At 66.4% G+C, this 57,671-nt stretch carries 46 protein-coding genes and 1 pseudogene (1 of these 47 running past the window's edge); 11 read left to right on the top strand and 36 right to left on the bottom strand.

Translation table 11 applies throughout. The features are described from left to right. The 4 genes from M5E06_RS18205 to treS all read right to left on the bottom strand — a co-directional run. A protein-coding gene (locus M5E06_RS18205; protein ID WP_252139407.1) for a response regulator crosses the window boundary here: on the bottom strand, positions 1 to 462 show its 5' end (the start). It extends 636 nt beyond the left edge of the window; 462 of the gene's 1,098 nt are visible here — the first part of the coding sequence; the start codon lies at positions 460 to 462; the stop codon falls past the left edge of the window. A 154-nt stretch (positions 463 to 616) separates the two neighbouring features. Next, complete coding sequence (gene glgX / locus M5E06_RS18200) at positions 617 to 2,755, bottom strand: glycogen debranching protein GlgX (RefSeq protein WP_252139406.1); 2,139 nt, start codon at positions 2,753 to 2,755, stop codon at positions 617 to 619. 595 nt (positions 2,756 to 3,350) lie between these two features. After that, positions 3,351 to 5,645 carry a 1,4-alpha-glucan branching protein GlgB gene (gene glgB / locus M5E06_RS18195; protein WP_502801995.1) on the bottom strand — a complete coding sequence of 765 codons (2,295 nt, stop codon included), beginning with the start codon at positions 5,643 to 5,645 and terminating at the stop codon, positions 3,351 to 3,353. A 339-nt stretch (positions 5,646 to 5,984) separates the two neighbouring features. After that, positions 5,985 to 9,350: a maltose alpha-D-glucosyltransferase gene (gene treS / locus M5E06_RS18190; protein WP_252139405.1), complete on the bottom strand. Its 3,366-nt coding sequence runs from the start codon at positions 9,348 to 9,350 to the stop codon at positions 5,985 to 5,987. A 293-nt stretch (positions 9,351 to 9,643) separates the two neighbouring features. Between treS and M5E06_RS18185 the strand changes: the two genes are divergently transcribed. Continuing rightward, positions 9,644 to 10,573 (top strand): glycosyltransferase, encoded by a 930-nt coding sequence (locus M5E06_RS18185; RefSeq protein ID WP_252139404.1) that lies wholly within the window; start codon positions 9,644 to 9,646, stop codon positions 10,571 to 10,573. On the opposite strand, the gene pdxR is transcribed toward M5E06_RS18185, so the two are convergent. Then, positions 10,570 to 12,063, bottom strand: a complete 1,494-nt coding sequence (gene pdxR / locus M5E06_RS18180; protein WP_252139403.1) for a MocR-like pyridoxine biosynthesis transcription factor PdxR — start codon at positions 12,061 to 12,063, stop codon at positions 10,570 to 10,572. The genes M5E06_RS18185 and pdxR overlap by 4 nt on opposite strands. A 121-nt stretch (positions 12,064 to 12,184) precedes the next feature. Here pdxR and M5E06_RS18175 point away from each other — a divergent pair, with 121 nt between their 5' ends. Beyond that, positions 12,185 to 12,859, top strand: a complete 675-nt coding sequence (locus M5E06_RS18175; RefSeq protein ID WP_252139402.1) for a pyridoxamine 5'-phosphate oxidase family protein — start codon at positions 12,185 to 12,187, stop codon at positions 12,857 to 12,859. A gap of 136 nt (positions 12,860 to 12,995) precedes the next feature. On the opposite strand, the gene M5E06_RS18170 is transcribed toward M5E06_RS18175, so the two are convergent. From M5E06_RS18170 to M5E06_RS18135, 8 genes are all read right to left on the bottom strand, one after another. Further along, positions 12,996 to 13,592 (bottom strand): OmpA family protein, encoded by a 597-nt coding sequence (locus M5E06_RS18170; RefSeq protein WP_109075174.1) that lies wholly within the window; start codon positions 13,590 to 13,592, stop codon positions 12,996 to 12,998. 170 nt (positions 13,593 to 13,762) lie between these two features. Next, positions 13,763 to 14,299 (bottom strand): gamma carbonic anhydrase family protein, encoded by a 537-nt coding sequence (locus M5E06_RS18165; protein WP_109075173.1) that lies wholly within the window; start codon positions 14,297 to 14,299, stop codon positions 13,763 to 13,765. A 177-nt stretch (positions 14,300 to 14,476) separates the two neighbouring features. Next, positions 14,477 to 15,553, bottom strand: coding sequence for an N-acetyl-gamma-glutamyl-phosphate reductase (gene argC, locus M5E06_RS18160; protein ID WP_109075172.1), 1,077 nt, complete (start codon positions 15,551 to 15,553; stop codon positions 14,477 to 14,479). Between the two features lie 133 nt (positions 15,554 to 15,686). Next, positions 15,687 to 16,175: a 30S ribosomal protein S9 gene (rpsI, locus tag M5E06_RS18155; RefSeq protein WP_109075171.1), complete on the bottom strand. Its 489-nt coding sequence runs from the start codon at positions 16,173 to 16,175 to the stop codon at positions 15,687 to 15,689. A gap of 2 nt (positions 16,176 to 16,177) precedes the next feature. Next, positions 16,178 to 16,642 carry a 50S ribosomal protein L13 gene (rplM, locus tag M5E06_RS18150; RefSeq protein ID WP_109152360.1) on the bottom strand — a complete coding sequence of 155 codons (465 nt, stop codon included), beginning with the start codon at positions 16,640 to 16,642 and terminating at the stop codon, positions 16,178 to 16,180. Positions 16,643 to 16,824: 182 nt separating this feature from the next. Then, a complete protein-coding gene (locus M5E06_RS18145; protein WP_252139401.1) occupies positions 16,825 to 17,331 on the bottom strand; it encodes a PaaI family thioesterase in 507 nt (168 codons plus the stop codon). Between the two features lie 75 nt (positions 17,332 to 17,406). After that, positions 17,407 to 18,189, bottom strand: coding sequence for an outer membrane lipoprotein (locus M5E06_RS18140; RefSeq protein WP_252139400.1), 783 nt, complete (start codon positions 18,187 to 18,189; stop codon positions 17,407 to 17,409). Positions 18,190 to 18,311: 122 nt separating this feature from the next. Continuing rightward, positions 18,312 to 18,833: a ferritin-like domain-containing protein gene (locus M5E06_RS18135; RefSeq protein ID WP_109152357.1), complete on the bottom strand. Its 522-nt coding sequence runs from the start codon at positions 18,831 to 18,833 to the stop codon at positions 18,312 to 18,314. A 251-nt stretch (positions 18,834 to 19,084) separates the two neighbouring features. On the opposite strand from M5E06_RS18135, the gene M5E06_RS18130 reads away from it, so the two are divergent. Then, positions 19,085 to 20,035, top strand: coding sequence for a formylglycine-generating enzyme family protein (locus M5E06_RS18130; RefSeq protein WP_252139399.1), 951 nt, complete (start codon positions 19,085 to 19,087; stop codon positions 20,033 to 20,035). An 18-nt stretch (positions 20,036 to 20,053) separates the two neighbouring features. Here the strand turns inward: M5E06_RS18130 and M5E06_RS18125 are convergent, their stop codons facing one another. After that, positions 20,054 to 20,953, bottom strand: coding sequence for a LysR family transcriptional regulator (locus tag M5E06_RS18125; RefSeq protein ID WP_252139398.1), 900 nt, complete (start codon positions 20,951 to 20,953; stop codon positions 20,054 to 20,056). Positions 20,954 to 21,064: 111 nt separating this feature from the next. On the opposite strand from M5E06_RS18125, the gene M5E06_RS18120 reads away from it, so the two are divergent. From M5E06_RS18120 to M5E06_RS18110, 3 genes are all read left to right on the top strand, one after another. After that, the gene (locus tag M5E06_RS18120; RefSeq protein WP_252139397.1) at positions 21,065 to 21,709 is read left to right on the top strand and encodes a glutathione S-transferase family protein; all 645 of its coding nucleotides are present in this window, start codon (positions 21,065 to 21,067) and stop codon (positions 21,707 to 21,709) included. A 32-nt stretch (positions 21,710 to 21,741) separates the two neighbouring features. Further along, positions 21,742 to 22,641, top strand: coding sequence for a pyridoxamine 5'-phosphate oxidase family protein (locus M5E06_RS18115; RefSeq protein WP_252139396.1), 900 nt, complete (start codon positions 21,742 to 21,744; stop codon positions 22,639 to 22,641). A gap of 83 nt (positions 22,642 to 22,724) precedes the next feature. Continuing rightward, positions 22,725 to 23,621 carry a 5'-nucleotidase, lipoprotein e(P4) family gene (locus M5E06_RS18110; RefSeq protein ID WP_252139395.1) on the top strand — a complete coding sequence of 299 codons (897 nt, stop codon included), beginning with the start codon at positions 22,725 to 22,727 and terminating at the stop codon, positions 23,619 to 23,621. A 24-nt stretch (positions 23,622 to 23,645) separates the two neighbouring features. Here the strand turns inward: M5E06_RS18110 and M5E06_RS18105 are convergent, their stop codons facing one another. The 7 genes from M5E06_RS18105 to urtA all read right to left on the bottom strand — a co-directional run bounded on the left by M5E06_RS18105 (position 23,646) and on the right by urtA (position 30,194). Continuing rightward, positions 23,646 to 23,798 (bottom strand): hypothetical protein, encoded by a 153-nt coding sequence (locus M5E06_RS18105; protein WP_199230908.1) that lies wholly within the window; start codon positions 23,796 to 23,798, stop codon positions 23,646 to 23,648. A 181-nt stretch (positions 23,799 to 23,979) separates the two neighbouring features. After that, positions 23,980 to 24,375 (bottom strand): COG4315 family predicted lipoprotein, encoded by a 396-nt coding sequence (locus M5E06_RS18100; protein WP_252139394.1) that lies wholly within the window; start codon positions 24,373 to 24,375, stop codon positions 23,980 to 23,982. Positions 24,376 to 24,476: 101 nt separating this feature from the next. Continuing rightward, positions 24,477 to 25,172, bottom strand: a complete 696-nt coding sequence (gene urtE / locus M5E06_RS18095) for an urea ABC transporter ATP-binding subunit UrtE (protein WP_109048892.1) — start codon at positions 25,170 to 25,172, stop codon at positions 24,477 to 24,479. A 14-nt stretch (positions 25,173 to 25,186) separates the two neighbouring features. Then, positions 25,187 to 25,933 carry an urea ABC transporter ATP-binding protein UrtD gene (gene urtD, locus M5E06_RS18090; protein ID WP_252139393.1) on the bottom strand — a complete coding sequence of 249 codons (747 nt, stop codon included), beginning with the start codon at positions 25,931 to 25,933 and terminating at the stop codon, positions 25,187 to 25,189. Positions 25,934 to 25,936: 3 nt separating this feature from the next. Next, on the bottom strand, positions 25,937 to 27,088 hold the full coding sequence (gene urtC / locus M5E06_RS18085) for an urea ABC transporter permease subunit UrtC (protein ID WP_252139392.1): 1,152 nt from the start codon (positions 27,086 to 27,088) through the stop codon (positions 25,937 to 25,939). Between the two features lie 4 nt (positions 27,089 to 27,092). Further along, entirely contained in the window at positions 27,093 to 28,715 is a 1,623-nt protein-coding gene (gene urtB, locus M5E06_RS18080) for an urea ABC transporter permease subunit UrtB (RefSeq protein ID WP_252139391.1), read from the bottom strand. 168 nt (positions 28,716 to 28,883) lie between these two features. After that, a complete protein-coding gene (urtA, locus tag M5E06_RS18075; protein ID WP_109152347.1) occupies positions 28,884 to 30,194 on the bottom strand; it encodes an urea ABC transporter substrate-binding protein in 1,311 nt (436 codons plus the stop codon). Positions 30,195 to 30,549: 355 nt separating this feature from the next. Between urtA and M5E06_RS18070 the strand changes: the two genes are divergently transcribed. Further along, on the top strand, positions 30,550 to 32,049 hold the full coding sequence (locus M5E06_RS18070) for a L,D-transpeptidase family protein (protein WP_252139390.1): 1,500 nt from the start codon (positions 30,550 to 30,552) through the stop codon (positions 32,047 to 32,049). 7 nt (positions 32,050 to 32,056) lie between these two features. Further along, entirely contained in the window at positions 32,057 to 32,437 is a 381-nt protein-coding gene (locus tag M5E06_RS18065) for a VOC family protein (RefSeq protein WP_252139389.1), read from the top strand. Positions 32,438 to 32,453: 16 nt separating this feature from the next. On the opposite strand, the gene M5E06_RS18060 is transcribed toward M5E06_RS18065, so the two are convergent. From M5E06_RS18060 to M5E06_RS18020, 9 genes are all read right to left on the bottom strand, one after another. Next, the gene (locus tag M5E06_RS18060) at positions 32,454 to 32,681 is read right to left on the bottom strand and encodes a formate dehydrogenase subunit delta (protein ID WP_109075155.1); all 228 of its coding nucleotides are present in this window, start codon (positions 32,679 to 32,681) and stop codon (positions 32,454 to 32,456) included. Between the two features lie 24 nt (positions 32,682 to 32,705). Further along, positions 32,706 to 33,533, bottom strand: coding sequence for a formate dehydrogenase accessory sulfurtransferase FdhD (gene fdhD / locus M5E06_RS18055; protein ID WP_252139388.1), 828 nt, complete (start codon positions 33,531 to 33,533; stop codon positions 32,706 to 32,708). Positions 33,534 to 33,553: 20 nt separating this feature from the next. Beyond that, complete coding sequence (gene fdhF / locus M5E06_RS18050) at positions 33,554 to 36,409, bottom strand: formate dehydrogenase subunit alpha (protein WP_252139387.1); 2,856 nt, start codon at positions 36,407 to 36,409, stop codon at positions 33,554 to 33,556. 23 nt (positions 36,410 to 36,432) lie between these two features. Then, on the bottom strand, positions 36,433 to 38,013 hold the full coding sequence (locus M5E06_RS18045) for a formate dehydrogenase beta subunit (protein ID WP_252139386.1): 1,581 nt from the start codon (positions 38,011 to 38,013) through the stop codon (positions 36,433 to 36,435). Further along, positions 38,010 to 38,540, bottom strand: a complete 531-nt coding sequence (locus M5E06_RS18040; protein ID WP_353654348.1) for a formate dehydrogenase subunit gamma — start codon at positions 38,538 to 38,540, stop codon at positions 38,010 to 38,012. The genes M5E06_RS18045 and M5E06_RS18040 overlap by 4 nt, the downstream gene beginning before the upstream one ends. A 182-nt stretch (positions 38,541 to 38,722) precedes the next feature. Continuing rightward, the gene (locus M5E06_RS18035; RefSeq protein WP_252139384.1) at positions 38,723 to 39,673 is read right to left on the bottom strand and encodes a LysR family transcriptional regulator; all 951 of its coding nucleotides are present in this window, start codon (positions 39,671 to 39,673) and stop codon (positions 38,723 to 38,725) included. Between the two features lie 19 nt (positions 39,674 to 39,692). Continuing rightward, complete coding sequence (locus tag M5E06_RS18030) at positions 39,693 to 40,598, bottom strand: SMP-30/gluconolactonase/LRE family protein (protein ID WP_252139383.1); 906 nt, start codon at positions 40,596 to 40,598, stop codon at positions 39,693 to 39,695. A gap of 130 nt (positions 40,599 to 40,728) precedes the next feature. Continuing rightward, entirely contained in the window at positions 40,729 to 41,475 is a 747-nt protein-coding gene (locus tag M5E06_RS18025) for a hypothetical protein (protein WP_252139382.1), read from the bottom strand. Between the two features lie 529 nt (positions 41,476 to 42,004). Then, entirely contained in the window at positions 42,005 to 45,211 is a 3,207-nt protein-coding gene (locus tag M5E06_RS18020; protein WP_252139381.1) for an NACHT domain-containing protein, read from the bottom strand. A gap of 60 nt (positions 45,212 to 45,271) precedes the next feature. Here M5E06_RS18020 and M5E06_RS18015 point away from each other — a divergent pair. Further along, positions 45,272 to 45,990 (top strand): annotated as a pseudogene (locus M5E06_RS18015) (IS5 family transposase); the annotation flags it as partial. A 19-nt stretch (positions 45,991 to 46,009) separates the two neighbouring features. Here M5E06_RS18015 and M5E06_RS18010 read toward each other — a convergent pair. Continuing rightward, on the bottom strand, positions 46,010 to 46,747 hold the full coding sequence (locus M5E06_RS18010; RefSeq protein ID WP_252139379.1) for a hypothetical protein: 738 nt from the start codon (positions 46,745 to 46,747) through the stop codon (positions 46,010 to 46,012). A gap of 74 nt (positions 46,748 to 46,821) precedes the next feature. Next, positions 46,822 to 49,938 carry a response regulator gene (locus tag M5E06_RS18005; protein ID WP_252139378.1) on the bottom strand — a complete coding sequence of 1,039 codons (3,117 nt, stop codon included), beginning with the start codon at positions 49,936 to 49,938 and terminating at the stop codon, positions 46,822 to 46,824. 224 nt (positions 49,939 to 50,162) lie between these two features. Here M5E06_RS18005 and M5E06_RS18000 point away from each other — a divergent pair, with 224 nt between their 5' ends. Next, the gene (locus tag M5E06_RS18000; RefSeq protein WP_252139377.1) at positions 50,163 to 52,091 is read left to right on the top strand and encodes a hybrid sensor histidine kinase/response regulator; all 1,929 of its coding nucleotides are present in this window, start codon (positions 50,163 to 50,165) and stop codon (positions 52,089 to 52,091) included. A 143-nt stretch (positions 52,092 to 52,234) separates the two neighbouring features. Further along, positions 52,235 to 52,849 (top strand): UCP032817 domain-containing protein, encoded by a 615-nt coding sequence (locus tag M5E06_RS17995; protein ID WP_252139376.1) that lies wholly within the window; start codon positions 52,235 to 52,237, stop codon positions 52,847 to 52,849. Between the two features lie 87 nt (positions 52,850 to 52,936). On the opposite strand, the gene M5E06_RS17990 is transcribed toward M5E06_RS17995, so the two are convergent. The 4 genes from M5E06_RS17990 to M5E06_RS17975 form a co-directional block, all read right to left on the bottom strand. Next, positions 52,937 to 54,478, bottom strand: coding sequence for an ABC transporter substrate-binding protein (locus M5E06_RS17990; protein WP_252139375.1), 1,542 nt, complete (start codon positions 54,476 to 54,478; stop codon positions 52,937 to 52,939). Positions 54,479 to 54,751: 273 nt separating this feature from the next. Next, a complete protein-coding gene (locus tag M5E06_RS17985) occupies positions 54,752 to 55,606 on the bottom strand; it encodes a ParB/RepB/Spo0J family partition protein (RefSeq protein ID WP_252139374.1) in 855 nt (284 codons plus the stop codon). After that, positions 55,596 to 56,618, bottom strand: coding sequence for an AAA family ATPase (locus M5E06_RS17980; RefSeq protein ID WP_109075141.1), 1,023 nt, complete (start codon positions 56,616 to 56,618; stop codon positions 55,596 to 55,598). The genes M5E06_RS17985 and M5E06_RS17980 overlap by 11 nt, the downstream gene beginning before the upstream one ends. Positions 56,619 to 56,723: 105 nt before the next feature. Then, on the bottom strand, positions 56,724 to 57,671 hold a 948-nt coding region (locus M5E06_RS17975), incomplete at its 5' end, for a replication initiator protein A (protein WP_109153386.1).

Below are 57,671 nucleotides of genomic sequence, written 5' to 3'. Positions count from 1 at the left end.
CGCGCCCTCGCGCGGCGACTTGCGGCGGTCGGGGCCGGTGTAGTCGGCGGTGACGACGAAGCCCTTGCGCGCCTCGATCAGGCTGACGATGCGCTCGCGCACCTGCTTGGGCGACACCGGCTTCATCAGCAGGTCGTCGCCGCCGGCATTGGTGACGCGGGTCAGCAGCGCCGGGGTCGGCGCCCAGGTGGTGACGATGACGCAGGCGAAGGGGTTGGGCACCGCCGGTTCGTTGCGCAGGGAGCGGATGAAGCGGAAGGCCTCCGAATCCTCGCCGTCGGCATCGACCAGCACCAGATCGGGCATGGCCGCGGCCAGCAGCCCGGCGGCGGCCCTCACCGAATCGAACAGCTCCACCCGGCGGAAGCCCAGCCGGATCAGCACGTCGCGGAACACGCGCGCGGTGTTGAGCTGGCTGTCGATGATCGCGGCGTCGACCTGCGAGAAATCGTAATCCGGCATCGTCCTACCCGAAGCTCCGCTGCCGCTGTGACGGGAACGCGCGTCGCAGCGTAACACGCTTTGTCTCCGCCCGTCGCGGTAGCATCTCCGCCGGGGGAATGGACAGTGGGCAAAGGATCGCAGGGCAACGCGCCATCGGTTTCATGCCCGCCCCTCACATGCCCGGCTGCTCCACCAGGGTGAAGACCAGGACGGTCCGCCCATCGACCAGGGCCGAGCGTCCGGCCAGATGGATGCGCTCGTCCCCCGTCCCGTCGGCAACGCGGGTGTCGAGCACGCAGCGCCAGCCCCGGCCGCCCGGCACGTCGGGAAGGGTCACGGTCAGGATGTCGGCATGGGCGTTCAGCACGATCAGCAGGACACCGTCGGACAGCGGCTGCCCGTCCGGGCCGACATGGGTGCCGGCGCGGCCGTTCAGCAGCAGGACGATGCAGCGCGCCTGGGTGTTGCGCCAATGCTCAGCCGTTTTTTCCACCCCCTGGGCGTTGTACCAGACGATGTCCTTCAGACCGTTGGCCGCCACTTCCCGCCCATGCAGGAAGAGGGGGCGGCGCAGAACCGGATGGGCGCGGCGCAATGCGACCAGCCGGCGGACGAAGGACACCAGCGACCCGTCGCGCTTGGACCAGTCGAGCCACGTGATGTCGTTGTCCTGGCAGTAGGCGTTGTTGTTGCCGTCCTGGCTGTGGTCCAGCTCGTCGCCGGCCAGCATCATCGGCGTGCCTTGCGACAGCATCAGCGTCGCCAGCATGTTGCGCTTCTGCCGCGCCCGCAGTTCGGTCACCGCCGGATCGTCGCTCGGCCCCTCCACCCCGTGGTTCCAGGAGCAGTTGGAGGAATGGCCGTCGCGGTTCTCCTCGCCGTTCGCCCAATTGTGCTTGTCGTTGTAGGAAACGAGATCGTGCAGGGTGAATCCGTCATGGGCGGTGATGAAGTTCACGCTGGCCCAGGGGCGGCGCCCGCGCTTCTCGAACAGGTCGGCGGAGCCGGCGATGCGGCCGGCCAGTTCCGGCAGCATGCCGTCGTCGCCGCGCCAGTAGCGCCGCACGGTGTCGCGGTAGCGGTCGTTCCATTCCGCCCAGCCCGGCGGGAAATTGCCGACCTGATAGCCGCCGGGACCGACGTCCCACGGCTCGGCGATCAGCTTGACGTCGGCCAGCACCGGGTCCTGCCGCACGGCGTCGAGGAAGCCGGAGCCGGGGTCGTAGCCGTAGGGTTCGCGCGCCAGCACGGTGGCGAGGTCGAAGCGGAAGCCGTCGACATGCATCTCCGTCACCCAGTAGCGGAGGCTGTCCATCACCATCTGGACGACGCGCGGATGGCTGAAATCCAGCGTGTTCCCAGTGCCAGTGTCGTTGATGTAATAGCGCGGGCTGTCCGGCATCAGCCGGTAGTAGCTGAGATTGTCGATGCCCTTGAAGGATAGGGTCGGCCCCAGATGGTTGCCCTCGGCGGTGTGGTTGTAGACGACGTCGAGGATGACCTCGATCCCCGCCTCGTGCAGGCGGGCGACCATCGTCTTGAACTCCGACAGGACGCCGGTGTTCATGTAGCGCGGCTCCGGCGCGAAGAAGCCGATGGTGTTGTAGCCCCAGTAGTTGGTCATGCCGCGGGTGACGAGATGCTGCTCGTCGGCGATGGCCTGGACCGGCAGGAACTCCACCGAGGTGATGCCGAGTGCCCGCAGATACTCTATGACCGTCTGGGTCGACATGCCGGAGAAGGTGCCGCGCAGATGGGCCGGCACCTCCGGATGGCGCATGGTGAAGCCGCGGACATGGGTCTCGTAGAGCACCGTGTCGATCCAGGGAACGCGGCGGTGACGGTCATGGCCCCAGGTGAAGGCGCCGTCCACCACCCGGCATTTCGGCATGCCGCGGGCGTTGTCGCGCCGGTCGAACGATAAGTCCTCGCGCGTCGAGCCGACCCGGTAGCCGTAATGGGCGTCCGACCATTTGAAGCCGCCGAACAGCGCCCGGGCATAGGGGTCGATCAGCAGCTTGTTCGGGTTGAAGCGGTGCCCCTCCTCCGGCTCGTACGGCCCATGAACGCGGTAGCCGTAGAGCAGGCCGGGGCGGGCGTCGGGCAGATAGCCGTGCCAGACCTCGTCGGTGTGTTCGGGCAGGGTGATGCGTTCCACCTCGCGCTGGCCGGTCTTGTCGAACAGGCAAAGCTCCACCCGCTCGGCATGGGCGGAGAAGATCGCGAAGTTGACGCCGAACCCGTCCCAGGTGGCGCCGAGCGGATGGGGCTTGCCGGGCCAGACCGGGGTGCGGGCGGGGGTGGAGGGCATCAGCGGGCGGCCTGTCTATTGAAAAGGAACTGCGGACAAGCCCTCTCCCCCCCGCTCACGCGCAAACAAAGTTTGCGCTGACGCGACAGGCGGACCAAAGGTCCGCCGAAAGCGGGGAAAGGGTTGGGTGAGGGGGACACGGAGCAGAGATTTGCAAGAGACCGGCACCCGACTTCCGCCTGCGGACGGTCGCCGCGCGTCCCCCTCACCGGCCCTCCGGGCCACCCTCTCCCCGGTGGGGAGAGGGTTATCGGATCGTCGGGCCGGCGACGATTGGAACGTTTGGAACAGGATGAAACAGTTTTCGTAGCCTGTTCCATTGTTCCATTCCCTGGCCGCACCGCCATTGCGGCGTGCCGACTCCGCCCGCGGTACAGCGCCTCACGGTTTATCCGCCGGGTCCGCATCGCGTTATCAATGAATGGAACGGGGTTCCTATCGACCATCAGCCAGCGCACGCCTCACCGGTTCCCCGAAAAGACACAAGGGATCCAATAAGAAAGCCTCCCCCCGGCGCCGTCAAGGGAGGTTGGGAAAGTGGAGCGGGGGTTGCCGCGTGCATCTCCCTCTCCCGCCCCGGGAGAGGGGACTCTCCCTACTCCGCCTTCCGCTCCAAAATCAGCGTGGACAGCGGCGGGATGGTCAGGTCGAGCGAGTGGGTGCGGCCGTGCCAGGGCATTTCCTCGGCATAGACGCCGCCGCCGGGATTGCCGATGCCGCTGCCGCCGTATTTGGTCTCGTCTGTGTTGATCCGCTCCACATAGCGGCCGGGCAGCGGCACGCCGACGCGGTAGCCCTGGCGCGGGACGGGGGTGAAGTTGCAGACGGCGATGACGATATGCTCGGGATCGTCGGCCTTGCGCAGGAAGGTGTAGACCGAGTTCTCGTTGTCGTTCGATTCGATCCACTCGAAGCCGGACGGGTCGCAGTCGGTCTTGTGCAGCGGCTCCAGCTGGCGGTAGACGCCGTTCAGGTCGCGCACGAGGTCACGCATGCCGCGGTGCATCGGCTGGTCCAGCAGGTGCCAATCCAGGCTGCGCGCTTCGCTCCACTCGTTCCACTGGGCGAACTCGCCGCCCATGAACAGCAGCTTCTTGCCGGGATGGGCGAACATGAAGCCGTAATAGGCGCGCAGATTGGCGAATTTCTGCCAGTCGTCGCCCGGCATCTTGTTGATGAGCGAGCCCTTGCCATGGACGACCTCGTCATGGCTGAGCGGCAGCACGAAGTTTTCGGAGAACTGATAGATCAGCCCGAAGGTCATCTGGTGGTGATGATAGCGGCGGTGGATGGGGTCATTCTGCATGTAATGCAGCGTGTCGTGCATCCACCCCATGTTCCATTTGTAGCCGAAGCCGAGACCGCCGAGATATGTGGGCTTCGACACCATCGGCCAGGAGGTGGATTCCTCCGCCACCGTCATGGCGCCCGGCTGCTGGCCGTAGACCAACTCGTTCATCCGCTTCAGGAAGGCGATGGATTCCAGGTTCTCGCGCCCGCCGAACTTGTTGGGGACCCACTCCCCTTCCTTGCGGCTGTAGTCGAGATAGAGCATGGAGGCGACGGCATCGACGCGCAGGCCGTCCAGCTTGTACTGGTCGAGCCAGAACAGCGCGTTGCCGAGCAGGAAGTTCTGCACCTCCGTCCGGCCGAAATTGTAGATCAGGGTGTTCCAGTCCTGGTGGAAGCCCTGGCGCGGGTCGGCGTGCTCGTAGAGATGCGTGCCGTCGAAATCGCCCAGCCCATGCGGGTCGGTCGGGAAATGGCCGGGCACCCAGTCGAGCAGCACGCCGAGGCCGGCGCGGTGGCAGGCGTTGACGAAGTCCTTGAAGTCCTCCGGCGAGCCGTGGCGGGCGGTCGGCGCATAGAGGCCGATGGGCTGGTAGCCCCAGGAGCCGTCGAACGGATGCTCGGTGATCGGCAGCAACTCGATATGGGTGAAGCCCATGTCCTTGGCGTAGGGAATCAGCCGCTCCGCCAGTTCCTGATAGGTCAGGAAGCGGTTGTCCTCCTCCGGCACCCGCGCCCAGGAGCCGAGATGGACCTCGTAGATTGAGATCGGCGCGGTGCGGTCGGAGGTGGCGACCTTGCGGCTCTGCCAGTCCTGGTCGCGCCACTCGTAGGACGGCAGACCGTGGACGACCGAGGCGGTGGCCGGGCGTATTTCCGCCTGGAAGGCGTAGGGGTCGGCCTTGGCCGGCATCAGGTTCCCGTTGGGCCCTCGAATCTCGAACTTGTAGCGCTGGCCGGGACGGGCGCCGGGAACGAAGATCTCCCACACCCCGACCTCGACACGCCGGCGCATCGGCAGGCGGCGGCCGTCCCAGTTGTTGAAGTCGCCGACGACGCTAACGCTGCGGGCGCTGGGCGCCCAGACGGCGAAGGACACGCCGGCGACGCCGTCGACCTCGCGCGGATGGGCGCCGAGCTTCTCGTAGGTCCGCAGGTGGGTGCCTTCGGCCAGCAGATGGACGTCCAGTTCGCCCAGCATGTTGCCGAAGCGATAGGCATCCTCGAACTCCTGGGTCGCCAGCGGGTATTGCGCGCGCAGGCGATAGCGGAAACGCTCCGTCCGGTCGGGCATCACGGCCAGGAAGAAACCGTCCTGATGGATGCGCTCCGCCTCGCCGGCCGGCTCGCCGGTGGCGCTGTCGATCACCCACAGCCGCTCGGCGCCGGGCACGAAGGCGCGGACCTCCACCGGGCGGCCGGGGCCCTCCTGCTGCATGCCCAGCACGGCGAAGGGATCGCCGTGGTCGGCCCGCGCGATGGCGTCGGCCGCCGCGCGCAGGGCCTCCATCCGGTGATCGGGCCGGTGGTCGGTGGGGCCGGGGTTACGGCTTTCGGAGACGCCGGTCTGCGCCTGGTCCTTGCGGGTGTCCGTCGTCATGTCGCTCGCCATTGGCCAAGTGCCCTTCTTCGTGGAGGCCCTATCGTCTTCATGGACCGTTGATCGTTCACCGTCCAGCCGGAACGCGCCAGAGGCGATGCCCCCTCCCTAACCCTCCCCCTCTATCGGACCGGCCTTCGGCCGGCCGAGGGGAGAGGGGACTGCCGCCGCTTCGCATAAGGCACCCTCTCCCGCGAAGCGGGGGAGGGTTTGGGGAGGGGGCCGCGTTGGCATGGTCCGCCTTCGCAGGAATGACGGCCGACGCAGGGAACGCCTTCTCCGGAGGTGAACATACCCGCGGCGGTTTCGTCACACCATGCCCGCCGCGGATTTGCCCGGTCACCCCTTCGCGCCTGCCTCGTTGGCGTCGTCGAGAAGGCCCAGAACGCCCTTGACCGGAATGCCGATCCAGTTGGGCCGGTTCGCCGCCTCGTAGCCGATCTCGTAGAAGGCCTTTTCCAGCAGGAACAGGGTCAGCAGGCCGCGTGCGGTGCCGCCCTCCGACGGCCAGGCCGGGCAGCCCTCGATCACCGTGCGATAGCCGTCGAGGAAGGACTCGACGCTGCGGCGCTCCCAGTCGCGGGCGGCGGCCAGCGCCGGGCTGTCGCCGCTGTTGGACCCCTCGCCGGCGCTGTCCAGCCGGAACAGCGCCGCCCAGGCGGCATAGTTGAAGGAGCGCAGCATGCCGGCCACGTCACGCAGCGGGCTGGACTTGGCGCGGCGTTCCTCCAGCGTCTTGGCCGGCTCCCCTTCGAAGTCGAGGATGTACCAGTCGTTCTGCGCCCGCACGACCTGTCCCAGATGATAGTCGCCATGGATGCGGGTCTTGACGCCGCCGGCCGGCATCGACGCCAATGCCGACAGCCGGTCCATCGCCTCCGCCCGGCGGGCCAGAAGCTGTTCGGCATCGGCCCGCACGTCGGCCGGCAGGCGGTCCAGCGTTCCCGGCAGGGCGGCGAAGGCGGCCTCCGCCTGGACGCGGGCGGCATCGGCCCAGCGCGCCAGATCCTCAGGCGTAATCGGCTCAGGGTCGAAGGCCGGATTGGCGGCGCCTTGCTTACCGGAGCCTTGCGCCAGCGCCCGGTGCAGTTCGGCGGTGCGCTGCCCCAGTGTGGTCATCATCACCAGATGCATGCCGAAGGGCTCGCCCGATTCGGCGGCGTCCTCGGTGGTGCCGGCGACCCCCAGACGGATGTCCTCCAACTGGCGTTCCAGCTCCTCCACCGTGCTGGCCCAGCCGTCGCCCTGGTTGCGGACGAAGGCCTGGGCCACCGCCAGCGCCGTCGGCGTGCCGTCGGCGGCGACCTGTTCGACCGTGCCCAGCAGGGCGGGGGTGTTGGCGAAGCCGACCTCGGTCAGGAAGCGGCCCATCTCGACCTCGGGATGCTCGCCCTCCACCAGACGGCGCAGCACCTTCAGCACGATCTGGCTGTCGACCAGGACGGAGGTGTTGCTCTGCTCCACGCCCAGACGCCGCACCTCGGGCTCTTCCGACAGTTCGATGGCGTTCAACGCCTCGGTCGCGGTGAAGCGGACGACGTCGTCACCGGCGGCGGCCTTCAGCGTGTCGCCGCGGCGCAATGCCTCGATCAGCGCCAGGGCGAAGCCGTCGGCCTGCACGGCGTCATAGATGGCGCCGGTCCTGGGACCGCGCCGCGCCTTGCCCAGCGTGTAGGGCAGCAGCGGCCAGCCGGTGCCGCCGGCCCCGCTCTCCCAGCTCATCGCCAGCGGCAGGAAATAGCTCTGGTCGGCGGCGTCGCCATCCACACCGATCCCACTCAGGCCGACCTGCGTCCTGACCAGCATGAAGCCGTCGCCGGGGCCCGACAGCTGGGCGGCCATGGTGACGTGCGAACGGGTGATGCGGCGATCCTTGGCGGAGAACCAGCGCTGCTTGGGCAGGAAGGCCTGCAGGATGTCGCGGCCCAGCTCGTCCGCCGCCTTGCCGCTGGTGAGGCTGTGCCAGCCGTCGCGCATGACGACGGTCAGCAGGTCCGGCACCGGCTCCGGCGGGGTCTCGTGCCAGGTCGGCAGCTCCGCCTCCGCCGTCAGGGCGAACCAGTAGAAGCCGTAGGCCGGCAGGGTCAGCAGATAGGGAAGGTCGCCGATCGGCGGGAAGACGGTGCGGCCCAGCAACTCGACCGGAATGCGGCCCTTCCAGCTCTTCAGGTCCAGTTCCACCGCCTGGGCCGAGCGCGACAGGTTGGCGACGCACAGCGCGATCTCCGACCCGTTTTCCGACTCCAGGCTGCGGATATAGGCCAGGACCTTGCGGTTGCCGGGATAGAGCAGGGAGAAGCTGCCGCGGCCGAAGCTCTGCCGCTGCTTGCGCACCGCCACCAGCCGCTTCATCCAGTTCAGCAGCGACGACGGATTGCGCGCCTGCGCCTCGACATTGACAGCCATGAAGCCGTAGATCGGGTCGAGCACCGCCGGCAGATAGAGCCGCGCCGGGTCGGCGCGCGAGAAGCCGCCGTTGCGGTCGATCGACCATTGCATCGGCGTGCGCACGCCGTCGCGGTCGCCGAGATAGATGTTGTCGCCCATGCCGATCTCGTCGCCGTAATAGAGCACCGGCGTGCCGGGCATCGACATCAAGAGGCTGTTCAGCAGCTCGATCTTGCGGCGGTCGTTTTCCAGCAGCGGGGCGAGGCGGCGGCGGATGCCGAGATTGATCCGCATGCGCCGGTCGGCCGCGTAGAAGTTCCAGAGATAGTCGCGCTCGCTGTCGGTGACCATCTCCAGCGTCAGTTCATCATGGTTGCGCAGGAAGATGGCCCACTGGCAGTCGGCCGGGATGTCAGGCGTCTGGCGCATGATGTCGGCGATCGGATGCCGGTCCTCCATCGCCACCGCCATGTAGATGCGCGGCATCAGCGGGAAGTGGAAGGACATGTGGCATTCGTCGCCGCCCTTCTCCGGATCGCCGAAATAGGGCAGCACGTCCTCCGGCCACTGGTTGGCCTCGGCCAGCAGCATGCGGTCGGGATATTCGGCATCCAGCGCGGCGCGGATCGCCTTCAGGACGTCGTGGGTTTCCGGCAGATTCTCGTTGTTGGTGCCCTCGCGCTCCTTCAGGTAAGGGATGGCGTCGAGCCGCAGCCCGTCCACACCCATGTCCAGCCAGAAGCGCATCACCTTCAGCACCTCCTCCAGAACCTCCGGATTGTCGAAGTTCAGGTCGGGCTGGTGCGAATAGAAACGGTGCCAGTAATAGGCGTTGGCGACCGGATCCCAGGTCCAGTTGGACTTTTCCGTGTCGCAGAAGATGATGCGCGTGCCCTGGTATTTCTGGTCGCTGTCGGACCAGACATAATAGTCGCGGTGGTTGGAGCCGGGAGGCGCCTCGCGCGCGCGCTGGAACCAGGGATGCTGGTCGGAGGTGTGGTTGATGACCAGTTCGGTGATCACCCGCAGGCCGCGATTGTGGCATTCCTCCATGAAGCGGCGGAAGTCATCCAGGTTCCCGTAGGTCGGGTTGACCGAGGTGTAGTCGGCGATGTCATAGCCGTCGTCGCGCAGCGGCGATGGATAGAAGGGCAGAAGCCACACCGCCGTCACTCCCAGCTCCTGGATATAATCCAGCTTCTGGGTCAGGCCGGCGAAATCGCCGATGCCATCATTGTCGGCGTCGAAGAACGCCTTGATGTGCAATTGGTAAATGACGGCGTCCTTGTACCAAAGCCGGTCCTGCCGATCGATCATGGGTCGAGCACTTTCGAGAAGCGTTTGACGGAACACGTGTCGCGGGAACACGGGACGGAAACAAGACACAGGGGCGAAGGTTTCACCCGAAGGGCCGTCAGACAACCCCTGACTTCCGGATAGGCAGGACGGCGAATTCCGGGGCGTACCACGTTCAGAAGGGGCCGGCCGGAGGTTCCAGGCAACCGTTCGAAAGCGCAGCAATCCAAACTGGACATCGATTGACGCTGAAGGGTTATCCAGGCAGGGTGGCTCTACGCACAACTTTACGCCTATGGCGTATCGGGTAAATCATGCTGGGCTCCTTCATCGTCGTAACCGGCGGCGACAGCCGCTATCATCCGTTGATCCGCGAGCTGATCGCGTCGCTGCGGGCGTTGAAGCCGGCGGCAGACTGCCCCATCGGCGTGATCGACGCGGGCCTGACGGACGGGCAGATCGTGGAGTTGAAGGCACAGGGGGCCGCGGTGGTGACGCCGCCCTGGCCGGTCAGCATCCCCGCGCACAAGCTGCGCAACCGCATCCATTTGAAGGCCAACCTCGCCAAGCTGCACCTGCCGACATATTTCCCCGGCTACGACACGGTGATCTGGATCGACGCCGACGCCTGGGTGCAGGATTGGGAGGCGGTGGAGATGCTGCGGCGGGGGGCGGCGCTGAACCGCTTCGCCATCGTTGCCCAGTTCGGCCGCTTTTCCGAGACGGAGCTGCGGCTCGCTTGGTTGTTTGGGCCCTTCGCGCGGGTGCGGTCGATCCTGTACAAGAACTCCAGCCGCGCTGGACTGACCACGGCGGAATGCCGGGCGCTGGCCACCCGCCCGACCCTGAATGCCGGCGCCTATGCGCTGAAGTCCGACGCGCCGCATTGGGAGTCGTTCCAGCGCTGGCAGAAGCGGGTGCTGCGCAAGGGCCGGCTGTTCACGTCCGACCAGCTGGCGATGGCCGGCGCCATCTATCTGGACGGGCTGCCGGTCGAGCTTCTGCCGGAATGGTGCAACTACATCGGCCCCTGGCGCTTCGACCCGGAGCGGCGGGAACTGGTGGAGTATTACCTGCCCAACCGCCGCCTGGGCATCGTCCATATGGCCGGCGAGGACGCCATGCGCGCAGACCCGTCGGTGCTGCGCCCGGTCCTGGACATGCAGGACCGCACGCACCAGCTGAGCCTGCGCTATCCGGCCTGGGCAGTGCCGGCGGTGGAGCGGGTGGCGGAGGCAGTTTAGCGGTTTGCCACATCGGTCGCCAACCGCGCCAGATCGTGCACCGCGCGGTCCAGCGTCGCCGGGTCGTGGGCGGCGAAGCCGAGGAGGAGGCCATTGCCGGCGATCCCGGCGTCGGAGCGGTGATAGCTGGACAGCGGCGGCGTGGTCAGGCCGATGCGGGCGGCGCGCTCGGCCAGGAGATGGTCGGGGCAGTCGGGCGGCAGGCGGAGCAGGACATGCATGCCGGCCTCCCCCGCCTCGGCGCTGGCGAAGCCGGTGAAGGCATCGGTGATCGACGCCAGGATGGCGGTGCGCTTGGCGGCGTAGAGGGAGCGCATGGCCCGCAGGTGCGAGGCGAAATGACCGTCGGCCAGGAAACGGTGCAGCGCCGCCTGCGGCACCACGCTGGTCCCGCCATCGAAATGGCGGCGCGCCGCGCGCACCGGCTCCACCAGATCGGGCGGCACCACGACATATCCGAGCCGCAGCGCCGGGAACATCACCTTGCTGAAGCTGCCGACATAGATGACGCGGCCGGCGCCGTCCAACCCCTGGAGGGCGGCCAGTGGTGGGCCGGCATAGCGGAACTCGCTGTCGTAATCGTCCTCGACGATCCAGGCGTCGCACGCCGCCGCCCAGTCCAGAAGGCGCAGGCGGCGCGCCAGGCTCATGGTCACGCCCAAGGGGAACTGGTGGGAGGGGGTGACCAGAGCCAGCCGGGCACCGGCCCCGCGAGCCATGCCGGCGGCAACATCGATGCCCTCGCCATCCACCGGCACCGGGACCAGCCGCGCCCCGGCGCCCAGCAGAGCGGCGCGGTTGCCGGGCCAGCCGGGTTCCTCCACCCAGGCCTCGTCACCGGGGTCGAGCAGCAGTTGCGCCATCAGCGCCAAGCCCTGCTGCGCGCCGGAAACGATGACCACCTGCTCCGCCTCGCAGCGCACGGCGCGGACGGCACGCAGATAGGCGGCGATCTCCGCCCGCAGCGGAGCGTAGCCGAGCGGGTCCGGATCCGTCGCCAGCGTCCGCCCGCCCTGGCGCCAGCAGCGGCCGAGCAGCTGCGCCCACAGCTCGATGGGAAAGGCACCGAGGTCCGGCGTGCCGAGCGCGAAGGGCCGCCCCACCCGGTCGCGGGCGATGGCCGGCGCCTCGGCCAGCGCCCGGCCGCGGGCGGACAGGCCGACGCCGCGCCGGGCCTCGTCGCGGGCCGGAACGCCGCCGGGCGCCGCATCGGGAAGCGAGGGGGCGACGAAGGTGCCGGCCCCCACCCGGCCGCTGACATAGCCCTCCGCCAGCAGCGTGTCATAGGCGGTGACCACCGTATTGCGCGACAGCCCCCACTCGGTGGCCAGCGCCCGGCTGGGCGGCAGGCGCTCGCCCGGACGCAGCCGGCCGTCCAGCACTGCCTGACGCAGCGCGCGGTAGAGCTGGCGGTGCAGTGGCTCCGCCCCGTCGCGGTCGAGCGCCACCGGCCCAAGGCTGGACAGAACCGGACGCGCCGAGCGGGCCATGGCGAGCCTTTCAGGAGGACATTAAATTGGTCCCTATGGAATCGACATTCCGGACCTTTCGAAGGAGCCATTCTGCCGGCCATTCTGGGCCATCGCAACAGTTCCGGCCTTGAGCACGACCATGACCAGCCTTCTCACCGAGCCCCCCGCTGCCGATTCTCCCGCCGCCTTGGCCCAGACCCCGCGCACCCGTCCGGTGCGGCTGGGCGACCGCGGCAGCCATGACGTCGCCTTGATCCATTCCATCATCGACGAGGCGCCGATCTGCCACGTCGGCTTCGTCGACGACGCCATCAAGGGCCAGGGCGCTCCGTCCCCCATGGTGATCCCGACGGTTCCCTGGCGGGTGGGGGACGAGTTGATGATCCACGGCGCGTCCTCCAGCCGGATGATCCGGCGGCTGCAGGAGGGGGGCGAGGCCTGCATCACGCTGTCGCTGATCGACGGTTGGGTGCTGGCGCGCTCGGCCTTCCATCACTCCGTCAACTACCGCTCGGTCATGCTGTTCGGCCGGCCGCGGCTGGTGGCGGAGGAGACGGAAAAGCGCGCGGCGCTCGACGCGCTGATGGAAAAGATCGAACCCGGACGCAGCGCCAAGGTGCGGGCGCCCAATGCGCAGGAGCTGAAGGCCACATCCGTGCTGGCCTTCCCCATCGCCGAGGCGTCGGCCAAGCGCCGCTCCGGCCCGCCCGGCGACGATCCGGAGGATATGGACCACCCGGTGTGGGCGGGCGTGGTGCCCTTGCGACTGACCGCCGGCGAGCCGGAACAGGACCCGGCCCAGATCGGGGGGTGATAATCGGGGGCTGACAGCAGTCTGAAACAGAAAAAGGCCGCGACCGGGAAGCCCGGCGCGGCCTTTTTCCTGCGGTTTCTCCCGCTGGCGGGAAGGCCGGTCCGATACCCCCGGAACGGCCCCCTGCCAACCGTCCTTAGGACGACGGAGCGTTCAGCAGGCGCGGCAGGATCTGCGCACGACGGTTGGACGGCTCGCGGACGTTCGGACCGGTCTGAACCAGCAGCTGGCTCTCGCCCTTGCCCTGGGTCGTGATGTTGGCGGCCGGGATGCCCTTGGCGACCAGGGCCTTCTTGACCGCGTCGGCACGACGCACCGACAGCTTCTGGTTGTAAGCCGGCGACCCCGAGGTATCGGTGTGGCCGACGACGTTGATCTTGGCGCCACCGTTCTTCAGGATGGCCGACACCGCGTCACCGATCACGCGATCGGCGGCCGGGGTGATGTTCGACTTATCCCAGTCGAAGAACACCAGATATTCGCTCTGGACCGCGGCGACGGCGGCCGGAGCCGGAGCGGCGGCGGCCGGCGGGCACGGATAGCTGCCCTGATGGATGACATAGCCGCCGTCAGCGGTGCGGGCGGCGACGTTGCCCCAGCCGATGACCGGGTTGCACCACTCGGTGCCCTTGCCGACCAGGCTCGCGTCCTGGGCATTGGCGGCCGCCGACAGACCGAAAGCGACGATGGCGGCCGGGATGGCAGCCAGACCCGCGCGAACAATAGTCTTCATTGTCTTCACTCCCTTCCAGAACCCTTCCCCATCAGAGTGCCTGCGGGGGATGAACCTATCAATCGAAGCATCCGCCCGAGTTCAAGCGCGGCAGCGACCTTCCCAACATGTGGTGCGCGGTGGTGTTCCGACACCCCAGCCGATTGGCCGAACCGTACCCGTTCTTGGACCTATGCTCCACTTCCATAGCAGCTTTTCCGGTAGGTTTCCGCCAAATCCGTGTAACGGTGGCTGAGAACCGGAAAAACCGCGAGATCGCGCTCCGTCAGCTCGCGAACCGGTCTAGCAGGGCTGCCGGCCCACAAGAATCCGGACGTCACCCGCTTTCCGGGCGTCACCAGAGCACCGGCCGCGACCATCGCCCGCGACTCGACATAGGCCCCATCCAGGATGCAGGCCTTCATGCCGATGAAGCAGCCGTCTTCCAGCGTGCAGGCGTGCAGCAACGCCATGTGGCCGACGGTGATGTCGTCGCCGATGTAGGTGCCCTGCCCTTCAGAGGCCACGTGGATCACGGTGCCGTCCTGAATGTTGGTGCGAGCGCCGATTCGGACCTCGTTGACGTCTCCACGCACGGTGCAGCCGTACCAGATGCTGCTGTTCGCCCCGATCACGACATCACCAATCACCGCCGCCGTTTCCGCGATGAACGCGGTCGGGTCGACGGTGGGCAGGATGCCGTTGAAGGCGCGAACAAGGCCGGTCATCAGGTCGTACCGAAGTCGTGCATGACGGGCGGGATTGAAGCACCGTAAGGCTTAAGGCACCACCTGATTTCGCATTGACAGGCCAAAGCAAATCCCGATTGGTGCCTCTGTGCAACAGTGCGGACAGGGGGCCACAACGCTGTCACAGCCCCCGCCCCATCCTGCCGCGGTACCCGATTACGGGAAAAGCGGCGCCTGATCGATGCCGGTCGTCTCGCCCAGCCCCATCATGACGTTCATGTTCTGGATCGCCTGACCCGACGCGCCCTTCACCAGATTGTCGATCACCGACACGATGATGGCGCCACGCGGGGTGCGGTCGGCGACCACGCCGATCAGGTTGTGGTTGGAGGCGCGGACATGGCGCGTCGCCGGCACCACGCCGGCGGGGGTCACGCCGACGAAGGGCTCGTCGGCATAGCGGGCGGCCAGCGTCGCGCGCAGGTCGTCGGCGGTGACGCCGTCGGCCATGCGGACGTAGATGGTCGCCATCATGCCGCGGTTCATCGGCACCAGATGCGGGGTGAAGGAGACGGTGACCGGACGGCCGGCGGCCAGCCGCAGCTCCTGCTCGATCTCCGGCATGTGGCGATGGTGGCCGACGCCATAGGCGTTGAAGCCTTCCGACACCTCGGTGAATAGGTTGGCCTGCTTGGCGTCGCGGCCGGCCCCGGACACGCCGGACTTGGCGTCGATGATGATGCCGCCCGGCTCGATCTGGTTCTCCATCAGCAGCGGCAGCAGCGGCAGCAGCGAGCAGGTCGGGTAGCAGCCCGGATTCGCCACCACCCGCGCCTTGCGCACGCCCTGGCGGTTAAACTCGGTCAGGCCGTAGGCGACCTCCTTCTGCAGGCCGACGGCACGGTGCTCATGCCCGTACCAGGTGGCGTATTCGGCCGGGTCACTCAGACGGAAATCGGCGGACAGGTCGACCACCTTCAGGCCGCTGGGCAGGCCGGCGACAACCTCCTGCGTGGTGCCGTGCGGCAGGGCGCAGAAGATGAAGTCCAGATTGTCCCACTTCAGCTCTTCGATCTTCACCAGATCGGGCAGGCCATAGCCGCCCAGATGCGGGAACACCTCCGCCATTGGCTTGCCGGCCTGTCGTTCGGCGGTCAGCGCGGCGATCTCCACGTTCGGGTGGCGCAGCAGCATGCGCACCAGTTCGGCGCCGGTGTAACCGGAAGCGCCCAGGATGCCGACGCGGATTTTCGAACCGCCGGGGGTGGTGCCCGGAATGCTGATCGAGGCCATGGAACCGATGTCCTTCGCTTGACGGGAGGAACGTTGAAGTTTGGGTAGGCGTAACGGTGAGGGCAAAAAGAAAGGGGCGCCCCTTTCGGGACGCCCCTCGCTTGTACCGTAAAGCAGCAGGCCCGTGTAGGGATTAGCGCTTCGAGAACTGGAAGCTGCGGCGGGCCTTGGCGCGGCCGTACTTCTTACGCTCGACCGTACGGGCGTCGCGGGTCAGGAAGCCGGCGGCCTTCAACGGCGGGCGCAGGGCCGGCTCGAAGTAGGTCAGCGCCTTGGAGATGCCGTGACGGACGGCACCGGCCTGGCCCGACAGACCGCCGCCGGCGACGGTGGCGACCACGTCGAACTGCTCCGAACGCTCGGTCACGCCGAACGGCTGAGCAATCATCATGCGCAGAACCGGACGGGCGAAATAGACCGACTGGTCGCGGCCGTTCACGGTGACCTTGCCGGAGCCCGGCTTGATCCACACGCGGGCGACGGCGTCCTTGCGCTTGCCGGTGGCATAGGCGCGGCCCTGGGCGTCCAGCTTCGGAGCGGCCAGCTCTTCGGTGACGGTCGCGGTGGCGGCGGCGCCCGTCAGTTCCTTCAAGCTGGAGAGGGTGGTGGTGACCTGAGCCATTGTTACGCGCTCCGCTTATTCTTCGGGTTCAGGGCGCCGACGTCGAGGGCGACCGGCTGCTGCGCATCGTGCGGATGCGTGGCGCCCTTGTAGACCTTGAGATGGGTCATCTGCTGGCGGCCGAGCGGACCGCGCGGAACCATGCGCTCCACGGCCTTCTCGATCACACGCTCCGGATACTTGCCGTCCAGGATCTGGCCCTTGGAGCGGCCCTTGATCCCACCCGGATAGCCGGTGTGCCAGTAGAAGATGTCGGCGTCGCGCTTGTTGCCGGTCAGCTTCACCTTCTCCGCATTGATCACGACGATGTTGTCGCCGCAATCCATGTGGGGGGTGTAGGTCGGCTTGTTCTTGCCACGCAGGATGTTCGCCAGGATGCTGGCAAGCCGCCCGAGAACGAGGCCGTCGGCGTCAACGACGTACCACTTCTTCTCGATTTCGGTCGGCTTCAGATTGAAGGTCTTCATCGCCACACTCGTTTCTTCGAATACGGATCGGCAGGCCGCCGATTCCGGGGCGCCGAAGCGGACGGCTTTCTACGGGCCGGAGCAGGCCTCTGTCAACGGAAAAATTTCCGTTTTCTTTCAATGACTTACGAGCGCGGTAATAAGATACCGCACAGACAAACCCATTGATCTTAAACGACTTTTTATGGGGCCTCATCCACGCGGTAATGAGATACCGCGACGGTGACGGGGTCATGCGGCGGGATGGAGTAGGTTCCGGTGACATGGGCGACCGGCTCCGGATCGCCTTCGGAGAACAGCAGGATCTCGCCATAGGCCAGCCGCTTGCCCAGCTTCAGGACGCGCGCCTCGGCGATGATGGCGACGGGCGGCGGGCGGCGCAGGAAGTTGATGGTCATGCTGGTGGTCACCGCCAGCTCGACCCGGCCGATCAGGCTCAGCACCGCGCCATAGAGCGCCACGTCGGCCAGTCCGAACATCGCCGGGCCGGTGACGGTGCCGCCGGGACGGACGAAGTCATCCTTGTAGGGCAGGCGCAGGCGAATCGTCCCGGCGCTCAGGCTTTCCACGACGATGCCGAAATTCCCGACCAGGGGAACCCCCTCGCGGATCAGTTCCTCCAGCTCTTCCTTCGTCATGGCGGGAGCGGAGACGGGGGCGGCGCTTTGTGCGGTATCGACGGCGGACATGGACCCTCTGCCGGTGATCTCGGTTGGACCTCCGGACTGTGCGCCATCCCGGCCATTCGGACAAGTATGGTGCTGCTATTCCGCCGGCTTCGGCTCCGCTGGGGGCGGCTCTGCCGGAGTCGGGCTTGCGGGCTCCGGAGCCGCCGCGGGGGCGGGTGCGGTGGGTGCGGTGTCGGTGGGGGCGGTCAGACGGATCGGGCCGCCGCCGCTGGCGGGCGGCGCCGGTTCGGCGGCGGACTGCTCCGCCGGAGCGGGGACCGCTGGCGCGGCCGGTTCGGCGGGCGGGGCGAGCGGGACCGCCTTGATGTCCGATTTCGGCGTCTCCGATTTCGGCGCATCGGGCTTGTGTGCGTCCGCCTTGAGCGAATCGGCCTTGGCGGGCGCGGGATCGGCCGGGGTGGAATAGTCGGGGACGATGCGGGCCTGGCTGCCGGTGATGACCAGAACCTTCTGGCCGATGGGCAGCGGCTGCGGCTCCTTCTGGGTCAGCGACAGCAGATCGCCGTTCGATTTGCGGACGATGTATTCCCAGCCGGTGGTGTCGCCGGCGATGTGCTCCATCGCCGTGCCCAGCAGGCCGCCGATCGCCGTGCCGCCAACGGTGCCCAGCGCGGCGTTCATGCCGCCCGTCCCCACCTGCGCCCCCAGGATGCCGCCGGCCGCCCCGCCGCTGACCGCGCCGACCGTACCGTTGGCGCTGATCGCCACCTGACGGAATCCGACGACGACGCCCGGCTCCACCTTGTTGGCCTGCTGGACCGCGTTGGAGGCGTAGGTGTTGGGAGAATAGTCGGAGGTGCAGCCCGCAAGACCGCCGGCCGCGGCGATGAACAGGCAGAAGGAGACCGATCGGAGCACGGGGTAGCCATCCGTTTTGAAACCCGCCGAGTTTCTTACGGCAAAGCCCCCCGGCTCGTCACCGGGCAAAATCCGGACACGGCCGGAAGGCTGCGTTGCAGTGCAGCGATGGCCGCCCGGCGTCAGCGGCCGGCGGTCTGGTTGCTGGCCTTCAGCGACAGGTATTTCAGCGTCAGCTTCGGCACATTCTCGATCACCCAGGAAGCCATCGCCTCCTCCTCGCGCAGCGAGGTCTGCAGCAGCGGCGTGGCGAAGGCGAAGTTGCCGGCGTCCGCCACCGTCAGCAGCGAGCGGTAGCTCGCCACCTCGAAATTCTCGAAGGCGTAGTTGGCGAAGGAGTTCTTGAGGATCTCGTCCTCGGCGAAGGTATGGCCGAGCGCGGCGAGATTGCCCATGATCGACAGGGCGGTGTCCTTGAGCCCGGAATGGCTTTCCTGCAGCTGGTCCAGGATCTGCTCGATGCGGGTGATCTGGGATTCGGTCTCGCCACGGTGCATGCGCAGATGGTCGGAGACTTCCGGATAATTCACGAGGCGGTCCAGCTGGCGGTCCATCAGGGCCAGCGCCTGCTGTTCCACCGCATGGGCGTTGCGCAGGCCGGTGACGAACAGCGCGCGCGTGAGATCCGCGGGATAGGCGGCCATGTGTGTGCTCCTGTGGTATCAACGCTCCGTTGAACGTCTGCCCGCACCAACAGCGGGACACCGTCTTCGACGCTTACCGCTTCCGGCATACTTCAAAGGGGCGGAGCTTCGGCCACCGGCGCCCGGCACCGGTGGGGAAGTGCCACGACCGGGACACGGACGCGCGGTTGCCGGACACGCGGTATCGCGGGGAAATGCTGGGCATGATCCGCATCCCCGCCAAAGGCGCCCCCGCAAGAGGCATCCCCGCCATGCCAGTCACCCTGCCCGGCTCCGTGGGCGCGGTGGTCGTCCTCATCCTCGCGTTGGCCGCCCTCGCCGGCTGGCGCCGGGCGGAGCCGGAGGACCTGACCGGCTGGCGCGCCGAACGGCTGGCGGCCTTCCAGGTCTGGCAGGCCGCCAACCCGGCCCGCGAGATCTGGGACCATCCCGACGCCCCGGTCCTGGTGGCGCTCCCCCCCGGCAGCTTTCTCCAGGGCTCGCCCGAATCGGAACAGGAGCGCTTTCCCGACGAACCGCTGCAACGGCCGGTGTCGATCCGGCACCCCGTCGCCATCGGCAAATACCCGGTGACCCGTGGTGAATATGCCCGATTCATCCAGGACAGCGGTTACAAGCCGCGGACGATCTGCCGCGGCTATGCCGGCGAGACGGAGCTGCTGCCGCGCTGGCATTTCTCCTGGCGCCGGCCGGGCTTCGACCAGACGAACCGGGACCCGGCGGTCTGCATCAGCTGGTACGACGCCAAGGCCTATGTGGACTGGCTCAGCCGGCGGACCGGCAAGCCCTACCGCCTGCCGACGGAGGCGGAGTGGGAATATGCGGCCCGCGCCGGCACCCGGACCGCCCGCTGGTGGGGCGACGATCCGGCCAAGGGGTGCGATGCGGCGAACGAGGCCGACCTGAGCGCCAAGGACCGCTTCACCGACTGGGAGGTGGCGAACTGCCGCGACGGCGCCCTGTTCACCGCGCCGGTCGGCAGCTATCGGCCCAACGGCTTCGGCCTCTACGACATGCTCGGCAATGTCTGGCAGTGGGTGGAGGGCTGCGCGACGGATGGCGGCGGGAAATGCCCGCAACGGGTGATGCGGGGCGGTTCGTGGCACAGCAATCCGCGCTATGTGCGATCGGCCGTCCGCCGGATCGACGGGGCGGAGATCGGCTATGCCGCCTACGGCATCCGGGTCGCACGCGATCCCTGAGGCCCCGCTCCGGCCCGTTCAGCCACGCAGGACGGCCAGCGCCGACAGCCCCTCCACCGCATGGTCGAGGAAGGCGCGAACCCGGCCGGGCATCAGCCGTGCCGTCGGCACCACGACATGGACGGGCAGCGGCGCCGGCTCGGTGTGCGGCATCAGGCGCACCAGGGTGCCGGCGGCGATATCGTCGGCCGCCTGATAGGACAGCGGCCGGGCGATGCCATGCCCGTCGCGGGCGGCCAGCAGCGCCGGCTCGATGTGGCTGACCGACAGGCGCGGGGTGACCCGGACCACCCGCTCCCGCCCATCGACCAGAAAGCGCCAGTCGGGCGGCCGGGGCCGGGCGGTCGACAGGATGATGTCGTGGCCGGCCAAATCCTCCGGAGTCGTCGGCGTGCCGCGCCGCGCCAGATAGGCGGGGCCGGCAACCAGATATCGCCCGACCTGCCCGACCCGCCGGGCGACGAGGCCGGAATCGGGCAAGGGGCCGATGCGGATCGCCACGTCCAGCTCCTCCTCGATCAGGTCGAGGTTGCCGTCGGACAGCACCAGCTCGACCCGGATGTCAGGGAAGGCGCGCATGAAGTCGAGGACCAGCGGCGTCACATGCTTGCACCCGAACATCACCGGCGCGGTGACGCGCAGCCGCCCGCGCAGCGGCCGGTCGGTGCCGGTGGCGGCCAGCGCCTCGTCATAATCGGCGAGAAGCCGGCGCGCCTGCTCGGCCAGCCGCCGGCCGGCGTCGGTGGGCGCGAGGTTGCGGGTGGTCCGCTCGATCAGTCGCAGGCCCAGCCGCTCCTCCAGTCCCGACAGCGCGCGGGTGACGGCAGGGGCGGACCGCCGCAGCCGCTTGGCCGCGCCGGCAAGGCTGCCGGCCTCCAGGATCGCCACGAAGATCGCCAGTTCGTCCAGCCGGTCCACAATTCTTCCGATTTCTGAAAGAGTCCCTTTTGATGAAAGCGCATTCCTGCCGACACGCGCAAGTGGTTGGGTGTGGGTATCCGCGAAACAGACATCGAGGGGACCTGTCCGATGAGCACCACCACCGAGCCCGCCATCACGCTCTACGGCACGCCGCTGTCAGGGCACACCCATCGGGTGGAAGCCTTTCTGAACATCCTCGGCCTGCCTTACCGCTATGTCGAGGCCGGCGCCGAGTTGCGGCGGTCGGAGAGCTTCCTCGCCTTGAACCCATTCGGGCAGATCCCGGTGCTGGTCGACGGCGACCTCGTGCTGCCGGACTCCGTCGCCATTCTGGGCTATCTCGCCGACCGCTACGACGCCTCCGGCCTGTGGAACCCGAAGGCGCCGGAGGACGCGGCGCAGGTGCAGCGCTGGCTGTCGATCGCGGCCGGCGATCTGCGCTTCGGGCCGGCGCTGGCGCGCATCCTGACGCTGTGGGGCGGAGCCGCTTCGCTGACCGACGCGCAGGCGGTCGCCGGGCGCGTCCTGCGCTTCATGGACGGTCATCTGGCAAGCCGCGAGTGGCTGGCGGCGGAGCGGCCGACCATCGCCGACATCGCCTGCTACGCCTATGTCGCCCGCGCGCCGGAAGGCCACATCCCGCTCGGTCCCTATCCGGCGGTCCGCCGCTGGCTGGAGCGGGTGGAGGCGATCCCGGCACTGACACCGATGCCCCAAAGCGAGATTCCGGGCGAGATTCCGCAACCCGCCTGAACGTTTTCCCTCTTGATGGCAGGAGCACGGCCATGGACCAGGACCGCATCCCCGACCCCTTCCATCCCGGCGAGCGGGAGGCGCAGGCGCGGGCCGGGTTCCGCGTGCCGTCAGCGCCGATCCGCGACCGGCTGATCCCCCAGCATCAGCAGTTCTTTCCGCTGCTGCCCTGGCTGCTGGTCGCCGCGCGTGACGAGGCCGGCGATCCGGCGGCCGGGGTGCTGACCGGCGCCCCCGGCTTCGTCACCGCCGCCGACCCGCAGACGCTGTGGGTGCGGCCCGACCATGGCGCGTGGCAGCCCTGGCCGGCCGGACCGGCGGTGGGAGAACCGGTGGCGGCGCTGGGTATCGACCCGGCCACCCGGCGACGCAACCGGGTGAACGGCCGGGTGGCGGCGCGCGACGGGCTGGCCTTCGCCATGGCGGTGGAGGAGAGCTTCGGCAACTGCCCGCAATACATCCATGTCCGCCGGGCGGAGGAGGAGGCCCCCTCCCCCGCCGGAGCCGTGGAAACGCTGGCCGGGCTGGACAGTGAGGCGCGGCGGCTGATCGGTGCGGCCGACACCGCCTTCGTCGCCTCAGCCTCGTCGGCGGGGCGTGACGGCCGGCTGGATTTGTCGCACCGGGGCGGGCCGGCGGGTTTCATCCGGATCGACGGCGACCGGCTGATCGTGCCGGATTACGCCGGCAACCGCTATTTCAACACGCTGGGCAATATGCTGCTGAACCCCCGCGCCGGGCTGCTGCTGGTCGATGTCGCCGGCGGCGACGTGCTGCACCTGACCGGGGCGGTCGCCATTGATTGGGAGCCCGACCCTGCCCTGCCCAACGCCCAACGAAGCTGGAGCCTGCAGGTGGAGCGCGGATGGCGGCGGAAGGCGGCGATCCCGCTGCGCTGGAAGGAACCGGGAGAACGTATCGGGGTACCGTGACGCATGGGTCACACGACCGTCGCCAAGTGTCCGGATCTGTGCTTCGATGACGGTTCCATGACACTTGATGGATGGGTGTGTCGATGCGCAATTCCGCCTGTTCCGGGCGCTGGTCGCTGCTGTCCGGTGCGGTTGTCCTATCCCTTCTCGCCGGCCCCGCCCTGGCGGCTGATCCGGCGCCAAATGGCTCGGCTTCCCAAGGCCCGGTGCCGCAGAGCGACCTGCTGAACGCCGAACTGTGGATGCAGCGGTCGGTCGAGTACAAGGCCAACGCGCTGGCGGTCTACGCGCTGGGCAAGGTCCAGCTGGACAAGGCGCTGGCCGACAAGAACTGGACCGCGGCGACCGAGCAGACCGGCAATTACCAGGACCTGCCGCCGGCCGTGGTGCTGGACCTGGACGAAACGGCGATGGACAACTCCGCCTATCAGACCGGTCTGGTGACCAGCGGCACCGACTTCTCGCCCAAGACCTGGGACGCCTGGGTGAAGGCGGAGAAGGCGACGGCGGTGCCGGGTGCGGTGGAGTTCACCCAATATGCCGAGTCGAAGGGCGTCAAGGTCTTCTACGTCACCAACCGCAGCGCCGATCAGGAGGAGCCGACCCGCCGCAACGCGCAGGCGCTGGGCTTCCCGATGGGCGGGAACGTCGATACCTTCCTGATGTCGAAGGAAAAGCAGGAGTGGGGTTCGGCGAAGAGCGCACGCCGCGCCTACATCGCCAAGGATTATAGGATCGTCCTGCTGTTCGGCGACAATTTCAACGACTTCACCGACGCCGCCAACGGCAGCGAGGCGGAGCGGATGAAGGCCTATGAGACGGTGAAGGAGCATTTCGGGCGCGACTGGCTGATGCTGGCCAATCCCGGATACGGCTCGTTCGAGAGCGCGCCCTATGGGCATAATTTCAAACTGTCGGCGGACGAGAAGCGGGCCAAGAAGATCGGCGCGCTGGAACCCTGGGTGGTACCGGCCCAGTAAGGGTGTGACGGTCGTGCGCCAGATTTAAAAGATCAGGCGCACCGCCTGCACGATCACCACCCAGGGCGCGCCGATCATCACGGTCCACACCGCCAGTCGCGGCAGACCGCTCATCTTGCGGACCTTCGGTTCGGCGGAGGGGGTGGCTTCGAACGACGCGGCGTTGTAGATCGACATGGCCTGCTGCTCCATGAGCAAGATGACGGTGAGGACATCTTGCGGTTTCGATCCTTAACGACCATTAAAGAGCGCCGCCTGCGAAGTCGATATTTGCGAATTACCTCGACAGCCGAAATATACCCCGAAATTGCGCGGCGTCGTGGGGTGGAAGACCACCACGACGCCGCGAAACAGGGGATTACGGCTTCGCGACGTGCCAGACATTGTTCACGCCGTCACCCGTGGCGTCGCCGGGCTTCATGTCCTTGGCCCAGGTGTAGAGCGGCTTGCCGTTGTAGGCCCACTGGTGGCTGCCGTCGTCGCGGGTGACCACCGTGTATTTGCCCATCGGCTTGGCGGAGGCGGGAGCCATCAGCGGCGGCCAGTTGGTCGCGCAAGGTCCGTTGCAGGCCGACTTGCCGGCGCTGTCCTTGTCGAAGACGTAGAGCGTCATGCCCTTCGCGTCGGTCAGGACGGGTCCCATCGCGGTCTTGCCCATCATGGCCGGCTCTTTTTCCTGGGCGAAGGCGGGCGCGCCGAACAGCACGGCTCCCAGGCCGATGGCGGCGGCGGTGACACGGAGTGCGGACGTCATTCTGCGGTTCCTCCCCAAAACCGGCCCGCCGGAAGACGGACCCGATGGAGGAAGGACGCACCCGGAGGCGCGGTTATTCCGTAAGCATCATTCCGCAGGCATCACACCGTCAGGTATTTGCGAACCTCCTGCTCGTCGAGGCCGCTGCGCGGGCCGGACAGCATCACCTCGCCGCGTTCCATCACCACCCAGTCGTCGGCAAGGTCGCGGGCGAAGTCGAAATACTGCTCCACCAGCAGGATCGCCATGGTGCCCTTGTCGCGCAGGTAGGAGATGGCGCGGCCGATGTCCTTGATGATGGAGGGCTGGATGCCCTCGGTCGGCTCGTCCAGCACCAGCAGGCGCGGCCGGGTCACCAGGGCGCGGCCGATGGCGAGCTGCTGCTGCTGGCCGCCCGACAAATCGCCGCCGCGGCGCTCCAGCATGGATTTCAGCACCGGGAACAGCTCGAACACCTCGTCGGGGATGGAGCGCTGGGCGCGCGGCAGCGGGGCGTAGCCGGTCAGCAGGTTTTCCCGCACGGTCAGCAGCGGGAAGATCTCGCGCCCCTGCGGGACATAGGCGATGCCGCGGCGCGCCCGGTCGGCGGGCGCCATCTTGGTCACGTCGGCGCCGTCCCAGCCGATGGAGCCGCCCGACACCGGCTTCAGCCCAACGATGGCACGCAGCAGGCTGGATTTGCCGACGCCGTTGCGGCCGACCAGACAGGTGACCTTGCCGATTTCGGCCTTCATGGAAACGCTGCGCAGGGCCTGTGCGGCGCCGTAATGCAGATCGAGAGAGCGAACGTCCAGCATCATGGGATCTCCCGTCAGCGGCCGAGATAGGTGTCGATGACCTGTTGGTTGGCGCTGACCACGTCCAGCGAGCCTTCGGCCAGGACGGAGCCTTCCGCCAGAACCGTGACCTTGACGCCGAGCGCGCGGACGAAGCTCATGTCATGCTCCACCACGATCACCGAATGCTTGCCGGCGATGCTGCACAGCAGTTCGGCGGTCTGTTCGGTTTCGGCATCGGTCATACCGGCCACCGGCTCGTCGACCAGCAGGAGTTTGGGGTCCTGGGCCAGCAGCATGCCGATCTCCAGCCACTGCTTCTGCCCGTGCGACAGGCTTCCGGCCTGACGGTTGCGCAGGGCCGACAGGCGGGTGATGTCGAGGATCTCCTCGATGCGGGACCGGTCGTCGCGGCTGATGGCGTAGGTCAGCGTCTTCAGCGGCCGGCGCGGCGCCTTCAGCGCCAGTTCGAGGTTGTCCCACACACTGTGCGGTTCGAAGACGGTCGGGCGCTGGAACTTGCGGCCGATGCCGAGATTGGCGATCGCCGCCTCGCGCAGGCGGGTCAGGTCGGTGCCGCCTTCGAACAGGATGGTGCCGGTGTCTGGGCGGGTCTTGCCGGTGATGACGTCCATCATCGTCGTCTTGCCGGCGCCGTTCGGGCCGATGATCGCCCGCATCTCGCCCGGCATCATCACCAGCGACAGGCTGTTCAGCGCCTTGAAGCCGTCGAAGCTGACCGACACGCCGTCGAGATAGAGAAGGGTCGATTCCGCGCTCATGGGTCAGGCTCCCTTCTGGTCGGCGGGGTGGGCATTGGGAAGGGGCGAGGTCTTGTTGCGGCCGGGCAGTTTGGCCTTCAGCTGCGCGCCCAGCCCCAGCAGGCCCTTGGGCAGGAACAGGGTGACCGCCACGAACAGGCCGCCCAGCGCGAACAGCCACAGCTCCGGTAGGGCGCCGGTGAAATAGCTCTTGCCCATGTTGACCAGCACCGCGCCGAGGATGCCGCCGGCCAGCGTGCCGCGCCCGCCGACGGCGACCCAGATCACCGCCTCGATCGAGCTGGCCGGGGCGAATTCAGACGGGTTGATGATGCCGACCTGCGGGACATAGAGGGCGCCGGCGACGCCGGCCATGCAGGCCGACAGGGTCCAGGCGAACAGCTTGTAGCTTTCGGTGTCGTAGCCCATGAAGCGGACGCGGCTTTCGGCGTCGCGCAGCGCCACCAGCACCTTGCCCAGCTTCGAGCCGATGACGCCGGACGCGATCATGTAGGAGAGCGCCAGGGCGGCCACCGTCGCCACGAACAGGGCGACGCGGGTGGTGTCGGCCTGGATGTCGTAGCCGAGGATGTCCTTGAAGTCGGTCAGGCCGTTGTTGCCGCCGAAGCCCATGTCGTTACGGAAGAAGGCCAGCAGCAGGGCGAAAGTCAGCGCCTGGGTGATGATCGACAGGTAGACGCCGGTGACGCGGCTGCGGAAGGCGAACCAGCCGAAGGCGAAGGCCAGCGCCCCCGGCACCACCAGCACCATGATGGCGGCGAACCAGAACTGGTCGAAGCCGAGCCAATACCAGGGCAGCTCCTTCCAGTTCAGGAAGACCATGAAGTCGGGCAGGACCGGGTTGCCATAGACGCCGCGCGGCCCGATCTGCCGCATCAGGTACATGCCCATGGCATAGCCGCCGAGCGCGAAGAAGGCGGCATGGCCGAGCGACAGGATGCCGCAATAGCCCCACACCAGATCAAGCGCCAGCGCCAGCAGCGCGAAGCACAGGTATTTGCCCAGCAACGAGACGGTGAAGACCGACAGGTGGAAGGGCGAGTCCGCCGGCACCCACAGCGTCATCACCGGGACCGCCACCGCCAGGATGGCGAGGATCGTCAGGACGATCCCGGCCTTGCGGTCCAGCCCCATCAGGAAAAAGCGCAGCAGCATCGGATCAGGCCTCCACCGCGCGGCCCTTCAGCGCGAACAGACCGCGCGGACGCCGTTGGATGAACAGGATGATGAAGATCAGCACCAGGATCTTGCCCAGCACCGCACCGGCATAGGGTTCGAGGAACTTGTTGATGGAGCCCAGCGTCAGCGCGCCGACAAGCGTGCCCCACAAATTGCCCACCCCGCCGAACACCACGACCATGAAGCTGTCGATGATGTAGCCCTGGCCCAGGTTCGGGCTGACATTGTCGATCTGGCTCAGCGCCACCCCGGCCAGCCCGGCGATGCCGGAGCCGAGGCCGAAGGTCAGCGCATCCACCCGCGCAGTGCGGATGCCCATGGCGTTGGCCATCGGCCGGTTCTGCGTCACCGCCCGGATCGACAGGCCGAACCAGGTGCGCTTCAGCGCCACCAGCAATGCCGCGAAGACGGCGAAGGCGAAGATGACGATCCACAGCCGGCCATAGGTGATGGTCAGGCCGCCCAGTTCGAAGGCGCCGGACATCCAGCTCGGCGCGCCCACCTCGCGGTTGGTCGGGCCGAAGATGGAGCGCACCGCCTGCTGGAGTGCCAGCGACAGGCCCCAGGTGGCGAGCAGCGTTTCCAGCGGACGGCCGTAGAGCCAGCGGATCACGCTGCGCTCGATGATGATGCCGACGCCGCCCGACACGAGGAAGGCGGCGGGCAGCGCCACCAGGATCGACAGGTCGAACAGGCCGGGGGCATGGGCGCGGAAGAACTCCTGCACCAGGAAGGTGGTGTAGGCGCCGATCATCACCATCTCGCCATGGGCCATGTTGATGACGCCCATCACGCCGAAGGTGACGGCGAGGCCGATGGCGGCCAGCAGCAGCACCGAGCCCAGCGACAGCCCGTACCAGAGATTCTGCAGCGCCGCCCAGAAGGCCAGCTTCTGTTCCAGGGTGGAGACGGCGGCGGCGGCCGAGCGTTTGGTGACATCGGACGCACCGGAGCCGGCGACCATGTTCAGCAGGACCAGCGCGTCGCGGTCGCCGCGGGCGGCCAGCGTGTCGGTCGCCGACTGGATTTCGGCATCGCTCATCTTCGACGCGGCCTCGCCGGTCAGCAGGATGGCGGCGCGCGCCTGCTCCATGGCGGCGCGCACGGCCTTGTCCTGCTCCTTGGCGAGGGCGGCGGTCAGCGTCTCCAGTGCGGAGGCGTCGCGGCTCTTGAACACCGCATCGGCGGCGGAGCGGCGGACACCGGCATCGGGGCTCATCAGGGTGAGGGCACCCAGCGAGGCGCTGATGGCGCGGCGCAGCGAATTGTTGATGCGGATCTTCTCGACCGCGGCGGCCGGCGCATCGCCGAGCGCGGCGCGGGTCAGCGGGTCGGTCAGGGTGAAGGCGTCGCCGGCCTTGCGGGCGACGACCACGGTGCCGTCGGCCTTGCGCACATAGAGGTCGCCGGCCTGCAGCGCCTCGATCACCGGCACGGCGGCCGGGTCGCCGGCCTCCGACAATTGCGCCAGGGCCTTTTCGGTTCCGGAATAGCCGCCGCTGCCCAGGGCCTGGACAAGCGGGCGGAGATCGGCGGCGAGTGCGGCGGTCGATGTGGCGACCACCACACAGACGGCCATCAGCCAGCGGAGAGCGCGTCGCATCGCGGGTCCTTCGGTGCGGGGGGTGCTAACAATGCGAAACGCTTGCCCCCACCCCGGCCCTCCCCCGCTTCGCAAGGGAGGGAGAGATCCCCTCCCCCGCCCAGCGGGGGAGGGTTAGGGAGGGGGCAAGCGTCGCGACCACTCAAATCATGGGACGGACACCAGCCCTCACGACCCCTTGCCGCCGCACTTGCCGGTCTTCACGTTGAAGTTGCCGCAGGACATCGGCTTGCGCCAGTCGGCGATCAGGTCCTTGCTGTCCGGCAGATAGTCCGACCACTCGTCACCCGGGACGAGGCCCGAGGTCTTGGAGACGACGTCGAACTGGCCGTTCTCCTGCACTTCGCCGATCAACACCGGCTTGGTGATGTGGTGGTTCGGCAGCATCGCCGAATAGCCGCCGGTCAGGTTCGGGACCGACACGCCGACCATGGCGTCGATGACCTTGTCCGGCTCGGTGGTGCCGGCCGCCTCGACCGCCTTCACCCACATGTTGAAGCCGATATAGTGGGCTTCCATCGGGTCGTTGGTGACGCGCTTGTCGTTCTTGGTGTAGGCCTTCCACGACTTGATGAACTCGGCGTTGGCCGGGGTCTCGACCGACTGGAAGTAGTTCCAGGCGGCCAGATGGCCGAGCAGCGGCTTGGTGTCGATGCCGGCCAGCTCTTCCTCGCCGACCGAGAAGGCGACGACCGGGATGTCCTCGGCCTTCACGCCCTGGTTGCCCAGCTCCTTGTAGAAGGGAACGTTGGCGTCGCCGTTGATGGTGGAGACGACGGCGGTCTTCTTGCCGGCCGACCCGAACTTCTTGATGTCCGCCACGATCGACTGCCAGTCGGAATGACCGAACGGCGTGTAGTTGATCATGATGTCCTCGGGCTTGACGCCCTTGCCCTTCAGGTAGGCTTCGAGGATCTTGTTGGTCGTGCGCGGATAGACGTAGTCGGTGCCGGCCAGCACCCAGCGCTGGACCTTTTCCTTCTGCATCAGGTAGTCGACGGCCGGGATCGCCTGCTGGTTGGGCGCGGCGCCGGTGTAGAAGACGTTGCGGGAGGACTCCTCGCCCTCATACTGGACCGGGTAGAAGAGGATGTTGTTCAGCTCCTCGAACACCGGCAGAACCGACTTGCGGCTGACCGAGGTCCAGCAGCCGAACACGGCCGACACCTTGTCCTTGCTGATCAGTTCGCGCGCCTTTTCGGCGAACAGCGGCCAGTTGGAGGCCGGATCGACCACCACCGGCTCCAGCTTCTTGCCCAGCAGGCCGCCCTTCTTGTTCTGCTCGTCGATCAGCATCAGCATGACGTCCTTCAGCGTCGTCTCGCTGATCGCCATCGTGCCGGACAGGGAATGCAGGATGCCCACCTTGATGGTGTCGTCCGCCGCCTGGGCCGGCATCGCGAAGGACGCCATCGCGCCCATGGCCAGACCGGCCAGCGCGCTGATCCCGAAGCTGGACGTCAGTTGCTTGGTCCGCATGAAGTTGCCCCCTTCCTTTGGCGCCCCGGTTGCTCCGGGGCTTCGCCACATCGTCGGGGGAAAAGCTACCGCGCATGCGAAAGGCGGTATCTACGTCAAATGACACATACGGCCACGCCAGCGCCTCCATCGCCGTACCACCGGCGAAGGTTCGGAATAAAACCGCCGCCTCAGCGTCCAACTGCTGGATGAGCGCGTGTAACGGGGACAGCCGCCGGCGAGTGGGACGGCGATGCAAGGGAGCAACAGTGTGAACAGCAGAGCTGCCGACACCAAATGTCGCTTGCGGATCGTGGAAGGCTCATCGAAGGATACAGCGCTCGATCCTTTCCGTTCACGTTCCGGTCCCATCGCCATGCATGATCTCCGCCGCCCGATCTCCCGCCGCTCCGCCGCCTTCTGCCTGGTCGGCGGGCTGGTCGGCGTCGTCCTGAGCGGTCCGGCGCTGGCCGCAGCGGCGAAGGAGGCGGCGCACGCCGCCAAGCCGCCGCTGGTGGCCGGCTGGGCCACGGCGCTGGAGCAGCGCGCGCAGGAAATCCAGAACGCGCCCAAGGCGCCGGCAACCCGCGTCGGCTATGGCGCGGTGGTGAAGCTGGGCGACGGCGGCACGGTCGAGAGCGTCGCCCCGGCGATGGACGTGCCCCCTGCCGATGTCCAGGCGCAGGCCCCCACCCTGCCCGGCATCGCCCCGGTCGAGCCGGCGCCGCCGGTCGTCATCACCGTGCGCTCGCCGTTGGCCGATCGCGTCGGCAAGGTGTCGCGCCGTCTGATCGAGTTGGGCTATCTGCCCGCCGACAAATGGACCGACAGCTTCAACGAGGAAGTCGAGACCGCCGTGCGCGCCTTCCAACTCGCCGAGGGGCTGCAGCCCGACGGCAAGGTGGGCGAGGTGACGCGCCAGGCGCTGGACCGCACCCCGGCGCAGACCGTCGCGCTTCTGCGCCGCGCCGCCGCGGCGATGCGGGCGCAGCAGGCCTCCATCCCCGACACCACGGTGCTGGTCAACCTGCCCGGCCAGTCCGTCACCCTCATCGAGCATGGCCGCCCCGCCTTCACCATGCGGGCGGTGGTCGGCCGGCCGTCACGCAAGACGCCGCTGCTGCAGGACAAGATCACCAGCGTCACCATCAACCCGACCTGGACCGTCCCGCCGACGGTGCTGAGCGAGGACAAGCTGCCGGCCCTGCGCAAGAAGGGCACCACCGGCATCAAGAACGCCGCCGTCTATCTGGACGGATCGGAGGTGGTCAACACGCAGTCGGTCAACTGGTGGTCGGTCGATCCCGGCCGCGTGCGCATCGTCCAGAAGCCGGGCGACGACAACGCGCTGGGCCGCTTCCGCTTCAACCTGACCAACGGCGACGGCATCTTCCTGCACGGCACCAACGACCCCAGGCTGTTCAGCCGCGATCTGCGCGCCGCCAGCTCCGGCTGCGTGCGGCTGGAGGATGCCCGGATGATGGCGGAAACGCTGCTGGGTGCGGCCAAGGTGACGCCGGCCGTCATCAGCCAGCAGCTCGACACCGGGGAGACCAAGACGATCCGGTTGCCGAACGCCATCCCCGTGCGCTTCGTCTACTGGAACGCGTCGGTCGACACCTCCGGCGTGGTGCGCGTCCATCCCGACATCTACGAGGATCCGCCCACGCTGGCGACGCCGTCCGGCCAATCGGGATCGGCGGCTCCGGCCATGTCGGCAAATCCGGCGACAAATCCGGTGACGCCGGCTTCGACGCCGCGTCCGCTGTCGAAGCCGGCGCCGCTGCCGGTCCCGACCGCCCATGCGCCGACGCCGCTGTCCTCCGCCTCCACCCCCGCTCCGGCCAAGCCGCTGCCGGCACCGACCGGTATGTGAGGTCGGGATGCGGATCGCCCGGATCGACCATTTCGTGCTGACGGTCGCCTCCATCGAGGCGACCTGCGCCTTCTACCGCGATGTGCTGGGGATGGAGGTCGTCACCTTCGCCGGCGGTCGCCGCGCCCTGTCCTTCGGCGCGCAGAAGATCAACCTGCATGAGGTCGGGCGGGAGTTCGAACCGAAGGCCGCCCGCCCCACCGCCGGCAGCGGCGACTTCTGCCTGATCGCCGACACGCCGCTGGACGAAGTGATCGCCGAACTCAAGGCTCGCGGCATCACCATAGAGGAAGGCCCGGTGAGCCGCACGGGCGCCACCGGGCCGATCCGTTCCGTCTATGTCCGCGACCCCGACGACAATCTGGTCGAGATCGCCAATACCGTCTGAGGGCGTTGCTCCCTCCTCAGCGAGCCTGCAGCATCCCCACCGCACCGCGCGCGACCTCGTGCAGGTCGGCTTCGCCGCCGGACTGGACATGGGCGAACAGGCCGGCGCGCATGCGCGGATCCCAGAATTTGCGGATGTGGGTCGCCGTCTCCGTCACAGCCTCCTCATGGGGGTAGGTGGCGAAATGAACGGCGATCTGGTTCGCCATCCGGACCAGATCCTTGGCGTGGTTCGTGTGGCTCATCGGTGTCTCCGGAATGGGTTGGTATCAGCGGAACAGGATGACGGTGTCGCGGCGCGACAGCGCGCCCAGAGTCAGGTTGGCGTTGCGCGCCAGTTCCAGCGCCAGCGCCGTCGGGGCCGAGATGGTCGCCAGCAGCGGGATGCCCACCGCGGCGGTCTTCTGCACCAGTTCGAAGCTGCAGCGGCTGGTCATCACCACGAAGCCGCCGGCCGGGTCGGCACCAGAACCGGCGATGGCGCCGATCAGCTTGTCCAGCGCGTTGTGGCGGCCGACATCCTCGCGGGCCAAGCGGATGCTGCCGTCGGGCGCACACCATGCCGCGGCATGGACCGAGCGGTTGGCCCGATTCATCGGCTGGTGATCCGGCAGGGCGCGGAAGGCCGCGGCCACGGCGGCCGGGTCAACCTCCAGCGCGGTTTCGATCTTGCGGGGCTCCCGAACGGCGTGGACAAGACTGTCCACGCCGCACAGGCCACAGCCGCTCCGCCCCTCCATGGAGCGGCTGCGCAGGCTTCCGCGCAGGAGACGCAACGGGTCGACCGTCAGGTTGACGACGAAGCCCAGCGGCGTTTCCCGCACGGCTATTTTCTCGATATCGGCGGCGGTCCCGATGATCTCCTCGGCAAGGCTGAAGCCCAGCGCGAAGTCTTCCAGGTCGGCGGGGGTCGCCATCATCACGGCATGGGAGCGGCCGTTATATTCGAAAGCGACCGCGGTTTCCTCCGGCACCTGCCATTCGACGTCCGCCCCCTCCTCCACCCCGACACCGGCGGCAAAGCCGGTGCCGGTGACGGCGATGGAGCACATGAGGCTGTCGTCAGGACGGATGGAACCCGAAGGCATCGCAGTCATGCTTCCCACTCCTCAGGCCATTATTCGGCGGCGATGACGTTGGCGGCGGCGATGCGCTTGCGCTCGACGTCGTTCTTCGCGTAGTCGACCTGCCAGTCGGATGGCTGGTTGCTGCGGGTGACCTGCACCGCCGTCACCTTGTATTCGGGGCAGTTGGTCGCCCAATCCGAGTTCTCGGTGGTGATGACGTTGGCGCCGGTCACCGGGTGGTGGAAGGTGGTGTAGACGACGCCGGCCGGCATGCGGTCGGAGATGACGGCGCGCAACGTGGTGGCCCCCATGCGGCTGGCGAGCGACACCATGTCACCATCCTTGACGCCCCGGATCTCTGCATCCACCGCGTTGATCTCCAGCACGTCCTCCGGATGCCACGCCACGTTGGCGGTGCGCCGGGTCTGGGCACCGACATTGTAATGGGCGAGGATGCGGCCGGTGGTCAGCACCAGCGGGTACATCCGCGTGGTCCGCTCGTCGGTCGGCACATATTCGGTGACCACGAAGCGGCCGAGACCGCGGGCAAAGGTCTCGCCATGCATGATCGCCATGCCGGTGTCGTCGTCCTCGAACCCGGTGCAGGGCCACTGGACGCTGCCGACGCGGTCGAGCTTCTCGAAGCTGACGCCGCGGAAGGTCGGGGTCAGCCGGGCGATCTCGTCCATGATCTCCGACGTGGTCTCGTAGTGCATCGGGTAGCCCATCGCCGTCGCCAGCGCGCAGGCGACCCAATGCTCGTCCTTGCCGACCTTGGACGGCATCGCCTTGCGGACGCGGTTGATGCGGCGCTCGGCGTTGGTGAAGGTGCCGTCCTTCTCCAGGAAGGAGGTGCCGGGGAAGAAGACGTGGGCGAAGGCCGCCGTCTCGTTCAGGAACAGGTCCTGGACGATGACGATGTCCAGCGATTCCAGCGCCGAGGTGACGTGGGTGGTGTTGGGGTCGGACTGGACGATGTCCTCGCCCTGCACGAACAGGCCGCGGAAGCTGCCGTCATGGGCGCTGTCGAACATGTTGGGGATGCGCAGGCCGGGTTCCGGATCCAGCGTGACGCCCCAGGCGGCCTCGAACTCCTGGCGGACGAGGTCGTCCGACACATGGCGGTAGCCCGGCAGCTCGTGCGGGAAGGAGCCCATGTCGCAGGAGCCCTGCACGTTGTTCTGACCGCGCAGCGGGTTCACGCCGACGCCCTCGCGGCCGATGTTGCCGGTCGCCATCGCGAGGTTGGCAATCGCCATCACCGTGCTGGAGCCCTGGCTGTGCTCGGTCACGCCCAGGCCGTAGTAGATCGCGGCGTTGCCGCCGGTGGCATAGAGACGGGCGGCGGCGCGAACCTGATCGGCCGGAACGCCGGTGCGCGATTCCAGATATTCCGGCGAGTTGCGGTGCTCGGCGATGAACGCCTCCCACTTCGCGAACTCCTTGGGATCGCAACGCTCCTCGACGAAGGCGCGGTTGACCAGCCCCTCGGTGACGATGACGTGGGCGATGGCGTTCACCACGGCGACGTTGGTGCCGGGCTGGAGCTGGAGGTGGTATTCGGCCTGGACGTGCGGGCTGCGGACCAGATCGATGCGGCGCGGATCGACGACGATCAGCTTGGCCCCGGCACGCAGCCGCTTCTTCATGCGCGAACCGAACACCGGGTGGCCGTCGGTCGGGTTGGCGCCGATGACCAGGATGACGTCGGACTTGTCGACGCTCTTAAAGTCCTGGGTGCCGGCCGAGGTGCCGAAGGTCTGCGACAGGCCGTAGCCGGTCGGCGAATGGCAGACGCGGGCGCAGGTGTCGATGTTGTTGGTGCCGAAGGCGGCCCGAATCATCTTCTGGACGACATAGACCTCCTCGTTGGTGCAGCGCGAGGAGGTGATGCCGCCGATGGAGCCGCGGCCATACTTGGCCTGCACCGCCTTCAGCCGCTCGGCGGCGTAGGCGATCGCCTCCTCCCACGACACTTCGCGCCACGGGTCGGTGATCTTCTCTCGCACCATGGGCTTCATGATGCGGTCCTTGTGGGTAGCGTAACCCCAGGCGAAGCGGCCCTTGACGCAAGAGTGGCCCTCGTTGGCGCCGCCATTCTTCCACGGCGTCATGCGGACCACGGTGGTGCCCTGCATCTCCGCCTTGAAGGAGCAGCCGACGCCGCAATAGGCGCAGGTGGTGATGACGCTATGCTCGGGCTGGCCGTGCTCGATGATCGACTTTTCGGTCAGGGTCGCGGTCGGGCAGGCCTGGACGCAGGCGCCGCAGGACACGCACTCGCTGTCCATGAAGCTTTCCTTGGCGCCCGCCGACACCGTGGAGGCAAAGCCGCGGCTGTCGATGGTGAGCGCGAAGGTGCCCTGGGTCTCCTGGCAGGCGCGGACGCAGCGCGAGCAGACGATGCACTTGGAGGCGTCGAAGGTGAAGTAGGGGTTGCTCTCGTCCTTCGCGGCGGCGCGGTGGTTTTCGCCGTCGAAACCGTACCTGACGTTGCGCAAGCCCACCGCACCTGCCATGTCCTGCAACTCGCAGTCACCGTTGGCGGCGCAGGTCAGGCAGTCCAGCGGATGGTCGGAGATGTACAGCTCCATCACGCCGCGGCGCAGCTTGGCCAGCTTGTCAGTCTGGGTGTGGACCTTCATGCCGGGGGCGACGGGGGTGGTGCAGGAGGCCGGGGTGCCGCGGCGCCCCTCGATCTCCACCGCGCAGAGGCGGCAGGAGCCGAAGGGCTCCAGGCTGTCGGTGGCGCACAGCTTCGGCACGGTGATGCCGGCGTCCATCGCGGCGCGCATCACGGAGGTGCCTTCGGGAACGGTGATGGCGCGGCCGTCGATCTCCAGCGTCACCAGGGTCTCGGAGACGCGGGCCGGGGTGCCGTAGTCGGTCTCGTGGATGAGGGTCATCTCGGGTGCTCCTGGGTCGCTCGTTATTCGGCGGCGATGTGGGTGACGCGAACGGCCGGGGATTTCTTGCGGAAGTCTTCCGGGAAGTGCTTCACCGCGCTGCGCACCGGATAGGGCGTCATGCCGCCCATGGCGCAGAGCGAGCCGTCCACCATCACGTCGCAGAGGTCGGCGAGCAGTTCGAGGTTCGCGTCGACATTCTTGCCGGCGATGATCTTGTCGAGAGTCTCCATACCGCGGGTCGAGCCGATGCGACAGGGGGTGCACTTGCCGCAGGATTCCGCCACGCAGAATTCCATGGCGAAGCGCGCCTGCCGGGCCATGTCGACGCTGTCGTCGAAGACGACGATGCCGCCATGGCCGACCATCGCCTCCTGCGCCGCGAAGGCCTCGTAGTCCTTGGGCAGGTCGAATTGCGAGGGCGGGAGGTAGGCGCCGAGCGGGCCGCCGACCTGCACCGCGCGGATCGGCCGTCCGGTGATGGTGCCGCCGCCATATTCGTACAACAGCTCGTGCAGGGTGATACCGAAGGCCTTCTCGACGATGCCGCCATTCTTGATGTTGCCGGCGAGCTGGAAGGGCAGTGTGCCGCGCGACCGGCCGACGCCGAAGTCGCGGTAATACGCGCCACCCTTGTCGAGGATGATCGGCACCGAGCAGAGCGACAGCACGTTGTTGACCACCGTCGGCTTGCCGAACAGACCCTCCAGCGCCGGCAGCGGCGGCTTGGCGCGCACCATGCCGCGCTTGCCCTCCAGGCTTTCCAGCATCGCGGTCTCTTCGCCGCAGATGTAGGCGCCGGCGCCGACGCGGACGTCGAGATGGAAGGTGCGGTTGGTGCCGTGGATGTTGTCGCCGAGCCAGCCCTCGTCATAGGCCAGCTTGATGGCGTGGCGCAGGATGGCGGTGGCGTGCGGGTATTCCGAGCGCATGTAGACGTAGCCGGAGGTCGCTCCCACCGCGATGGCGGCGATGGTCATGCCCTCGATCAGGCAGAAGGGGTCGCCTTCGATGATCATGCGGTCGGCGAAGGTGCCGCTGTCGCCCTCGTCGGCGTTGCAGCAGACGAACTTCTCGTCCGCCTTGGCCTGCATCACCGTGTTCCACTTGATGCCGGTGGGGAAGCCGGCACCGCCACGGCCGCGCAAGCCGCTGTCGGTCACCGCCTGGACGATCTCCGCCTGGGACATCGCCAGCGCGTTCTCGAGGCCCCGGAAGCCGCCATGGGCGCGGTAGTCCTCGACCGACAGCGGATCGATGATGCCGCAACGGGCGAAGGTCAGCCGCTCCTGATTCTTGAAGTAGGGGATTTCCTCGGTCAGGCCGTGGCCCAGGGCATGCTCACCGCCGGTCAGGAAGCCGGCGTCGAACAGGCCGGGGACGTCGGCCGGGGTGACCGGACCGTAGGCGACGCGTCCGTCAGCGGTTTCGACCTCGACCAGAGGTTCCAGGTAGAGCATGCCGCGCGAGCCGTTGCGGACGATTCGCAGCGGCAGGTCGCGCTTGGCGGCCTCGGCCCGGATGGCGGCGGCCACGGCATCGGCGCCGACGGACAGGGCGGCGGAATCGCGCGGGACGAAGACGGTGATCAGATGGCCGCTCATTGCGCGTGACCCTTCTGGCTGAGGGCGCGGGGGATCTGGTTGTGGGCCGTCGGGTTGGTCCGCGTCTCGGCCGCCAGTTCATCGAAGCGGTCGGGCGAGACCCGGCCATGCAGGTTCTCGTCGATCATGACGGCGGGCGAGAGGGCGCAGTTGCCGAGGCAGAAGACCGGTTCCAGCGTGAAGGTGCCGTCGGCGGTGGTGCCGTGGAAATCGACCTGCAGGCTCTTCTTGATGTGGTCGACCAGCGCGTTGGCGCCCATCGACTGACAGGCCTCGGCACGGCAGACCTTGATGATGTGGCGGCCGGGCTTTTCGCGGCGGAATTCGTGATAGAAGGAGACGACGCCATGCACGTCGGCGCGCGAGAGGTTCAGCTCCGTCGCCAGAAGGGGAATGGCCTGTTCGTCGATATAGCCGAACTCTTCCTGCAGCGCGTGAAGGATCGGCAGCAGGGCGCCGCGCAGATGCCGATTGCTTTCGACAATCGTCATGGCGCGCTCAGCGCTCCACGGATGGCAAGCGTTCACGGGTATCCCTCCTTGCGATCGTCCGCGCCACACTTGAGGTTGGCGTCGTTCTGGCTTGGCTCTGTTGGCTTTTTCCAGGCGTCTCTCGTCGCCCGGCACCGTCAGAGTGTCGGAGGATACGGTATGCCAGCAAATTGTATTTTCCGATGAGCTGATAGCTTTTGGCTATCAAGAGCGGCCCGTCAGCGGATCGCCACCCGCCAGGGGATCATCGCCTCGGCTACGCTGATCGCGATCCGCTGGGCGATGTCGGCGTCGGATGCTGCCACCGCCAGCGCCCTGGCCAGCGGCGGCGGCGGGTCGCGGTCGGCGTAGGCGAGGCCGACGACGTGGCTCAGCTCCGGGTCGACCAGCGGCAGGGCGATGATGTCGGCATTCGGCGGGACGACGGTCAGCAGCTGGCCGGGAACGATGCTGGCGCAGGTGCCGGTGCGCACGATGGTGTAGAGGCTGACGATGGAGTTGGTCTCCATCGCCGCCTGCACCGTCCGCCCGGTCATGCGGAAGGCGGTGTCGGCGATGCGGCGGTTCTGCATGTCGGGAGTCAGCAGGCAGAGCCGCAGGTCGGCGGCCTTTTCCCAGGCGACCGCCCCCTGGGCGACCAGCTCCTCCGGCAACTCGTCGCGACGGGCCAGCAGGTAATAGCGCTCGGTGTAGAGCGGCAGGGTGCGGACGTTGTTCAGCGGTTCATTGTCGAGATAGGTGATGGCGGCGTCGAGTTCGAACTCGTCGAGCCCGCGCTGAATCTCGCGCGAACTGAGCGACACGATGCTGGAGCGGATGTGCGGGAAGCGCGTGGCGAAGGGCGTCAGCACATGGGGCACCGCCGGCAGAGCCGTCGGGATGGCGCCGAGCCGCAGATGGCCGGTGACGCCCTGGGCCAGAGCCAGCAGCTCGTGCCGTAGGTTGTCGCGCTCGCCAACGATGCGGCGGGCATATTCCAGCACCTTCATCCCCTCGGGCGTGAAGCCTTCGAACTTCTGGCCGCGCTCGACGATGGGGACCTGAAGCTCCTCCTCCAACTGACGGATGGCGTTGGAGAGGGTGGGCTGCGAGACGTGGCAGCTCTCCGCCGCGCGGCCGAAATGCTTTTCGCGGGACAGCGCCAGCAGATAGACGAACTTGCGGAACATCCCCTGCCGCCCTCCCCTCTCAAGCCGCCGGGTCGAAGGGCGGCACCGGCAGGCCCGGCACCTCCACCGCCATGGCGAACAGGCCGCCGGACTGCGGGAAGCGCTCCAGCTCCTCGGCCGGGCGGCCGGCGCTGGCGGTGGTGACGAAGAGCGTGCGCAGGTCGGGACCGCCGAAGGCCACCATGGTCGGGCAGCGCGCCGGCAGCGGATGCTCCGACATCAGGCGGCCATCGGGGGAGAAGCGCGCGACCCGGCCACCCTCATAGAGCGCAGTCCAATAGCAGCCCTCCGCATCCACCGCCGCGCCGTCCGGCCGGCCGCGGTCGCCGTCCTTCGGCTCCAGCCGGATGAAGATCTCGCCGTCGGAGATCGCGCCGGTGGCCGGATCGTAGCGGTAGCGGCGCACGGTGAAGGTCGGCGTGTCGGCGTGGTACAGGGTCCGCCCGTCCGGGCTGAAGGCGAGGCCGTTGGAGGTCAGCAGCCCACCGGCCAGAACCGCCAGCCCGCGCCGGTCATAGCGGTAGAGATGCGCCTTGCCGCCGGCCTTCGGCTCGTCCAGCGTGCCGGCCAGATAGCGGCCGGCGGGATCGGTCTTGCCGTCGTTGAAGCGGCTGGCGCCCTGGTCCTCCGGATTGGCGGCGAGACAGGCGACCAACCCGCCCTCCCCGTCCAGCTGCCACAGGCCGGAGCGCAGGCCGGCGATGAAGCCGCCGCCCTTGCGCGGGGCGACGCAGCCGATCTCCTCCGGCAGAGCCATCGCGCGGGCGGCACCGGTGGCGGGATCGAAGCGGTTCAGCGCCCGGCCCTTGATGTCGACCCAATAGAGCGCCTGTTCGTCCACCGACCAGACCGGCCCCTCCCCCAGTTTGGCACGGGCGTCGAGCACGCAGGTGAAGGCTGGGGTGACGGCTGGGCCGGCGGTCATCGCGTGATCCTCAGTGTTCCAACGGACCCGCAGGGTCGGACAGAACGGCGGCGCAATCAAGCTTGCCGGTGGGGGGATGGAACAGCGTGGAACAGGATCGGGCGGACGTTCCATCGGCCGGCGGCTCCCCCTACCGGCGATGGGAGAAGGGACCGGCGGCGCGGCGGTTCACCGGGCCGGGGTTGAGGCCGGGATAGGGATCGTCGGGGTTGACGGTCCAGGGATAGAGCCCCTTCGGCCCCGCCGCCTCCGGCCGGGCCAGGATGGCGGCGACCATCTCGGGGTTGGGAGGGATGCGCTCGCGAAGCTCGCCGGGGAGGTCGTCGTCGAGTTCGGGGACGGTGACGGCCGGCGGATCCTCAGGCCTGGGAGCCGGCCGCCGGGGAGTGGGCGGCTGGTCGGGGTGCCGGTCGGCGTGGGAGCCGGGGTGGAGGTCGGGCCGCTGGTCGGAGTGCGCGGCCTGCCGCTGGGGCGCCGGGAGGTCGAGACCGGCGAACAGCCCCAGCCGGTCGGCCAGCCAGCGGACCGTCGCCGGATCGCCCATGGAGACCAGCCGCTCGATCTGTTCCGCCACCAGGGCGCGGATCGAGGACAGGCGCAGCTCGGCCTCGCGGTTCAACGCCTGCCGTTCCCACCACACCCTGTGACGGAAATCCTTGGAGCCGTAATAGGCCCGCCAGAGCGTGGTGCGGCTGCAGCCCATGGCGCGCGAGACCTGGAGGAAGCTGCTGCCGCGCGCCAGCATGCCGGCGGCCATGATCCATTGCTCCTCGTGGAACTGCGACCCAGGAACCAGCGAGCCTTCGGCGGGCACCGGCGGCTCTTCGGCCCAGCGGGGGAAACGGTCGTCGGCGAGGGTGCGGCTGTCGAGCGGCATGGGGTGGCTCCGCGAATGGGATGGGCATTGCGGAGAGGGTATGGGATTTTGAACCTATGATGGGGAGGTTTTGGAAAAAGGGGGTGTGCAGAGCGTTTTGGTAGCGGCTAATGATGAACAGACGTGGGCCATTGATTAAAATCACTTGCAGTCGGACGCGAACTCCGTCGATTCCACCACGACTGGCAGTCAAATGTAGAAACTTGGGATAGGCAGAAAAACATTAAACTATAAAATCTGCAGACCAACATCCTGATCATCCACATTATAATACTCAGCAAAACCGCAAAATCACCACAATATTCGAATTGATTGTACGCAGAAACACAAAAACCGAAAATTCAGAGATTTTTTTACAATCCCATGTATATCTGGACGTCAGATGCATAAAACTTCTGCAGAATCTATTAGAATTTTTACAACCATGAGGTCGATTGCTCGAACATTGGGAGGGCTATTGCTGCGACAGTCCTGATATCGCCGATACGAGACTACGTGAGGCAATACCCTCCCCAACACTTCCTGTAGCTTATCCGTTAGACCTTAAACGTACTCTCCTAAAGACACGCGCCTCACCATCTACATAGAGCCTCAAAGGATACCGGTAGGCTCTTCGCTCATACATATAGTTCCCAAATACGCTAGCATGGATATGACCGTGAATCTCAAGACCGTAATAAGAGAACGGATATTCATAGGGAGAAAACCTTTTCACTTTCGGAATTAGTTTTTCAGGAACTTTAGGGCTACTCGCATCTGCATCATATAGTTCAATTTCCTCAAGCTGCTCAATTTCCTCAAGCTGCTCAATTTCCTCCAGTGGGGAGATATCAGCCAACTTATCGCAGCCGAATATGCCGATTTTTTTTAGGTTTTTGAGAACAGAAAGAGCTGAAATATCTTCAATGTTACTCATCCGCACAAGACGAATATGTTCCAAGTTATTTGCGCCTGAGATCCATGAAAGATCCTTAATCTGGTCACAATCATTAAGTTCCAGGCCTCTTAAACTTACCAGACTGCCCGAATCTGGCAAGATGGAAAGCTTTGAGCAGCCTGCAAGAGAAAGATGTTCCATTTCCTTTAAAGATTCCAGTACTTTTAAACTATGCAGGGATGACAAGCCGTGAAGTGAAACTCTACATAAATTACGGTGATTGGACAGTGCGTCGACAGATTCGATCTCCGGCATACCCAAAAGTGAGACTTCCTTCAATGAACTCGTATGGCAAAGAGCATCAAGAGATCTAATCTCCCTTCCGTCAGCTATAATCAGTTTTTCCAGCAAGGGCAAGCGCGCCAACCAATCAGCACCGGTAAGCTCAGGACAAATTTCTAGCTTGAGCTCACGTAAGCCGCGAAGCTCGCCAATTGCGGAAAAATCACTGACAGATGGAAGCTCAGACATTTCCAACACTTTAAGATTTCTGAGATTGCTTACAGCAGATATGTCTATAGCCTCCCAGCATTCACTGACATTCAATTTATCAAGGGATACCACCTCTTTGATGGAATCGAGATTTTTGATGCCAACGCAAGCACGAATAGTAAGTTGATCCAAATTGTGGAGGAAACGCAAAGCAGAAATATCATCTAGCTCGGGCAGACCTACAACATTTACTACTTTCAGATCACTTTGCCCCCTAAGGAAATCAAATGACTTGAGTCCCCTTATCCCTCCCAAAGATACCTGCTCAAGGCCAGTTAGCGTGAGCGGATGCACGTCAATACCACAGTCCTGTCCATTATAGATGTTAAGTTTACGAAGGTTTGGGATCTTTTCAAGAATAGCAGGAACACTTCCGTTTACAGATCTAAACTCCACTGAAACCGTAGACGCGGGGAGCGAGATGTATCGGATATTATCTAGGTTAATCGCCTCGAAATAAATTCTCTCTATGCTAGCCAAATTCGATATTTCCTCCATATCATCGGGCAAAGGAGAAGAAATTTTTACCATACGGAGATTAGCTAGCGCTTTTAGAGAAGCGATATTACGCACGCTTGCAAACTGTGGAAGAGCAGAATGATCTTCTACGTAGCTCTGCACAAAAGGTACTTCAGATATGTCGATACTATGCGCTTGACATACCTCAGCTACCACAGTCTCACGGCTTTCTTCTATGTACCCAGAGCGAAGAGCTCGAGATGCCAATGCACTGCCAACTAGCCGTAAAGCCTGAGCGCAAGCTGCTACCGTGGATGTCCTCTCATCTCTCCAGCGCTCATAAGAAAGATATGGGACAGCAGCATCACCTGCCACAGCCAGAATCTTAGCATCTTCTGGCGAGCGCGGTGGAACAAGTTCGTCGAGGTGTTGAAGTACCCGATCTCTCAGTTCTTGATCATGCTGCCTCAAATTCTCCAAGCATCCCAAAGCAAGCGCAAAGCATGTTTTCCGCACTTTTTGAGAGCGTGGCTTAGCACTTTTATGGCGCTCCCCGCGTTTCAGTAGAGCCTCAACAAGAGACTTTCCGAAACTGACTCCACCGGTAGGAGTTCCAGCGGCAAGCATAATGGTCTCATGCCATTGATCGTTCTCAGCTTGGTTTGCCAAAAACGCTTCTTGCTTATCTGCTCCCGCAGCAGAAGCGGCTAAGTATTCTTGAAAGCTACGATGCGGGAAGTCAATAAGCCCCCCTGCCGGCTCTCGAATAAGACCAGTTCTTTCTAATAAAAAGTCCAAAACACCACCAGCGTCACAATCCCTAGCCTGCGCCCTTTGGAAGCTTGGGATGTACCTTTTAACCCATTCTATCGCCTTTTCTTTCTCTATTTCAATTCTATAATTTTCATCTTGCTCTCCTTCATCGCCGATATTATTAGTCATCATTTCAAATGCGAGTCTTTGCAGCACCATCTCTTTATCATTTTTAGTAATATGAGAAAGAGGCTCTTGAGGTGGCTGAATTTTTCTTTTAATGTCTCGCGCTTCGATTAGCATATCACAGCACTGCGCATACAAATCTACTTTCTGCGTAGGAAGATAACCTTCTTCACGCCAATGAAGCACACAAACCATTGCGCAAAGCAGGGGAGTTCCGCAGAGCTCCTTAATCCTACGGTTAGAAGGATCAGAAATCTTCTTTGGAAGATCCGCACGTGCTCTGTTGAGTTCTTTAATTTCAAATTCATCAAGGCGATTGGTATCAATGGCATCATGCCAATGATGAATAAATCTGGTGATATCCTCATTTGACATCTCTTGCACTTCTGCGTCAAGAAAACTGGAAGGTGGATTCCAATTCTCAATCGGCTCAAGTGATTCGGAATCAACCGTTCCTGGAAGTGTTCGTGATGTTATAATAACCCGATTTCCATCATATTCCTTTATAAATCGATCAACCCATTCCCAGAATGCCGCCCTTTTGCTAGGAGGGAATTCGTCGACGCCGTCAATCATTATAACTGCATTTTTTTCCTCGAGAACACGCGAAATCCAATCTCTTGGCGTCTCATAGGTCCAAATGTCTTCATCAACAGAATATTGAACTAACTGCGAAATTCTAGGGGCTCCTGTTTCAATACGAGCAACTTTTCGAAGTGGAACAATAAATGGCACCCGTCCCGCCCACGGATTTTCAGGAGACGGAGCTTCTGTGCACCGCAATGTAATCCAATTTGTTAGTGTTGTTTTTCCAGATCCAGCTGGCCCCCGTATCACAATATGAGGATGCTCTACAAGAATACTTTCTGCATTCTCAGCTGCCGATTCCTTCTTGGCGAGCAAATTCAACGAAATATAAGCGATGCTAAGAGCGCCTAACAAAACGGCATTTGGGCTGTTGAGAGGGGCATGGCTGCACCTCTGGTCTCCGACGCCCTTTGGGCCCTGATTGAACCGTTGCTCCCACCGGAGCCGCCCAAACCGAAGGGCGGGCGGCCTCGGCTGGACAACCGGATGGCACTGACCGGCATCCTGTTCGTGTTGCGCTCTGGCATTCCCTGGGAACTGCTGCCGGTGGAGATGGGATGCGGTTCGGGCATGACCTGTTGGCGCCGGTTGCACGACTGGCATCAAGCCGGCGTCTGGGAGCGGTTGCATCGCGTGCTGCTCGACCGGCTTGGCTACGCCAACGCCATCAACTGGGATCGCGCGGCGGTGGACAGCGCCAGCGTTCCAGCAAAAAGGGGGGCGAGGAGACCGGGCCGAACCCGACGGACCGCGGCAAACCGGGCTCCAAGCGCCACATCCTCGTCGATGCCAATGGCATCCCCCTCGCCCTGAAAATCTCGCCGGCCAACCGGCATGACAGCAAGTTCCTGGAAGCGCTGGTCGATGCCGTGCCGGCGATCCGCCAATGCGCGGGCCGGCCACGACGTCGCCCAGCCAAACTGCACGCCGACAAGGGCTACGACTTCGCCCACTGCCGGCAGGCGTTACGCCGGCGCGGGATCATCCCGCGCATCGCCCGGCGCGGCATCGAAAGCAGCGAGCGCCTCGGCCGACATCGATGGGTGGTCGAGCGGACGCTCGCCTGGTTCGCGCGCTTCCGTCGCATCGCCGTCCGATACGAACGGCGCGCTGACATCTTCACCGCATTCCACCAAATAGCCGCCAGCCTCGTCTGCTGGCGTTTCGTCCAAAGATGGTTCTGTTAGGCACTCTAAGCGACTGATCCACGTCACGCAGTTGACGGACTCCAGGCGTAGACAATGTATTGCAACGCTTCCTCATATGCCTATAATAACTATCTTTAAAATGGAGAAATTCCCTTTCCTCCTCTGAGGCTAAATGTTCCGATAGCTTAGTAAAAGCTTCGGAGGATTTATCCAGTTTTTCTACAATTCTAGCGTTTTGCCGCGATATCCAAATAATCGCAGGATCAGCACTTAGAGCAAACTCATGATCAATCTGCTCAAAGAACGCAGCTATAAGCTTTTTGGGTCGAAGCCCATGTGGCCAAGCAACATCGGGCGTCTTTTTTGGGATATCAAGTCTATCCGCAAACATCTCGCGAAGTTCACTTGCATCATACGGCGTTCCGGTGATTATATAATCACGAACTGCCGCACTCACAGAGGGATCTTTAATAAAGCTTATAAAGTATTCGTTCTTATGACTGACGCTTGAATTGACAAATTTATTAATAGCGGAAGTCAGTGTAGCGTGAAGTCTCTGATCAAAGCCAGGCTTGAGCAGCCCCACTTTCTCTAGAGCCTTTCCTACTACTGAACCTTCAATCCTTTCAAGATGTTCTTGCAAAATTGATGTCGCGAGATTAGCTGCGACGGAGGCAGTTAATGATAATGGATCGAACGGACCGCTCATTACACTACTCCTGATACCGGTGAGCCGCGATTGTGCCCAAGACTACGAGATCGAGCAAGGCATTATCCCCGCCCTCACCCCGCCTCCACCGCACGACGCGACGCGACGCAGCGGGTGATCTCGGTCAGGAGTTGCACGCGGTCGATGGGCTTCGGCACATGGCAGTCCATGCCGGCCTCGTAGCATTGGGCGATATCGTCCGGGAAAGTGTTGGCGGTCAGCGCCACGATGACGGTGCGCGACACCGGACCAGGCATGGCGCGAAGGACGCGCGTCGCCTCCAGGCCGTCCATCACCGGCATGTTCACGTCCATCAGGATGGCGTCGAACGGCTCGCTGCCCGCCGCCGCCACGGCCGCCTCCACCGCCCGGGCGCCGTCCTCCACCGCCGCGACGCTGTGGCCGGCCTGCTTCAGCAGCGTGACCGCCAGCAGGCGGTTCATCTCCACATCCTCCACCACCAGGATGCGCAGGGGCTCCGTCGCCGCAGCGGCAGGGGCCGGCGCGGGCGGGGCGGTCACGGCCGGCGGTGACGGCGGCAGGGGCGGCGGAGGGGGTGGCGGAGGCGGGGCGGGCGCCTCGGTGACGGGGGCGGCGACGGGGGCGGAGGGCGGCTCGGCGGCGGGGGGAGCCGGGGGGCGCAGGCGGTCCAGATGCTCGCGCAGCTCCGCCGGGTCATAGGGCTTGGCGATCAGGTCGTAACCGCCCATCGCCACGTCGTCGGCCACCACCGCATGGGCGGCGAAGCCCGACGCCAGCAGAACCGGCAGGTCGGGGCGCAGGCGCCGCGCCTCGCGCGCCAGCTCGGCGCCGTTCATGCCCGGCGGCATCACGATGTCGCTGAACAGCAGGTCCAGGGGCCCCGGCCCGCGCAGCACCACCAGAGCCTCGCCGGCGCCCGAGGCGGCGGTCACCCGGTGGCCCCAGCTGCGCAGCAGGGCGCAGCCGTTCTCGCGGATGTTGTGGTCGTCCTCCACCATCAGGATCGACAGGCTCGGGCGGCCGGACGGCGTTCTCGCGGGGTGGCCGGCGGTGGCGGCATGGAAGACGGCAGGGGAGCCGGCAGTCTCCCCGGCCATGCGGTCGGGCGGGAAATGGATGGTGACGGTGGTGCCCTGCCCCACCCGGCTGGCCAGGGACAGGGTGCCGCCATGCAGCTCCACCAGCCGGCGGGTCAGCGGCAGGCCCAGGCCGGCGCCCTCGGTCTGGCGGTTCTCCGGGCTGGCGACGCGGGCGTAGGCCAGCAGGACGCGGCCCAGATCCTGTTCGGGAATGCCGACGCCGTTGTCGCGCACCTCCAGCAGCAGGCCGCCGTCCGGGGCGGGCGCGGCGGTCAGCGACACCGACCCGCCGGAGGGGGTGTATTTCACCGCGTTGGACAGCAGGTTCAGCAGGATCTGGCGGATGCGCCGCTCGTCGCCGCGCATGTGGCGGGCGGCGGGGTCCACCGCTGCATTGAGGGCGATGCCGGCGCGGGCGGCGCGCGGGGTCAGCAGGCGGATGGCGAAGGTGGCGGCGGCGTCGAGATCGACGGGCTCGTCGTCGAGGACCAACTGGCCGGAATCGGCGCGGACATGGTCGAGGATCTCGTTGATCAGCTCCAGCAGATGCTGGCCGCTGTCGCGGATGTTGACGGCGAAGTCGCGGTAATGGGCGGTGCCGACCGGCCCCTCCGACTCCCGCGCGATCAGGTCGGCGAAGCCGATGACGGCGTTCATCGGCGTGCGCAGCTCGTGGCTCAGGCTCGCCAGGAACTCGGTCTTGCTGCGGCTGGCCGATTCCGCGGCGTGGCGGGCGTCCTGCAGCTCCGCCTCCATGAACTTGCGGGCGGTGACGTCGCGCTCGACGCTGACGTAATCCTGCGGCGCGCCCCAGTCGTCGGTGACCAGCCGCACCGCCGCCTCTATCCAGATCCAGCGGCCGTCGGCATGGCGCAGCCGGTAGGTGGTCTTCAGGGTCGGGCGGTCGGGGGTCAGGCGGGCGAGACCGGCGGAAAGATCGTCGCGGTCGTCGGGGTGGACGCGCTCCACCAGCGGGCGGCCGATCAGCTCGGCCGGCGGGCTGCCCAGGCTGTCGCGCGTCGCCTCCGAACAGAAACGGCGCACCCCGTCCAGGCCGATGCGGCCGATGATGTCGGTGACGCTGCGGGCGAGAAGACGATAGCGCGCCTCGCTGGCGCGGATCGTGCGTTCGGCCTCGTGGCGGCGGGTGATGTCGCGGGCGCCGACCGACAGCATGACGATGGCGCCGCTCTCGTCGCGGATCGGCACCTGCGACACCTCCCACCAACGGGTGACGCCGTTGTGGGTGTGCTGCTCCTCGAAGCGGGTGGGGGCGCCGGCGTCGATGCAGGATTGCAGGTCCGCCATCACCTTGGCGGCGAGGTCCGGCGGCAGCAGGCGGTCGAGCGGCTGGCCCTCCGCCCGCGCGGCGCGGTCGCCCATCAGGCGCTGGGCGGCGGCGTTGGCGCAATGCAGGGTGAAGCTGCCGTCGGGATTGACGCGCAGGACGGCGAGGCTGTCGGCGGAGCTGTCGAAGACGGCGCGGAACAGGGCGGCGTTCTCCGACAGCGCGCCTTCGTCGGCGACGCGGCGGTGCTCGCGCGCCAGCATGGTGCCGAGCAGGCCGATGCCAAGCGTGGTGAAGGCGATCAGCGGCAGCGCCGCCTCCTCCATCACCCGCATGGCGAGGTCGAGGTCGGGCAGCAGCAGGAAGGCCAGCAGGGTCAGCGGCGTGATCGCCAGACCGAACAGCGACAGCAGGCCGAAGCCGAAGGCGCCTTTCCCGCCACCACCCTGCCCGGCGGCGCGGCGCTCCATCGGACGGGCCAGCAGCGGCGCGGCCAGTGCGGTCAGCAGGATGCCGGCGAGGCCGGACAGCGCGCCGACGCCGCCCAGCCACAGCCGCACCGCGCCGGCGATGGCGGCCGACAGCAGCGCCGCCGGCAGGCCGCCGAACAGCCCGGCCAGACCGACCATCGCGTTGCGCAGGTCGATCAGCACCCCGCCCGCCACCGGGTAGGCGTCCAGCATCGAAATGGCGGCGGCCGCGCCGAACAGCAGGCCGGAGAGGAGCGCGAAGGCACGGCGTCGGCGGGCGCCGAACCGCCGCAGCACGTGGCGGTAGGCCAGCAGAACCAGCGCCAGCAGGCCGACGCCGTGCGTCAGGGCGATGACGATGCCCGTACCCATGCTTCCGCCCTCCCCCGCGCCCGCAAAGCTTGACGCGAACTTTTACACAGGCAATCAAACAAGAAGAAGAAACGATTCGAAACAGTCATACCGCCTTTTTTCCTACTACTACCGATGATGGTGGCTTGACCGGCGGCGTTACGTGGCTGTCGTGTTTGCCCGGCGGTTCGGCTAGGATGGCCCGGCGAGTTGTTCGTGGTCGTCTTGTTCTCGGTGGCTTCGGCATGTTCTTGAAGATCTTCTCACGGAGCCTGGTCGCCCGAACGACGGCATCGGCGGTGTTGCTGGTGTCGGTGCTGGTCGCCGTGCCGATGATCGTGCTGATCCAGGCCGATGTGCGGAACACCCGCGCCGAGTTGGCCATCCGGGCGGAGATGGCGACCCGCATCGTGCTGGAGGATGTGACCAACGCCCTGTGGGACCTCGACCCCGAAGAGGCGGCGACGGCGCTGAACCCGCTGCGCTCGATCGACAGCTTCGCCGAGGCGGTGATCCTGGGCACCCATGGCGAACGCTTCGCCGTCTACCGCAAGCCGGGGGCCAATATCGGCGGCGCAGTGGACAATGGGGATGCCGCCACCGTGGCGGCGGTGCCGCTGACCCACCAGGATCGCAGCGGCGGCACCCGCAGCATCGGCACCCTGCTGGTCAGGCTGGACACCGGGCCGACCGACGACGCCATCCGCCACCATGTGCTGGTGCTGGGCGGCATCGGCATCGCGGCGCTTCTGCTGGTGGTGCTGGGCGTGATCTGGGCGACGCGTGGCGTGACGCTGCCGATCGCCGGCATGACCCGCGCCATGGACGATCTGGCTGCCGGCGACGTGACGGTGACCGTGCCGGTGCGCCACCGCGACGACGAGATCGGCCGCATGGCCAGGGCGCTCGGCACCTTTCGCCAGAACGCCATCGACCTGCGCGCCGCCAAGGAACGGGCCGAGCAGGCGGTCGCGTCGAAGGCCAAGTTCATGGCCGCCGCCAGCCACGATTTGCGCCAGCCGGCCCAGTCGCTGCTGATGCTGACCGCCATGCTGCGCGCCACCGCCCCCGATCCGAAGGTGGAGGATTCCGCGCGCAAGATCGAACAGGTGGTGATGACGCTGAAGCAGCTGCTCGACGAGTTGCTGGAGGTGTCGCGGCTGGATGCCGGCGGCGTCACCGCCAACAAGGCGGTGCATGAGGTCGCCGACCTGTTCGAAGCGCTGGATTCGCAATATGCCCCGGTCGCCCGCGGCAAGGGGCTGGCCTTCGCCGTGCCGCAACACCGCGCGGCGGTGCTGACCGACCGGGTGCTGCTGCTGCGGCTGCTGGGCAACCTGATCGACAACGCGATCCGCTACACGAATGCCGGACAGGTGCAGGTCGCCTGCCTGGAATCCGGCGGCAGCCTGATCGTCGAGGTGCGCGACACCGGCATCGGCATTCCCGCGGACCGTCTTGACGCCATCTGGGAGGAGTTCCACCAGATCGGCAACCCGGAGCGCAACCGCGACAACGGCATCGGGCTCGGCCTGTCGATCGTCCAGCGGCTGGCCACGGTGCTGGACCACCCGGTCAAGGTGCGGTCCACGCCGGGGAAGGGATCGGTCTTCTCGGTCACCGTGCCGCTGGCGCCGGTGGAGCGGACCCTTGCGGATGGGACGGCGGACGAGCCGGTGCGCCCCGCCCCGGCTGCCGCCAATGGCGCGGTGGTGGCGACGCTGGCCGATGCGCCGGCGAAGGACGGCGAGATCGCGATCCTGGTGATCGACGACGACCAGTTCGTGCTGTCCGCCATTTCGATGTTCCTCACCACGGCGGGCCACCGCGTCGTCGGCGCCTCCACGGTCGCCCAGGGACTGCGCGCGGTGGAGGACGGCACCGTCCGACCCGACGCGGTGATCGCCGATTACCACCTGTCGGCCACCGAGAACGGCCTGGACTTCATCGAGACGGTGTGGCGGCGGCTGGGGCTGCGCATTCCGGCGGTGCTGATCTCCGGACGGCTGGACGGCGCGGTGGCGGCGCGCGCGGCGGAAATGGGCGTCACCGTGGCCGCCAAACCGATCATGCCGGACCGGCTGTCGGCGCTGGTGGAGCAGATGACGGCCGGGCGGCCGGCGGCGGCGGTTCCGCTCGGCACCGCCACTCCGCATAAGACCCTGAGCGAATAACGTCATCGGCCGGGAGCCGGATGTTTAGTACCAAAATTATCTCACACATCCCACTGTGCTGTGGCACAACAATCGGGCTGTGCCCGAGGACGGTCCTGCAACCCTGTCCAAGGGCGGAAAAAGAAGCAACCTCGGAGGATTCCATGCGCGGCGCCACCACGACCGACATCACCCGTGCCCGTGACATCATCGCCGGCTTCGACTTCGGCTATGTGGTCGAACGCGCCGTCGCCGCAGGCATGACCCGCAGCACGTCCGGAATCGCATTGGCCCAGTTGAAGGACTTCCTGCTGGCCTGCGCCGAGCATCCGGACCGCGACATCGTCCCGCAATCCGCCGCCTGCGATGATCTGTGGCACGAGTTCATCGTCGCCGACACCCGCGCCTATTTCCGCTTCTGCGAGGCGGTCTATGGCGAATACCTGCATCACAACGGCGTCGCCGTTCCGGCCGAGCGGATGGCCGCCGCCCGCACCGACAGTGCCCGCCTGTTCGCTGGCGCGGATTGCCTGCGGGAAGCCGCGAAGGCGGATTGCCTGCGCGAGGCGGCGAAGGCTGACTGCCTGCGCGAGGCGAAGGCTGCGGATTGTCTCCGGGAAGCTGCGCAAGCCGACTGCCTGCGTGAAGCCAAGCCGGCTGACTGCCTGCGTGAGGCCGCGAAGGCCGACTGTCTCCGCGAAGCTGCAAAGGCCGATTGTCTCCGTGAGGCCAAGCCGGCCGACTGTCTGCGCGAAGCGCGGCCGCAGGGCGCCGTCTGACGCGGCACCGGCTTCAGCGAAAAGCCCCTGTCCGCTGCCGGACAGGGGCTTTTTTCATGCGGTCACCCTGCCCTGCCCCGCACCGGCTCAGCCGAAGTTCAGGCCGCCGAACGGGGTGATGAAATTCTCGCTCAATACATTGCCGCGTAGCGCGACATAGTCCGGCACCACCAGCGGAATCACCGGCAGCTCGTTCATCACCAGACATTCGGCGTCCTTGTAGACCTCGGCACGGCGGCCGGGATCGGGGATGGCCATCGCCTGTTCAATCAGAGCATCGAACTTCGGATTCGACCAGCCGACCGGGTTGAAGCGGCTGCGGCTGCTGAACAGCTCGTCCAGGAAGTTCATCGGGTCGGGGTAGGTGGCGGTCCAGCCGAACAGGAAGGAATCATAGTCGCGCCGCCGGGATCGCGAGATGAACTCCTGGCGCGGAGAGATCACCAGCTTCGCCGGAATGCCGGCGTTGTTCCATTGCGAGACGTAATAGACGAACTCCCGCCGGTATTCCGGAATGACGGCGACCTGGAAGGGGTCGATGCCGCGGCCCTCCGGATATCCCGCCTCCTCCAGCAGTTGCTTCGCCAGCATCGGATGGTAGGCCAGCGGCTCCAGCCTTTCGTTCGACAGCAGCGCCGGCGGAACGATGCCGTTGTGGACGGTCGCCACCCCGCGGAAGAAGCGCTCCGCCATCGCGGTGCGGTCGATCAGCAGCGACATCGCCCGGCGCACCCGCAGATCGGCGAAGGCCTTCACTCGGCGGGGATCGAGCGCGACCACACGCGTCTGCATGCGCGGCACGTTCGACAGCCAGCGTTTGAAGCCGGGATCGTCCATCACCCCGCGCAGCGCGTCGGTGTCGACGAAGGTGAAGTCGATCTGGCTGTCGTTGAACAGCGTGATGCCGTCGTTGCCGATGCCGGTGGCGAGGAAGGACACCCGCTCGAACGGCACCGCACCGCCGCGCCAGCCGGGATTGGCCTCCACATCCATGCGGATGCCATCGTTCGACCGCACCAGCCGGTAGGGTCCGGTTCCGGCGGACATGGTGCGGAACCAGTCCGGGCCGGCCTTCTCCGCCGCCTCCACATCGACGATGTTCAGCCGGGCGAAGGGAAAGACGGCGCAGGGTTCGTCGCAGACCACCTCCAGCGTCCGGTCGTCGACCACGGTGATGCCCGACAAACCGGTGGCGGTCTTCGCCCGCAGCTCGCGAAAGCCCCGGACCTTGGACAGGGCGAGCACCGCGAAGTTGGCGCCGTCGCCGGCCAGGGCCGCCTCGAAGCTGTGCTTGACGTCGGCGGCGGTCAGGGGGCGGCCGGTGTGGAAGGTGACGTTGTCGCGGATGGTCAAGCGCCACCGGCGGGCATCCTCCGACCCCTCCCAGGCGGTGGCGAGGCCGGGGAGGATGCGGCCTTGGGGATCGACGGTGGTCAGACTCTCATACATCGAGCCGAGGACCTGACGCGCGACCAGATCATTGACGGTCAGCGGGTTGATGGCGCCGGGCAGGGCCTTCAGCCCGATCCGCAGGGCAGGGGCGGCGGCCATCGCCGGACGCGGCAGGGCGCCGGCCAGCCCGGCTGCGCCGAGCAATCCAATGAACTGTCGTCTCTGCACCGCCGGCATCGCTGATCCGTAAGGTCGATGGTCTCGTCACTGATCCTTACCATGCGGCAGGGCAGGCGGTCACCCTGGCCGACCGCCAGAGGCTTTCGCGATCGAAAGCAACCGTGGGGTGTTTTCCATTATTGACGCAACCGGAGCGGGCTTTCGCATTCGAAAGCTTTGGTCGTTATCACCACGATGATGCTGCGAGGTATACAGCTCCAGACGCAGGGATAGATCCCCTCTCCCCGGGGGGGGGAGAGGGAGGTGCGCTTTTCTCCGGAAGCTTTGCCCTCAGCCGTTCAGCAGAGCGTCGATGCGGTCGCGCAGAGCCTGCAGCCGCTCGCGGTGTTCGCGTTGCAGGGCCTGGGCGACGGTGTCGATGGCGGCGAGATCCTTGTCCATCCGGTTGATCGCCTTGCCCAGCACCCGCAGCGGCTCCGCCGTGCTGGACGCCGCCGGGCGGGCCGCCCGCACCGCACCGACCGTCAGACCGCCGGTGCGCGCCGTCTGCCACAGCCGGCGCAGTTCCGCCTCGTCCTCGACGAAGGCCAATTCGACCAGGGCGGAGCGAGACACGGCATCGGGGTTGGCGCGGTAGTCGGCCAGGATGTCGTCAGGCAGGCGCAGCACCTTCAGGCGCTTGGACACCTCGGCCTCCGAACAGCCGACGGCCGCCGCCACCTCCGCCTGGGTGTAGCCGTGCGCCTCGATCAGCTGCGACAGGCCGCGGGCGAGGTCGATGGCGTCGAGGTCCACGCGCTGGACGTTTTCGATCAGCGCGATCTCTTCGGGCCGGCCCTTTGTGATGATGGCGGCGATGGTGCCGCGGCCGAGCAGCCGGTGGGCGCGCAACCGCCGTTCGCCGGCCACCAGCCGATAGCGGCCCTTCTCCGCCCCCTCCTGAACCAGCACGGGTTGCTGCAACCCATGGCGGGCGATGGAGTCGGCCAGCGAGCGCAGGGAATCGTCGTCGAACACCGTGCGCGGCTGGCCGGGATTGGTCTCCACGGCGTCCAGATCGACCTCGACCAGCCGGGGCAGCACGCCGCTCAACCCGAACATGCGGTCGGTCTCGGCAGCGAAGCCGGCCTCCTTGGCCTGGAGCACGGTGGCGGCGGTCTGCCGGGTCAGCTTCTTAGGCGGCATCGACAGTCTCCTGCAGGCGGCCCATGGCGGTCAGCAGAGCCGAGGCGATGGCGGCATAGCTCTCCACCCCCGGCGCACCGATGTCGGCATCCAGCGTGATGACGTTGGCGCCGGCCGCCTGGGCGTAGATGGTGGCGCGCGGCACCGGCGGGAACACGCGGCGGCTGTCGCCCCACAGGCGCTGGATGTCGTCAAGCGACGAGCGGTCCTGGGTCTGGCGCGGGTTGACCATGGTCGGCAGGATGCCCAGCACCTCCAGCCGCGGGTTGAGGCGCCGCTGGATCTTGGCGACGGTGTCGAGGAAGGCGCTGACGCCGAGGATGGCGTGCGGCTCCGCCTGGCAGGGCACCAGGACGTAATCGGCGGCGGTCAGCGCGTTGATGGTCACGGCGCCGAGGTTGGGAGCGCAATCGATGACGATGACGTCATAACGCTCGCGCACGCCGTCCAGCATTTCGGCAAGTGCCGTCTGGGCGTTGGTCAGGTTGCCGGGAAGTTCGGTGTCGGCACTGGCCAGCGCGATGCTGGAGGGAACGACATCCAGCCCTTCGACGCTGGTCGGACGGATCACCGCGTCGAGCGGCGTCTTGCCCATCAGCGCGTGGTAGAGGACCTTCCCCGCCTCGGTCAGAGCCACCACGTCGGTCTGCGGAACGCCGACATGGACGGTGGCGTTGCCCTGCGGATCGGCGTCGACCAGCAGAACCCGGTTGCCGGCGCGCGCCAGGATGAAGGCGAGGTTGATCGAGGTCGCGGTCTTGGCGGTGCCGCCCTTCTGCAGGCCGACGGCGACGGTGGTGCCGCGGCGGGGCAGGGCGCTTTCCGGCCGTTCCAGATCCAGCAACAGAAGCCGGCCCAGCAGGTCGCGGGGTAGGGCCTCCTTACCGGTTTCCCACTTGCTCAACCTTTGCTTGTCGTATTTGCGGCCGGTCAACTCGTTGACGTAAGCCGCCATCTGCGTCTGGGTCAGGCCGCGCCGTTCCCGCAACGCCTTCAACTGTTCCCCTGTCACGCCCCGTCCTCCTGCCCCGGCACCGGTTGGCAGCGACCCTAGCAAGTCGTCGCGACTCCGGCAACGGGTGTCTACCAAATGGGCGTGACCGGAGGGGCAGGGGGATCAGACCGTTTCGTCGTATTCCACCTTGGGAACGTCGATCCAGTTTTCCGGCTGGCCCTGGTCCTTCTTCCAGAACAGGACCGGCAACTCGGCGTTCAGCACGCGGCCCTGAACGGCGCCGCGCGCCTTCATCGTCTCCTTGTATTCCGCCGTCTCGACGATGCGGACGCCATAGCCGGGGATGCGGTCGGCGGCCAGGACGGGGCCGAGCGCGTTCTTGAACTTGCGCAGGTCGTTGTCGGAACCGACGCGCTTGCGCAGCGGCTCCAGCGCCATCCAGAAGGCATGGCCGCGGGCGAGGTGGGCGCGGGCGATCTCGTAGAGGCGCTTTTCCACCGGCTTCAGCGCGAAATACTGGTCGTCGTAGCTCAGCAGATTGTGGCCCAGCGCCGCGCGGGTGACCCAGCCCGACAGCGTCAGCTTCAGCCCGCGCACCGCGCGCTCGCCGTCCTTCTTGCGCTGGTAGAGCAGCTTGTAGTCGGAAATCCACGAGAAGGCGCCGCTCTCGCCCTCCCCGCCGGTTTCCAGGTTGGTCTTGATCTGCGTGCCCTGCAGCCGCTCCAGCGCGCCTTCGATCTTGTCGTAGGCGCTGCCGCCCGCGGTCTTGCCGACGATGCGCTGGAGGTCGCTGGTGGTGAAGTGCAGCTCGCCCAGCTTGGACGGGCCCTTGCCCGATTCCATCTTCTCGCGCAGCAGCGAGATGGCGTAGAGCAGCACCGCCTTGTCCCAGATCGTCGCAACGCCGACATTCTTCGGCGCCCGCACCTCGATCCGCACCTTGCCGTCATCATAGGTCGGCAGCGATTCCGCCTTGTCCTTCGACAGGCCGAACAGGCTGTAGACCATCATGTGGCGGTCGTTCTGGACATCGCCGGTCAGCGGGGAATCGAGCCGCAGAGCCAATTGCAGCGGCCGGTCGAGCAGCTCGGCGTTGGTGGTCTGGGTCAT

It is taken from the genome of Azospirillum sp. A1-3, from assembly GCF_023806445.1.
In the GTDB taxonomy this organism is placed as follows: domain Bacteria; phylum Pseudomonadota; class Alphaproteobacteria; order Azospirillales; family Azospirillaceae; genus Azospirillum.
The sequence above is the reverse complement of the archived record's forward strand: the minus strand, read 5'-3'. Positions and strand labels throughout refer to the sequence as shown.

Bases quoted from the DNA above. Each gene is read 5' to 3' on its own strand.
- M5E06_RS18000 (WP_252139377.1), top strand. From the start codon at position 50,163: ATGTTCTTGAAGATCTTCTCACGGAGCCTGGTCGCCCGAACGACGGCA.
- M5E06_RS18030 (WP_252139383.1), bottom strand. From the start codon at position 40,598: ATGACCGCCGGCCCAGCCGTCACCCCAGCCTTCACCTGCGTGCTCGAC.
- M5E06_RS18010 (WP_252139379.1), bottom strand. From the start codon at position 46,747: ATGAGCGGTCCGTTCGATCCATTATCATTAACTGCCTCCGTCGCAGCT.
- urtA (WP_109152347.1), bottom strand. From the start codon at position 30,194: ATGCGGACCAAGCAACTGACGTCCAGCTTCGGGATCAGCGCGCTGGCC.
- M5E06_RS18065 (WP_252139389.1), top strand. From the start codon at position 32,057: ATGCGGATCGCCCGGATCGACCATTTCGTGCTGACGGTCGCCTCCATC.
- M5E06_RS17985 (WP_252139374.1), bottom strand. From the start codon at position 55,606: ATGCCGCCTAAGAAGCTGACCCGGCAGACCGCCGCCACCGTGCTCCAG.
- fdhD (WP_252139388.1), bottom strand. From the start codon at position 33,533: ATGACTGCGATGCCTTCGGGTTCCATCCGTCCTGACGACAGCCTCATG.
- M5E06_RS18035 (WP_252139384.1), bottom strand. From the start codon at position 39,673: ATGTTCCGCAAGTTCGTCTATCTGCTGGCGCTGTCCCGCGAAAAGCAT.
- M5E06_RS18130 (WP_252139399.1), top strand. From the start codon at position 19,085: ATGCCAGTCACCCTGCCCGGCTCCGTGGGCGCGGTGGTCGTCCTCATC.
- M5E06_RS18115 (WP_252139396.1), top strand. From the start codon at position 21,742: ATGGACCAGGACCGCATCCCCGACCCCTTCCATCCCGGCGAGCGGGAG.
- M5E06_RS18170 (WP_109075174.1), bottom strand. From the start codon at position 13,592: ATGAAGACTATTGTTCGCGCGGGTCTGGCTGCCATCCCGGCCGCCATC.
- M5E06_RS18045 (WP_252139386.1), bottom strand. From the start codon at position 38,013: ATGAGCGGCCATCTGATCACCGTCTTCGTCCCGCGCGATTCCGCCGCC.
- M5E06_RS18185 (WP_252139404.1), top strand. From the start codon at position 9,644: ATGCTGGGCTCCTTCATCGTCGTAACCGGCGGCGACAGCCGCTATCAT.
- urtD (WP_252139393.1), bottom strand. From the start codon at position 25,933: ATGAGCGCGGAATCGACCCTTCTCTATCTCGACGGCGTGTCGGTCAGC.
- M5E06_RS17990 (WP_252139375.1), bottom strand. From the start codon at position 54,478: ATGCCGGCGGTGCAGAGACGACAGTTCATTGGATTGCTCGGCGCAGCC.
- treS (WP_252139405.1), bottom strand. From the start codon at position 9,350: ATGATCGATCGGCAGGACCGGCTTTGGTACAAGGACGCCGTCATTTAC.
- glgX (WP_252139406.1), bottom strand. From the start codon at position 2,755: ATGCCCTCCACCCCCGCCCGCACCCCGGTCTGGCCCGGCAAGCCCCAT.
- M5E06_RS18120 (WP_252139397.1), top strand. From the start codon at position 21,065: ATGAGCACCACCACCGAGCCCGCCATCACGCTCTACGGCACGCCGCTG.
- fdhF (WP_252139387.1), bottom strand. From the start codon at position 36,409: ATGACCCTCATCCACGAGACCGACTACGGCACCCCGGCCCGCGTCTCC.
- rplM (WP_109152360.1), bottom strand. From the start codon at position 16,642: ATGAAGACCTTCAATCTGAAGCCGACCGAAATCGAGAAGAAGTGGTAC.
- argC (WP_109075172.1), bottom strand. From the start codon at position 15,553: ATGGCCTCGATCAGCATTCCGGGCACCACCCCCGGCGGTTCGAAAATC.
- M5E06_RS17995 (WP_252139376.1), top strand. From the start codon at position 52,235: ATGCGCGGCGCCACCACGACCGACATCACCCGTGCCCGTGACATCATC.
- urtC (WP_252139392.1), bottom strand. From the start codon at position 27,088: ATGCTGCTGCGCTTTTTCCTGATGGGGCTGGACCGCAAGGCCGGGATC.
- M5E06_RS18025 (WP_252139382.1), bottom strand. From the start codon at position 41,475: ATGCCGCTCGACAGCCGCACCCTCGCCGACGACCGTTTCCCCCGCTGG.
- rpsI (WP_109075171.1), bottom strand. From the start codon at position 16,175: ATGGCTCAGGTCACCACCACCCTCTCCAGCTTGAAGGAACTGACGGGC.
- M5E06_RS18165 (WP_109075173.1), bottom strand. From the start codon at position 14,299: ATGACCGGCCTTGTTCGCGCCTTCAACGGCATCCTGCCCACCGTCGAC.
- M5E06_RS18110 (WP_252139395.1), top strand. From the start codon at position 22,725: ATGCGCAATTCCGCCTGTTCCGGGCGCTGGTCGCTGCTGTCCGGTGCG.
- M5E06_RS18060 (WP_109075155.1), bottom strand. From the start codon at position 32,681: ATGAGCCACACGAACCACGCCAAGGATCTGGTCCGGATGGCGAACCAG.
- glgB (WP_502801995.1), bottom strand. From the start codon at position 5,645: ATGACGACGGACACCCGCAAGGACCAGGCGCAGACCGGCGTCTCCGAA.
- M5E06_RS18135 (WP_109152357.1), bottom strand. From the start codon at position 18,833: ATGGCCGCCTATCCCGCGGATCTCACGCGCGCGCTGTTCGTCACCGGC.
- M5E06_RS18145 (WP_252139401.1), bottom strand. From the start codon at position 17,331: ATGTCCGCCGTCGATACCGCACAAAGCGCCGCCCCCGTCTCCGCTCCC.
- M5E06_RS18100 (WP_252139394.1), bottom strand. From the start codon at position 24,375: ATGACGTCCGCACTCCGTGTCACCGCCGCCGCCATCGGCCTGGGAGCC.
- urtE (WP_109048892.1), bottom strand. From the start codon at position 25,172: ATGCTGGACGTTCGCTCTCTCGATCTGCATTACGGCGCCGCACAGGCC.
- pdxR (WP_252139403.1), bottom strand. From the start codon at position 12,063: ATGGCCCGCTCGGCGCGTCCGGTTCTGTCCAGCCTTGGGCCGGTGGCG.
- urtB (WP_252139391.1), bottom strand. From the start codon at position 28,715: ATGCGACGCGCTCTCCGCTGGCTGATGGCCGTCTGTGTGGTGGTCGCC.
- M5E06_RS18105 (WP_199230908.1), bottom strand. From the start codon at position 23,798: ATGTCGATCTACAACGCCGCGTCGTTCGAAGCCACCCCCTCCGCCGAA.
- M5E06_RS18070 (WP_252139390.1), top strand. From the start codon at position 30,550: ATGCATGATCTCCGCCGCCCGATCTCCCGCCGCTCCGCCGCCTTCTGC.
- M5E06_RS18005 (WP_252139378.1), bottom strand. From the start codon at position 49,938: ATGGGTACGGGCATCGTCATCGCCCTGACGCACGGCGTCGGCCTGCTG.
- M5E06_RS18175 (WP_252139402.1), top strand. From the start codon at position 12,185: ATGACCAGCCTTCTCACCGAGCCCCCCGCTGCCGATTCTCCCGCCGCC.